This is a genomic window from Pseudomonas sp. GD04015 (assembly GCF_029837675.1).
GTDB classification, from domain to species: Bacteria; Pseudomonadota; Gammaproteobacteria; order Pseudomonadales; family Pseudomonadaceae; genus Aquipseudomonas; species Aquipseudomonas paralcaligenes.
The window spans coordinates 172,168-226,453 of record NZ_JAOEEE010000005.1 but is presented as its reverse complement, the minus strand read 5'-3'; the positions used below and the strand labels follow the sequence as shown (position 1 = coordinate 226,453).

At 68.4% G+C, this 54,286-nt stretch carries 56 protein-coding genes (2 of these 56 running past the window's edge); 19 read left to right on the top strand and 37 right to left on the bottom strand.

What is annotated here, in order from left to right:
• On the top strand, positions 1-581 hold the 3' portion of the coding sequence (locus N7640_RS06595) for a transporter substrate-binding domain-containing protein (RefSeq protein WP_279901743.1). It extends 130 nt beyond the left edge of the window; 581 of the gene's 711 nt are visible here — the last part of the coding sequence; its start codon lies off the left edge, out of view; its stop codon occupies positions 579-581.
• 4 nt (positions 582-585) lie between these two features.
• On the opposite strand, the gene N7640_RS06590 is transcribed toward N7640_RS06595, so the two are convergent.
• The 3 genes from N7640_RS06590 to N7640_RS06580 all read right to left on the bottom strand — a co-directional run bounded on the left by N7640_RS06590 (position 586) and on the right by N7640_RS06580 (position 4,596).
• Positions 586-1,674: a M14 family metallopeptidase gene (locus N7640_RS06590; protein ID WP_279901744.1), complete on the bottom strand. Its 1,089-nt coding sequence runs from the start codon at positions 1,672-1,674 to the stop codon at positions 586-588.
• A gap of 144 nt (positions 1,675-1,818) precedes the next feature.
• The gene (locus tag N7640_RS06585) at positions 1,819-3,288 is read right to left on the bottom strand and encodes a CapA family protein (RefSeq protein ID WP_279901745.1); all 1,470 of its coding nucleotides are present in this window, start codon (positions 3,286-3,288) and stop codon (positions 1,819-1,821) included.
• Between the two features lie 15 nt (positions 3,289-3,303).
• Positions 3,304-4,596 (bottom strand): MFS transporter, encoded by a 1,293-nt coding sequence (locus N7640_RS06580; protein ID WP_279901746.1) that lies wholly within the window; start codon positions 4,594-4,596, stop codon positions 3,304-3,306.
• Between the two features lie 203 nt (positions 4,597-4,799).
• Here N7640_RS06580 and N7640_RS06575 point away from each other — a divergent pair, with 203 nt between their 5' ends.
• The gene (locus tag N7640_RS06575; protein WP_279901747.1) at positions 4,800-5,267 is read left to right on the top strand and encodes an OsmC family protein; all 468 of its coding nucleotides are present in this window, start codon (positions 4,800-4,802) and stop codon (positions 5,265-5,267) included.
• 35 nt (positions 5,268-5,302) lie between these two features.
• Here N7640_RS06575 and N7640_RS06570 read toward each other — a convergent pair whose 3' ends face one another.
• The 12 genes from N7640_RS06570 to N7640_RS06515 all read right to left on the bottom strand — a co-directional run bounded on the left by N7640_RS06570 (position 5,303) and on the right by N7640_RS06515 (position 22,287).
• Entirely contained in the window at positions 5,303-6,211 is a 909-nt protein-coding gene (locus N7640_RS06570; RefSeq protein ID WP_220815396.1) for a LysR substrate-binding domain-containing protein, read from the bottom strand.
• Positions 6,212-6,338: 127 nt separating this feature from the next.
• Positions 6,339-7,712, bottom strand: coding sequence for a DUF1329 domain-containing protein (locus N7640_RS06565; protein ID WP_279901748.1), 1,374 nt, complete (start codon positions 7,710-7,712; stop codon positions 6,339-6,341).
• An 11-nt stretch (positions 7,713-7,723) separates the two neighbouring features.
• Entirely contained in the window at positions 7,724-9,508 is a 1,785-nt protein-coding gene (locus tag N7640_RS06560) for a DUF1302 domain-containing protein (protein ID WP_279901749.1), read from the bottom strand.
• Between the two features lie 381 nt (positions 9,509-9,889).
• On the bottom strand, positions 9,890-11,833 hold the full coding sequence (locus N7640_RS06555; protein WP_279901750.1) for an ABC transporter permease: 1,944 nt from the start codon (positions 11,831-11,833) through the stop codon (positions 9,890-9,892).
• Positions 11,830-12,969, bottom strand: coding sequence for an efflux RND transporter periplasmic adaptor subunit (locus tag N7640_RS06550; RefSeq protein ID WP_279901751.1), 1,140 nt, complete (start codon positions 12,967-12,969; stop codon positions 11,830-11,832). The genes N7640_RS06555 and N7640_RS06550 overlap by 4 nt, the downstream gene beginning before the upstream one ends.
• Positions 12,966-13,298, bottom strand: a complete 333-nt coding sequence (locus N7640_RS06545) for a DUF3325 domain-containing protein (protein WP_279901752.1) — start codon at positions 13,296-13,298, stop codon at positions 12,966-12,968. The genes N7640_RS06550 and N7640_RS06545 overlap by 4 nt, the downstream gene beginning before the upstream one ends.
• Entirely contained in the window at positions 13,295-14,875 is a 1,581-nt protein-coding gene (locus N7640_RS06540; RefSeq protein WP_279901753.1) for a PepSY-associated TM helix domain-containing protein, read from the bottom strand. Before N7640_RS06540 ends, N7640_RS06545 begins: the two co-directional genes overlap by 4 nt.
• Positions 14,872-15,147, bottom strand: coding sequence for a DUF3649 domain-containing protein (locus N7640_RS06535; RefSeq protein ID WP_279901754.1), 276 nt, complete (start codon positions 15,145-15,147; stop codon positions 14,872-14,874). The genes N7640_RS06540 and N7640_RS06535 overlap by 4 nt, the downstream gene beginning before the upstream one ends.
• On the bottom strand, positions 15,147-17,699 hold the full coding sequence (locus N7640_RS06530) for a TonB-dependent siderophore receptor (RefSeq protein WP_279901755.1): 2,553 nt from the start codon (positions 17,697-17,699) through the stop codon (positions 15,147-15,149). The genes N7640_RS06535 and N7640_RS06530 overlap by 1 nt, the downstream gene beginning before the upstream one ends.
• Positions 17,700-17,825: 126 nt before the next feature.
• Positions 17,826-18,794, bottom strand: coding sequence for a FecR domain-containing protein (locus N7640_RS06525; RefSeq protein WP_279901756.1), 969 nt, complete (start codon positions 18,792-18,794; stop codon positions 17,826-17,828).
• Positions 18,795-18,798: 4 nt separating this feature from the next.
• Positions 18,799-19,308, bottom strand: coding sequence for a sigma-70 family RNA polymerase sigma factor (locus N7640_RS06520; RefSeq protein ID WP_279901757.1), 510 nt, complete (start codon positions 19,306-19,308; stop codon positions 18,799-18,801).
• Between the two features lie 801 nt (positions 19,309-20,109).
• Positions 20,110-22,287: a malate synthase G gene (locus tag N7640_RS06515; protein ID WP_279901758.1), complete on the bottom strand. Its 2,178-nt coding sequence runs from the start codon at positions 22,285-22,287 to the stop codon at positions 20,110-20,112.
• A 168-nt stretch (positions 22,288-22,455) separates the two neighbouring features.
• On the opposite strand from N7640_RS06515, the gene N7640_RS06510 reads away from it, so the two are divergent.
• Entirely contained in the window at positions 22,456-22,911 is a 456-nt protein-coding gene (locus N7640_RS06510) for a GNAT family N-acetyltransferase (protein WP_279901759.1), read from the top strand.
• Positions 22,912-22,961: 50 nt separating this feature from the next.
• On the top strand, positions 22,962-23,480 hold the full coding sequence (locus N7640_RS06505) for a glycine cleavage system protein R (protein WP_279901760.1): 519 nt from the start codon (positions 22,962-22,964) through the stop codon (positions 23,478-23,480).
• A 682-nt stretch (positions 23,481-24,162) separates the two neighbouring features.
• On the opposite strand, the gene rarD is transcribed toward N7640_RS06505, so the two are convergent.
• Positions 24,163-25,059 carry an EamA family transporter RarD gene (gene rarD, locus N7640_RS06500; RefSeq protein ID WP_220816165.1) on the bottom strand — a complete coding sequence of 299 codons (897 nt, stop codon included), beginning with the start codon at positions 25,057-25,059 and terminating at the stop codon, positions 24,163-24,165.
• A gap of 163 nt (positions 25,060-25,222) precedes the next feature.
• On the opposite strand from rarD, the gene rfbB reads away from it, so the two are divergent.
• The 6 genes from rfbB to dctD are packed head-to-tail and all read left to right on the top strand — an operon-like array spanning position 25,223 to position 31,774.
• Positions 25,223-26,287 (top strand): dTDP-glucose 4,6-dehydratase, encoded by a 1,065-nt coding sequence (rfbB, locus tag N7640_RS06495; RefSeq protein WP_279901762.1) that lies wholly within the window; start codon positions 25,223-25,225, stop codon positions 26,285-26,287.
• Complete coding sequence (rfbA, locus tag N7640_RS06490; RefSeq protein ID WP_220816163.1) at positions 26,284-27,156, top strand: glucose-1-phosphate thymidylyltransferase RfbA; 873 nt, start codon at positions 26,284-26,286, stop codon at positions 27,154-27,156. Before rfbB ends, rfbA begins: the two co-directional genes overlap by 4 nt.
• Entirely contained in the window at positions 27,153-27,698 is a 546-nt protein-coding gene (gene rfbC / locus N7640_RS06485) for a dTDP-4-dehydrorhamnose 3,5-epimerase (RefSeq protein WP_279901763.1), read from the top strand. Before rfbA ends, rfbC begins: the two co-directional genes overlap by 4 nt.
• Positions 27,695-28,564 (top strand): dTDP-4-dehydrorhamnose reductase, encoded by an 870-nt coding sequence (gene rfbD / locus N7640_RS06480; RefSeq protein WP_279901764.1) that lies wholly within the window; start codon positions 27,695-27,697, stop codon positions 28,562-28,564. The genes rfbC and rfbD overlap by 4 nt, the downstream gene beginning before the upstream one ends.
• A 43-nt stretch (positions 28,565-28,607) precedes the next feature.
• Positions 28,608-30,416, top strand: a complete 1,809-nt coding sequence (locus N7640_RS06475) for an ATP-binding protein (protein ID WP_279901765.1) — start codon at positions 28,608-28,610, stop codon at positions 30,414-30,416.
• Positions 30,413-31,774, top strand: a complete 1,362-nt coding sequence (gene dctD, locus N7640_RS06470; protein WP_279901766.1) for a two-component system response regulator DctD — start codon at positions 30,413-30,415, stop codon at positions 31,772-31,774. The genes N7640_RS06475 and dctD overlap by 4 nt, the downstream gene beginning before the upstream one ends.
• Here the strand turns inward: dctD and N7640_RS06465 are convergent.
• Genes N7640_RS06465 through N7640_RS06440 form a run of 6 tightly spaced genes read right to left on the bottom strand, consistent with a single transcriptional unit; the run spans position 31,771 to position 36,153 of the window.
• Positions 31,771-32,337, bottom strand: a complete 567-nt coding sequence (locus tag N7640_RS06465; RefSeq protein WP_279901767.1) for a hypothetical protein — start codon at positions 32,335-32,337, stop codon at positions 31,771-31,773. The two genes, dctD and N7640_RS06465, sit on opposite strands and share 4 nt — an antisense overlap.
• Positions 32,334-33,443, bottom strand: coding sequence for a beta-ketoacyl synthase N-terminal-like domain-containing protein (locus N7640_RS06460; RefSeq protein ID WP_279901768.1), 1,110 nt, complete (start codon positions 33,441-33,443; stop codon positions 32,334-32,336). The genes N7640_RS06465 and N7640_RS06460 overlap by 4 nt, the downstream gene beginning before the upstream one ends.
• Entirely contained in the window at positions 33,440-33,703 is a 264-nt protein-coding gene (locus N7640_RS06455) for an acyl carrier protein (RefSeq protein ID WP_279901769.1), read from the bottom strand. The genes N7640_RS06460 and N7640_RS06455 overlap by 4 nt, the downstream gene beginning before the upstream one ends.
• Entirely contained in the window at positions 33,688-34,872 is a 1,185-nt protein-coding gene (locus tag N7640_RS06450) for an ABC transporter permease (RefSeq protein WP_279901770.1), read from the bottom strand. Before N7640_RS06450 ends, N7640_RS06455 begins: the two co-directional genes overlap by 16 nt.
• Complete coding sequence (locus N7640_RS06445) at positions 34,869-35,753, bottom strand: ABC transporter ATP-binding protein (protein WP_279901771.1); 885 nt, start codon at positions 35,751-35,753, stop codon at positions 34,869-34,871. The genes N7640_RS06450 and N7640_RS06445 overlap by 4 nt, the downstream gene beginning before the upstream one ends.
• Positions 35,746-36,153, bottom strand: coding sequence for a beta-hydroxyacyl-ACP dehydratase (locus N7640_RS06440; protein ID WP_279901772.1), 408 nt, complete (start codon positions 36,151-36,153; stop codon positions 35,746-35,748). The genes N7640_RS06445 and N7640_RS06440 overlap by 8 nt, the downstream gene beginning before the upstream one ends.
• An 82-nt stretch (positions 36,154-36,235) precedes the next feature.
• On the opposite strand from N7640_RS06440, the gene N7640_RS06435 reads away from it, so the two are divergent.
• Complete coding sequence (locus tag N7640_RS06435; RefSeq protein WP_279901773.1) at positions 36,236-36,787, top strand: isoprenylcysteine carboxylmethyltransferase family protein; 552 nt, start codon at positions 36,236-36,238, stop codon at positions 36,785-36,787.
• A gap of 63 nt (positions 36,788-36,850) precedes the next feature.
• On the opposite strand, the gene N7640_RS06430 is transcribed toward N7640_RS06435, so the two are convergent.
• On the bottom strand, positions 36,851-37,282 hold the full coding sequence (locus N7640_RS06430; RefSeq protein ID WP_279901774.1) for a hypothetical protein: 432 nt from the start codon (positions 37,280-37,282) through the stop codon (positions 36,851-36,853).
• Positions 37,283-37,370: 88 nt separating this feature from the next.
• Here N7640_RS06430 and pip point away from each other — a divergent pair, with 88 nt between their 5' ends.
• The 5 genes from pip (at position 37,371) to N7640_RS06405 (ending at position 41,507) form a co-directional block, all read left to right on the top strand.
• Positions 37,371-38,342 carry a prolyl aminopeptidase gene (gene pip / locus N7640_RS06425; RefSeq protein WP_220816150.1) on the top strand — a complete coding sequence of 324 codons (972 nt, stop codon included), beginning with the start codon at positions 37,371-37,373 and terminating at the stop codon, positions 38,340-38,342.
• Complete coding sequence (dtd, locus tag N7640_RS06420) at positions 38,339-38,776, top strand: D-aminoacyl-tRNA deacylase (protein WP_279901775.1); 438 nt, start codon at positions 38,339-38,341, stop codon at positions 38,774-38,776. The genes pip and dtd overlap by 4 nt, the downstream gene beginning before the upstream one ends.
• Before the next feature lie 156 nt (positions 38,777-38,932).
• Positions 38,933-39,724 (top strand): transporter substrate-binding domain-containing protein, encoded by a 792-nt coding sequence (locus N7640_RS06415; protein WP_279901776.1) that lies wholly within the window; start codon positions 38,933-38,935, stop codon positions 39,722-39,724.
• 93 nt (positions 39,725-39,817) lie between these two features.
• The gene (locus tag N7640_RS06410; RefSeq protein ID WP_279901777.1) at positions 39,818-40,780 is read left to right on the top strand and encodes an amino acid ABC transporter permease; all 963 of its coding nucleotides are present in this window, start codon (positions 39,818-39,820) and stop codon (positions 40,778-40,780) included.
• Positions 40,773-41,507, top strand: a complete 735-nt coding sequence (locus N7640_RS06405; RefSeq protein ID WP_279901778.1) for an amino acid ABC transporter ATP-binding protein — start codon at positions 40,773-40,775, stop codon at positions 41,505-41,507. The genes N7640_RS06410 and N7640_RS06405 overlap by 8 nt, the downstream gene beginning before the upstream one ends.
• Before the next feature lie 24 nt (positions 41,508-41,531).
• Here the strand turns inward: N7640_RS06405 and N7640_RS06400 are convergent, their stop codons facing one another.
• The 11 genes from N7640_RS06400 to ubiE form a co-directional block, all read right to left on the bottom strand.
• On the bottom strand, positions 41,532-42,695 hold the full coding sequence (locus N7640_RS06400) for a hypothetical protein (RefSeq protein WP_279901779.1): 1,164 nt from the start codon (positions 42,693-42,695) through the stop codon (positions 41,532-41,534).
• A gap of 18 nt (positions 42,696-42,713) precedes the next feature.
• A complete protein-coding gene (locus tag N7640_RS06395) occupies positions 42,714-43,574 on the bottom strand; it encodes a hypothetical protein (RefSeq protein WP_279901780.1) in 861 nt (286 codons plus the stop codon).
• A gap of 227 nt (positions 43,575-43,801) precedes the next feature.
• Positions 43,802-44,509 carry a 16S rRNA (uracil(1498)-N(3))-methyltransferase gene (locus tag N7640_RS06390; protein ID WP_279901781.1) on the bottom strand — a complete coding sequence of 236 codons (708 nt, stop codon included), beginning with the start codon at positions 44,507-44,509 and terminating at the stop codon, positions 43,802-43,804.
• Positions 44,506-45,291, bottom strand: a complete 786-nt coding sequence (gene tatC / locus N7640_RS06385; protein ID WP_279901782.1) for a twin-arginine translocase subunit TatC — start codon at positions 45,289-45,291, stop codon at positions 44,506-44,508. Before tatC ends, N7640_RS06390 begins: the two co-directional genes overlap by 4 nt.
• The gene (gene tatB / locus N7640_RS06380; protein ID WP_279901783.1) at positions 45,288-45,653 is read right to left on the bottom strand and encodes a Sec-independent protein translocase protein TatB; all 366 of its coding nucleotides are present in this window, start codon (positions 45,651-45,653) and stop codon (positions 45,288-45,290) included. The genes tatC and tatB overlap by 4 nt, the downstream gene beginning before the upstream one ends.
• Before the next feature lie 3 nt (positions 45,654-45,656).
• Entirely contained in the window at positions 45,657-45,908 is a 252-nt protein-coding gene (locus N7640_RS06375; RefSeq protein WP_279901784.1) for a twin-arginine translocase TatA/TatE family subunit, read from the bottom strand.
• Between the two features lie 22 nt (positions 45,909-45,930).
• Positions 45,931-46,263 (bottom strand): phosphoribosyl-ATP diphosphatase, encoded by a 333-nt coding sequence (locus tag N7640_RS06370; protein WP_043311115.1) that lies wholly within the window; start codon positions 46,261-46,263, stop codon positions 45,931-45,933.
• Positions 46,256-46,654, bottom strand: coding sequence for a phosphoribosyl-AMP cyclohydrolase (gene hisI / locus N7640_RS06365; protein WP_220816139.1), 399 nt, complete (start codon positions 46,652-46,654; stop codon positions 46,256-46,258). The genes N7640_RS06370 and hisI overlap by 8 nt, the downstream gene beginning before the upstream one ends.
• Before the next feature lie 91 nt (positions 46,655-46,745).
• Positions 46,746-48,341, bottom strand: a complete 1,596-nt coding sequence (gene ubiB / locus N7640_RS06360; RefSeq protein ID WP_279901785.1) for a ubiquinone biosynthesis regulatory protein kinase UbiB — start codon at positions 48,339-48,341, stop codon at positions 46,746-46,748.
• Positions 48,338-48,952 carry an SCP2 sterol-binding domain-containing protein gene (locus tag N7640_RS06355; protein WP_279901786.1) on the bottom strand — a complete coding sequence of 205 codons (615 nt, stop codon included), beginning with the start codon at positions 48,950-48,952 and terminating at the stop codon, positions 48,338-48,340. Before N7640_RS06355 ends, ubiB begins: the two co-directional genes overlap by 4 nt.
• On the bottom strand, positions 48,952-49,722 hold the full coding sequence (ubiE, locus tag N7640_RS06350) for a bifunctional demethylmenaquinone methyltransferase/2-methoxy-6-polyprenyl-1,4-benzoquinol methylase UbiE (protein ID WP_220816136.1): 771 nt from the start codon (positions 49,720-49,722) through the stop codon (positions 48,952-48,954). The genes N7640_RS06355 and ubiE overlap by 1 nt, the downstream gene beginning before the upstream one ends.
• A 115-nt stretch (positions 49,723-49,837) precedes the next feature.
• Between ubiE and N7640_RS06345 the strand changes: the two genes are divergently transcribed.
• The 3 genes from N7640_RS06345 (at position 49,838) to N7640_RS06335 (ending at position 51,485) form a co-directional block, all read left to right on the top strand.
• The gene (locus N7640_RS06345; protein ID WP_220816135.1) at positions 49,838-50,116 is read left to right on the top strand and encodes a polyhydroxyalkanoic acid system family protein; all 279 of its coding nucleotides are present in this window, start codon (positions 49,838-49,840) and stop codon (positions 50,114-50,116) included.
• A 102-nt stretch (positions 50,117-50,218) separates the two neighbouring features.
• Positions 50,219-50,671 carry a phasin family protein gene (locus N7640_RS06340; RefSeq protein ID WP_220816134.1) on the top strand — a complete coding sequence of 151 codons (453 nt, stop codon included), beginning with the start codon at positions 50,219-50,221 and terminating at the stop codon, positions 50,669-50,671.
• A 10-nt stretch (positions 50,672-50,681) separates the two neighbouring features.
• Complete coding sequence (locus N7640_RS06335) at positions 50,682-51,485, top strand: phasin family protein (RefSeq protein ID WP_279901972.1); 804 nt, start codon at positions 50,682-50,684, stop codon at positions 51,483-51,485.
• A gap of 82 nt (positions 51,486-51,567) precedes the next feature.
• Here the strand turns inward: N7640_RS06335 and N7640_RS06330 are convergent, their stop codons facing one another.
• The 3 genes from N7640_RS06330 to phaZ form a co-directional block, all read right to left on the bottom strand.
• Positions 51,568-52,182, bottom strand: a complete 615-nt coding sequence (locus tag N7640_RS06330) for a TetR/AcrR family transcriptional regulator (protein ID WP_279901788.1) — start codon at positions 52,180-52,182, stop codon at positions 51,568-51,570.
• A gap of 78 nt (positions 52,183-52,260) precedes the next feature.
• Positions 52,261-53,943: a class II poly(R)-hydroxyalkanoic acid synthase gene (gene phaC / locus N7640_RS06325; RefSeq protein ID WP_279901790.1), complete on the bottom strand. Its 1,683-nt coding sequence runs from the start codon at positions 53,941-53,943 to the stop codon at positions 52,261-52,263.
• A gap of 147 nt (positions 53,944-54,090) precedes the next feature.
• On the bottom strand, positions 54,091-54,286 hold the 3' portion of the coding sequence (gene phaZ, locus N7640_RS06320; RefSeq protein WP_220816131.1) for a poly(3-hydroxyalkanoate) depolymerase. It continues 662 nt past the right edge of the window; the window shows 196 of its 858 coding nt (coding positions 663-858); its start codon lies beyond the right edge, outside the window; the stop codon is at positions 54,091-54,093.

Genomic DNA, 54,286 nt, shown 5'->3' with positions numbered 1-54,286 from the left:
TGCCGGAGCTGGCCGACGAGCTGTTCCGGCGGGCCGGCATCGGCTACCGGCTGAGCTTCCTGCCGTTGCAGCGGGCCCTGCACCAGGTCCAGCAACAGCCGCGCAGCTGCGTGCTGCTGGTGGAGCGCCAGCAGGAGCGCGAGCCGCATTTCGGCTGGGTCGGGCCCTTGCTGGTGTCGCGTCTGGGGCTGTACGCCAAGGCCGACGACGACCTGCAGCTGGCCAGCCTGGAGCAGGTGCGCGGCCTGCGCGTGCTCAGCCACCAGGGCTCCGGGGCCGGCGAATACCTGCAGAGCACCGGCGTCGCGGTGATCTACTCGAACAAGGAGTCGCTCAACCTGAGCATGCTGCAGCGCAGCCGCGCGCGGCTGTGGGCGACCAGCTCGGCGGTGGCCGACTCGCTGGCGGCCAGGCCGCCGCCGCGCGAGGTGCTGCCCTTCCTCACCCTGATGGAGGACATCGCCTGCCACCCGGACATGGACCCCGCCGAGCTGCGACGCCTGCAGCGCGAGCTGTGGCAGATGTATCGCGAAGGCTGGGTGCAGGCCCTGTACCGCCGCCACGGCATGAGCCTGCGCTAGCGGCTCAGTCCGGCAGCGGAGTGGCGAGGCCGTCCAGGGTCTGCTCCAGCACCTCGCGGGCCTGTTCCAGGACTTGCCGCTTCCAGTCGTCGGCGTCCACGTAGAAGGCGTCGCGCAACTGGCGGCCGATGCGTTCGCGCTGGGCCGCGCTGGCCTGCGGGTTGCGGTGCAGCCAATGGTCGGCGCGCAGCGCGTTGAGCACCTTCAGCCCCGGCAGGGTGCCGTATTCCAGGGTCAGGCCGTTGTATTCGGCCTGGCCGCATTCGCTCATCGCCGCATGATCCTGGGTGCCGTCGAGGACGGCGGAGGTGGAGCTGCCGTCCAGGCTGCTGGTCACCTTGTCGCCCCACCAGGCCTTGGCCCGGCGCATGGCCAGCGGCGTGTCGTGGCCCTTGTAGATGCGCTCGCCGAAGCCGCGCGGGCCGAGGCCGGTGTGCACGTCGATCCAGCCGATGCGCCGGCATTCGCGGCCGTGCCGGCGCAGCACGCGGCGCAGGATGATGTTGCTCCAGGTCGGCGCGGTGCCGGTGAAGAACATGCCCCGGGGGTCGCTGTGCTGGCCGCGGGAGATGGCGCCCTGCAGCGCCATGCGCCCGCACAGGGCGTGACCGATCAGGCCCAGGGTGGTCGCCAGGGTCGGCGGCTCGCGGCGGGGCAGCAGCAGGTGGGCGATGCGCCGGTAGCCGGGGTTGTCCGGCAGCGGCTGGGTGAAGTCGAGGAAGTTGCGGTTGAGGTCGACGTTGTCCTCGTTCACCCGGCGCAGCCAGGAGAAGCCGTGGGGGTTGAGGGCGTGGATGAACAGCACGGCCAGGTCGTCGCGCCAGCAGCGTTCCATCCAGGCGGCATCGCGCAGGCGGTCGATCTGCACGGCCGAGCCGCAGAAGCCCTCCACGCCGTGGCAGCCGCTGCTCAGCACCAGCAGGTTGGCGGCGTCCGGCGGGCCCAGGCGGGCTACGTCCATCGCCAGCTGCTCGCGGTCGCGTCCCCGCAGGGGGTGGATGTGCGACTCGACGGCCAGGCCGTTGGCGCTGCAGGCGTCGAGGAATTTCTGCCGGGCTTCGGCGTAGCGCTGGGCGAAACAGGTCAGGTCCATGGCATTTCCGTGTGGTGAAGGGCGCCCGCGCGGTTTCGCGGGCACGGCCGGGCCCTCGGCGCGGGCTCGTGGCCTGCGCCGGACGTCGGCGGGAAGGGTCGGGAGGGAGCGGCGGCCTCGTGGGCCGCCGGCGTCAGGTGGCCGTCATGGGGCGATCACCACGCGGCCGAGGCTGCTGCGGCGCTCGCCGAGCTGCACGGTGTCGATCTCGATGAGCGTGCCGAACTCGGCGGACAGCTCGCGCAGGCGTTCGAGGATGCGCCGCGCCTGCTGCCGGTTGTCGGCCGTGTCGAGGGCCAGGCGCGGGATGCCGCGCTCGGCGTCGCGGCCGGCGAAGCCCAGTTCGATCGGGTGCAGCAGCAGTTCGCGCAGGGTGCCGTCGGCCTTGAAGCGGCATTCGGCGACCACGCTCTCGAACCAGATCGGCTCGCTGAAGATGCCGACCACGCGCTTCCATTCGAGGAACTCGGCGGGGGTCGACACGCGCGGGTCGGTGATGCCCCGGGGCCCGGCGATGGCTTCGGCGGCGGCCCACTCTGGCTCTTCCCACTCGTCGCGGGCGACCACCTGCTGGCTGTTGTCCATGAAGCAGAAGTTGCCCAGGGAATACAGCAGCGGCTTGCCGCGGTAGATCTCGATGCCGCGCAGCTGGTGCGGGCCGTGGCCGCAGAGCATGTCGGCGCCGTCGTCGACCAGTTGCCGGCCCAGGGTTGGTAGGTAGTTCGGCACTTCGGTGGTGAAGTTGTCCGGCTCGTGGGTGTGCTGGGCGACGATGGCGAAGTCGCTGGTCTGCTTGGCCTGGCGCAGGTTGTGGACGATCCCGGCCTGGTCGCGCTTGTCGCATTCGTAGTGGATGCGCAGCGAGCCGGGGGCGGTGTTCGGGTCGATCCGGTAGTGCAGGGCCATGCCCAGGTGCAGGCTGTGCTCGCCGTACAGGGCCTTGAGCAGGTAGTGGTCCTGGAACGGTTCGTGGGCGTTGAGGCGCTTGAGCACGGCGAAGTCTTCGGCGCTCACCAGGCGATGCGCCGTGGTGCGCAGCGGGTTGAGCCCCGGGCGCGGCGGCACCACGCCGAGGCCGTCGTTGGCCGGCGCGTTGGCCTCGAAGGTGGTGGCGTAGGAGATCAGCGACACCCGCGCCCGGGCCGTGTCGAGGAAGGCCGGCGCGCGCGCCGCGGACAGGCTGGCGCCGGTGCCGGCGTGGGCGATGCCGGCCTCGTCGAGCAGCCGGTCGGTCATGCGCAGGCCGGCCGCGCCCCAGTCCAGCGCGTGGTTGTTGGCGCGAGCCATCAGGTTGAAGCCGAGGGCGGCCAGGTCGGCCGGCGCGTCGGCGTCGCTGATCAGCCAGGCGAAGCCGGACTGGGCCTCGGGGTGGCCGTCGTAGGTGCGCAGGTCGATGGCCGAGCCTTCGTAGTTGCCCACTACCACGTCGCCGCGGCGCAGGATGTCCAGCAGCTCGGGCGACTTGCGCGCCAGTTTGGCGCGGATGGCGTGGGTGATGATGATGTCGCCGACGGCGACCACGCAGAAGCCGTCTTCCACGTCGGCGTTGCGCCAGGTCGGCTGCAGTTCCAGGGACTCGGGGCGTTGCTGCGGGGCTTTGATGCGTTGATGCATGGAGCGGATTCCTGATCAGGCCTGGCTGGCGGCCGGCGCGTTGACGGATTCGGGGATGGCGCGGGCGGCCAGGTCGGCGCGGCTGCGCTCCGGGTCGACCAGGCGCAGGGCGAGCAGGCCGCCGGCGAGCAGGGCCAGGCCGAACAGGCCGACGGCCAGTTCGAAGCCGCGCACCAGATCGCCGCCCTGCCAGCCGATGGCCTGGCCGACCACGTGCGGGGCGAGCATGCCGGCGCTGGTCATCAGGCCGATGTGGATGGCCAGCATGCTGCCGCGCTGCCGGGGCGGGGCGATGTAGGCGACGATGGAGTTGGCGAAGGCCGGCAGCAGGTTCACCACCACGCCGCCGACCAGGTACAGCGCCAGGGTCAGGTGCAGGCCCTGGTCGAAGAAGCCCATCAGGCTCATGGCCAGGCCGCCGACCAGGCAGGCCAGCGCCGGCGGCAGGGCCATGGCCAGGCGCACGCTGGCGCCGCGCTTGAGGGCGCGCTGCGACAGGCCGGAGACGCCCAGGTTGAGCAGGATCACGCCGAGGGTGGCGGCCATCACCACGTAGCCGGACTGCATCGGCGTCATGCCCAGGCCCTTCTGCAGGTAGGTCGGCACCCAGCTGTAGATCAGCGCGGTGGGCAGGTAGGAGCAGAAGCCGGCCAGGGTGATGAAGACGAAGGTGCGGTTGAGCAGCAGGTGGCGGTAGGGCGTGGTGGCGCCGCCGGTCTCGCCGGCCGCGTCGTCGTGCCGGCCCTCGCGGCCGACCGCCAGCCACAGCCCCAGCCAGAGCAGGCCGATACCGGCCAGGATCAGGTAGCCGACGCGCCAGCCCAGGTGCTGGATCAGCAGCGGCAGGGACAGGGCGCCGGCGATGGCGCCGAGCATGATCGCCACCTGGATCAGCGCCGAGGGCAGCACCCGCTCGCGCGGCGCGTACCACTTGAAGCAGGCGTGCTGGGTCACCGCCGTGCCCGGGCCGCAGCCGGCGCCGAGCAGCATGCGGCTGGCGACCAGGGCGAAGAAGCTGGTGGACAGCGCGGTGAGCAGCTGGGCGGCCATCCACACCAGCGACATGCCGGAAAGAATCCAGCGGCTCGGCAGGCGGTTGGCGAGAAAGCCCACCAGCACGCCGGAGACGGAATAGAGGAAGAAGAAGGCGCTGCCGATGAAGCCGAACTGCTCGGGGGTGAGCTGCAGCTCGTCGATGATCTGCGGGCCGGCGAAGGCGAAGATGGTCTTGTCCAGCACGCTGATGACCATCACCGCCATCAGCATGGCGACGATCAGGCCGCGTCGGTCGTGGGCGGGAAGCGGCATGGATCAGGCCTCGCGCGGGCGGGTCGTGGCCGGGCGTCGGCGGCGCTGGGCGAGGGGCTGCGGGGTCGGCTGCATCTGTCGTGGTCCTTGTACTTCCCGGATGCTGTGCAGCATGCCGCAGCGGGCCGCCGCTGGATAATCACCTCTGCGCATGTGTATCGGCTTTGGTTATGCTGGCCCGCCGCCTGGTTCGGAGAACTGCGATGGCGCTCTACACCGCCGAAATCCTCTGGTCGCGCGGCGACCAGGACTTCCTCGACAACCGCTACAGCCGTGGCCACCTGTGGCGCTTCGACGGCGGCGTGGAAGTGCCGGCCTCGTCCTCGCCCCACGTGGTGCCGCTGCCCGGCTCGCGCGAGGACGCGGTGGACCCGGAGGAAGCCTTCGTCGCCGCGCTGTCCAGCTGCCACATGCTCTGGTTCCTCTCGCTGGCGGCCCGCGACGGCTGGCGGGTGGACGACTACCGCGACACGGCCGAGGGGCGGATGGGCCGGAACGCCGAGGGCCGCCTGGCGATGACCCGCGTCACCCTGCGCCCGGCGGTGACCTTCGCCGGCGCCGCGCCCAGCCGCGAGCAGCTCGACGCGCTGCACCACGCCGCGCACGAGGAGTGCTTCATCGCCAGCTCGGTGAAGACCGAGGTGCGCTGCGAGCCGCACTACGTCCCCTGATCTCCGTAGGGTGCGCTGTGCGCACCAGCGCCGCATCAGGCCTGCGGCGCATGCGGGCTCTTGTAGGCGTACACCAGCTCGTCGGAGAGGGCCTTGGCCTCGCGGGTCATCAGTTCCTGGTCGCGGCAGACCAGGGAGATGTTCATCGGCGGTATCTGCTCGGCCAGGTCGAGCACTTCCAGCGCCTGGCCGAGGGTCTGCACGCGCTCCAGCAGGCGCTGCGACCAGTAGCTGATGGCGTCGGTGTTGAGCGCCAGCTCGGAGAACAGCACCACCGAGGCGCACTCGATGATCCGCTCCGGCGGCTCGACCCGGTAGTGGTCGAACATCAGGCCGACCCGTGATTGTTCCAGCGAATCCTGCAGCAGCCATTCGTGCTCGCGCAGCTCCGCCAGCGAGCGGCGCGCGCCGCCCAGCGGATGGCCCTTGCGCACCGCCAGCACGGTGGGCTGGGCATACAGCTCGGTCCAGTGGAAGCCGTAGCTGTTGCGGATCGCCGGCTGCGAGGTCAGCACCAGGTCGAGCTGGCCCTCGCGCAGGCCCTCCATCAGCTTGGACGGGCGCAGTTCGTGGATCTGCACCCGCACCTGCGGGTAGCGCTTGCGGTAGCGGTTGAGGCTGGCGACGAACTGGGCGCCGGGAGTGACCGGCGACACGCCGATGGCCACCTTGCCGTCCATGGTGCCCTTGAGAGTCTCGATCTCCTCGCGGGCGCGGCGCACTTCCTCGAGGATCAGGCGGGCGCGGCGCACCAGGCGCTCGCCGTACTCGGTAACGGTGATGCCGCGGTTGGAGCGGATCAGCAGCGGCACGCCGAGTTCGGCCTCCAGCTCCTTGATGCCCTTGGACAGGGCCGGCTGGGAGATGTGCAGCAGGCGCGAGGCCTCCTGGATGCTGCCACTCTCGCTGATCGCGAGCATGGCGCGGAGTTGGTGCAGCTTCATGGGCGACGCCAGGATAGCGGTGGGTGAAGCCCTGAATGTAAAGCAAAACGCGGACACCGGCAGTGCTCCGGGTCAATGGCGGGGAAAACGCCGGCAGCCCGCGGGCCGCCGGCGTGGCGGGTGGAGCTCAACGGATGCCGGAAGCGCGCAGGGCTCCGGGAGTGAACTGCTTGCGGCTGTAGCGGACGTCGAACTGGTAGGCGTTCTTCTCCTCGTTGTACAGCGCGTTCACCGCGTAGCGGCCGGACAGCACGTCGTAGTGGGTCTCGGCGTTGAACAGCGGAATCTGCTGGTCGTAGAAGAAGCTGGCGTGACCCTCGGAAACGCGCCACAGCTGGCCGCGCCCGTCGTAGGCGTCGGCCTCGGCGGCCTGCCAGCTGTCCTCGTCGATGAACAGGTCGCGGCGCGAGTAGACGTGGCGCTGGCCCGGCTTGAGGGTGGCGCTCAGGTGCCACACGCGGTGCAGCTCGTAGCGGGTGTGCGCGGGGTCGAGGTGGCCGGGCTTGATGAGGTCGGCGTACTTCAGCTCGGGCGAGGCCAGCTTGTAGCTGTTGTAGGGGATGTACATCTCCTTCTTGCCCACCAGCTGCCAGTCGAAGCGGTCCGGCGCGCCGTTGAACATGTCGAAGTCGTCCAGGGTGCGCATGCCCTCGGCGCCGGGGCTGTCGTAGGCGATCTGCGGGGCGCGGCGCACGCGGCGCTGGCCGGCGTTGTACTGCCAGGCCATGCGCGGTTCCTTGACCTGGTTGATGGTCTCGTGGACCAGCAGCACGCCGCCGGCCAGGCGCGCGGGAGAGAGGAACTCCTCGCGGTAGAAGTAGAGGATGTTGGTCATCTCCTGCGGCGCGTAGTCGCTGAGGCCGACCGGGTAGGCCAGCTGCTGCTTGATCAGACTCGGGGTGAAGGCGCCGCTGGCCTGGGGCGAGGCCTGCACCACCATGCGCTGGAAGGCCAGGCCGCGGTAGCGGCCGATGTGGTTCCAGATCACCTCCAGGCCGTTCTGCGGGATGGCGAACGGCAGGCCGCCGCTGCGGTAGTTGTGCAGGCCGTTGCCGCCCTCGGCCAGCTGGGTGTCGGCGGCGTTCTGGCGGGTGGTGTCGAGGTAGCCCTGGGGCAGGCCGACCGAGCGCCGGGTCGGGTAGACCGGGATGCGGTAGGTCTGCGGGTAGCGCTTGAACAGGGCGAGCTGGCCGGGGGTCAGCTTGTCGCGGTACTGCTCGACGTTGGCGGCGGTGATGGTGAACAGCGGCTGGTCGGCGGCGAACGGGTCGGCGAGGAAGCCGTTGGCGTCGCGCCGGCCGGCGTCCCTGGCCAGGCCGCCGGTCCATTCCGGGATGCTGCCGTCGGCGTTGCCGGCGCGTTCGGCGCCGATCGGGGTCAGGTCCTGGTCCAGGCGGGCGATCTGCTCGGCCGGCACCGCGGCCAGTGCCTGGCCGGCGAGCAGGCCGAGGCCGAGCGCGCCGGCGCGCAGCAGTTGCGTGGGGATCGGGGAATACGTCATGTGCATAGACCTCAGAAGCTCATGCCGACGCTGAAGGCGAGGAAGTCGCGGTCGGTGTTGGTGTTGAAGTCGCCGCCGAAGTAGTTGGTGTAACTCAGGCTGGCGGTGTAGGTGGACAGGTAGTCGGCGTCCAGGCCGAGGCTCACCGACTTGTTGCCCTCGGTGAAGGTCGGCCCGAAGCCTTCCACGTCATGGGCGAAGGCCAGGTTGGGCTTGAGGTTGACCCCGGCGATGGCGTCGTTGAACTCCAGCTGGGTGCGCAGGCGGTAGCCCCAGGAGTTGCGGGTGTAGAAGCCCTTGCTGGTGCACTGGTCCGGGTTGGTCGTGTTGAGCAGGGCGGTGCACAGGCCGTTGCCGGTCATGCCCAGGGCGGCGGCGGAGTCCGGCAGGCGGCCGTTGCCGAACACGCTGCTGCGGCCGAAGCGCAGGTCGGAGCCGTCGCTGGAGCCGAGGCGGCCGATATGGCTGTAGCCCACCTCGCCGACCAGCACCAGGCGGTCGCCGCCGAGCACCTGGTCGAAGGTGCGCACGGCGCTGACCTGGGCCTGGGTGAAGGGCATGCGCTTGTAGCCCTGCACCAGGCCGCCGGTCTCGGTGCCGGCCCAGCCGGTGTCGAAGATCGCCAGGCCGTCGATGTCCAGCGCGCCGACCAGGCCGCCGACGCTGGCGGCGGTGGACACGTCGGTGCCGTTGAGCGACAGCGGCATGTTCGGCCGGTGGCTGATCTCGCCGGATAGGGCGGTGCCGTCCGGCGTGGTGGTGGCGAAGCTGAGGCCGTACAGGCGGATGTCTTCCGGGTACTGCAGGTAGTAGCGCGCGCTGGCCGGGCCGGGGGCGCCGGTGACGGCGCTGAAGTCGGCGTTGCCCACCTGCCACATGCTTTCCGGCGTGCGGCTGTGGTAGTTCAGGGCATAGAGGCCGAACTCGGTGTCGTTCAGCGCCGGCACCAGCCAGCGCAGGGCGACGCCGAACTGGCCGCCGTCGCGGGCCTCGCGGTCATCCAGGCGCGGCACCCAGCCGTACATCGACGGGTCGCGGTTCCGGTCGCTGCCGAAGGTGGTCATGCCGTACTCGCAGCCCTTGGCGGCGGTGTCGGTGCCGAAGAAGGTGCCGCAGTTGTCGAGCACGGTCTTCTCCCATTCCAGCTGGTAGAAGGCCTCGACGGACAGGTTCTCGGTCAGCCCCTGGGTGACATAGAGCATGTTCACCGGGATCAGGCCTTCCTTGATCTCCGAGCCGGGGCGGCGGAAGGCCGCCACGTCGGCCGGGTTGATCGCGTTGATGCTGTTGCCGATGAAGGTGCTCTCGCCCCAGCTCACCACCTGCTTGCCGGCGCGCACGCTGCCGGGCAGGTCGCCGATCAGGTAGTTGTGGTAGACGAAGGCGTCCAGCAGCTCGAAGCCGGATGCCTGGGCGGCGTTGTCGCGGCCGCCGTCGTCGATGTCGTAGAGCAGGCGGTGCTCGTCCTTCAGCTCGAAGTCGTACCAGTACTTGCCACGCAGGAACACGCCGCTCTCGCCGTAGCGCAGCTGCAGGTCGTGGACGCCCTTGAAGATCTTCGAGAAGGTCTCGCCCTTCTTGAAGTTCAGCCGTCCGTCGTCGCTGGTGCGGGTCGAGGCGCTGCCGCCGTTGGCCTTGCCGACGAATTTGGCGTCCGCGTCGTCCAGGGCCCAGCTGGCGCCGATGGATAGGGAGGAATCGATCTGCCCCTCGATGGGGCCGATGTTGAAGCTGGCGGCCTGTGCCGGCAGCGCGCTCGCCAGCGCCACGGCCAGTGCCAGGGTGTGGGGAGGCATGGTCCCCGCGCCTGTTGTTGTTCTTTTCATGCTGCTCTCCCGCTGTTCAAAGAAGGCCCGCGGCTCGGCCGCGCGGCGCATCGCTTCTTTGCAGCCTGCTGACAGGTGCCGGGGCATCCTAGGTAAGCCCCGCGCCGCTGACTTCTGAAAAATCCTCATGCCCATAGCCAAAGGTGAGGGCGGCCGCGTGGGCGGAGCGGCGTGAGGCGCGGCGGGGCCGGGAAAGCCCCGTGGTTGGCGGGCCGCGCGACTTGGCCGCGGATAACCCGGGGTTATCCCGATAAGCAGTGGGTTGTGGCTGCCCCGTTCGCGGGCATGCCCCGTCGGGCGTTGCGCGCAAGCCCCGGCGGCAACGTGTGGGTGACGCCGTGCCGCGCAGGTCTATTCCCCCGCCAGTGCCACCACCGGGTCGAGCCTGGCCGCCTGTCGCGCCGGCATGAAGCCGGACAGGAAGCCGGTCGCCAGCGCACAGGCGAAGGCCAGCGCGGCCGCCCAGGCCGACAGGCCGATCGGCACGCCGGCCAGGCCGAGCCCGCCCGCGGCGGCGGTGCCGAGCAGCAGCCCGACCACGCCGCCGGCCAGCGACACCAGCACCGACTCGGTGATGAACTGGCCGAAGATGTCGCGCTGGCGCGCGCCCACGGCCAGGCGGATTCCGATCTCGCGGGTGCGCTCCTTCACTGCCATCAGCATCACGTTCATCACGCCGATGCCGCCGACCACCAGCGACACCGCCGCTATCAGCCCCAGCATCAGGGTCATGCTGCGCTGCGCCGCCATCTCGACGTTGAGCTGCGCGGCGGCGTTGCCGATGGCGAAGTCCTCGCGCCCGCCGTGGCGCGTCAGCAGCAGCGCGCGGATGGCCTGCTCCGTGGCGCCCACCGCCGCGGACGACGGCGCCTCGACCACCAGATGCTGGGGATGCTCGTGGTGCATCACGCGGCTCATCGCCGTGTGGTAGGGCACGAAGACATCGTCGTCCTTGCTGCCGCCGGCGCTGTCGGCGCCCTGCGCGGTCATCACGCCGATCACCTCGAATGGCGCGTCGCCGATCAGTACCTGCCGGCCGATGGGGTCGGCCACGCCGGGCATCAGCAGGGCCAGCCGCTCGCTGCCCAGCACCACCACCGGCGCCAGCGCGGCGTCCTCGGCGGCGTGGTGGAAGCGGCCCTGGGCCACGGGCCAGCGGTGGATCAGCGGCATCGCGTCGGTGGTGGCGGTCACCCACACCGGCTGGCTGACGTTGCCGTGTCGCAGCAGGTGCTCGCCGCCGACCACCGGCATGGCCCGGCGCACCTGCGGCAGCGCCTCGATGGCCGCCAGATCGTCCAGGCTGATGCGCCCCGGCGGGCCGCCGTCGGCCGGCTCGCTGGCGCTGATGTACAGGGTGGCCGTGCCCAGCGAGCCCAGTTCGGCCATGACCTTGCGCCGGGCGCCCTCGCCGATGGAGAACATCACGATGACCGAGGCCACGCCGATGACGATGCCCAGCAGGGTCAGCGCGGTGCGCAGGCGCTGCGCCCGCATCACCCGCCAGGCCGAGCGCAGCGCCTCGCCCAGGCCGCCGAGCAGGGAACCCGTGCCGGGCCCGGCGGCGTGCGCCATGTCCGGCGGCGGCAGGGGGCGTGGCGACGGCTGCCCGCCGCGGTCGGCGGTGATGGCGCCGTCCCTGATCTCGACCACCCGGGGCGCATGGGCGGCGACCTCGGGGTCGTGGGTGATCAGGACGATGGTGTGGCCCGCGGCGTGCAGTTCCTTCAGCAGGGCCAGCACCTCGCCGCCGCTGGCGCGGTCCAGCGCGCCGGTGGGCTCGTCGGCGAGGATGATGCGCCCGCCGTTCATCAGCGCCCGGGCGATCGAGACGCGCTGCTGCTGGCCGCCGGACAGCTGCGTCGGCCGGTGCGCGCTGCGCTCGCCCAGGCCGAGGCGGCCGAGCAACCCGGCAGCGCGGCGCTGGCGGTCGGCGGCGGCCTGGCCGGCGTAGACGGCGGGCAGCTCGACGTTCTCGCGCGCGGTCTCGCCGGGCAGCAGGTGGTAGCCCTGGAAGACGAAACCGAACGCCTCGCGGCGCAGCCAGGCGAGCTGGTCGGCGTCGAGCGTGGCCACGTCGTGCCCGGCGAAGCGGTAGTGGCCGGCGCTGGGCCGGTCGAGGCAGCCCAGCAGGTGCATCAGGGTGGACTTGCCCGAGCCGGACGGGCCGACGATGGCGACGAACTCGCCGGCGCGGATGGTCAGGTCGACGCCGCGCAGCACCTCGGCCACGGGGCGGTCGCCGCCGCCATGGCGCTTGCCCACGCCGATCAGTTCGAGCAGCGGCGGGGTCATGGCGCGTCGGTCGTGGCCAGGACCAGACGCTCGCCGACGTCGAGGCCGGCGACCACCTGCGCGTGGCGCCGGTCGCGCACCCCGAGCGTCACGCGGCGCTCGACCGGCCGGCCACGCGCATCGAGCACGCGCGCGATGAAATGGTCCGCCTGGCCGGGCAGCAGGGTGAGCGCCGCGAGCGGCACCAGTGGCACGTCCCTGACCGCCGCGGTGACGAAGGCTACCTGCGCGCTCATCGCCGGCTTCAGCGCGCCGTCGGCGTTGTCCACCTCGAACAGCACCGGGTAGCTCACGGCCGTGCTGGTCGCCGGCGCGCCGTCGGTGCGTTTCGGCGGCGCGGGCAACACCTGGCGTACCGTGCCCTGCCAGCGCCGGGCGTCGTTGCCCAGCCGCACGAAGGAGGCGGCCATGCCCGCCTGCACATGGCCGATGTCGGCCTCGGCCACGCTCACGCGCACGGTCATGCGCGACAGGTCGGCGATCGACAGCAGCGGCGGGGTCTGGTACTCGGCGTTGAGCGTCTGGCCCGCCCTGGCCTCGACCGAGATCACCGTGCCGGCGATCGGCGCGTGGACGCGGGTGTAGCCCAGCAGCGCCTCGTCGCCCTTGAGTTCGGAGGCGACCTGCCAGAGCTGGGCCTCGAACGCCGCGATGCGCGCCTGGGCCGAGCGCATCGCGGACTGGGCCACCTCCACGTCTTCCAGGCGGGTCGCGTCCTGGCGTTGCAGCAGGCGTTGGCGTGCCAGTTGCTGGCGCGCCAGGTCGGTCTGCGCCTGCTGGTCGGCGAGCTGGGCGCGCAGCGCGGCCAGGCGTGCCCGGCCGGCCTCCACCGTCGCCTGGTGCAGCGAGGCGTCGATCTCGGCGAGCAGCTGGCCCTGTCGCACCGTATCGCCGGGCTGCACCAGCAGCCGCACGATCTGGCCGGAGACCTGCACACCGACCTCCACCTCGGTGATCGGCTCCAGCCGGCCCAGGGCATGCACCGTGGCCTGGATGTCGCCGCGGGCGATCGCCTGCGTCTCGTGGCGCGCGCCGCTGTCGCCGAGCCAGGGCCAGGCGGCGCCCAGCAGGGCGAGCCCGGCCAGCAGCGAGGCGGCGAGCGCGAGCGCCCGCCGGGAGCGGGGCGGGCGCGTCACTTCGCGGTTCTCTGCCGCGCCGGGCGGGCCGGCTTGCCCGAGCCGGTCGCCCGGGCGCGCAGGGTGATGGCCAGCACCAGCGCGATGGCCGGCAGCGAGATCAGCGCGCCCCACAGCAGCAGGCCGGTCAGCGCGCCCCAGCGGGCGACCATCGGCAGCGCGCTCGCCATCAGCAGCAGCCAGCCCGCGACGCGCAGGAGGCGCCCGCTGCGCGCGGCGAAGGTACGCCCGGCCAGGTCGCGCTGGTGCCGATCCATGGCCGCCGCCAGCGCCAGCAGGCCGGCGAACGACAGCGCGATGGCGCAGAGCAGTTCCCAGGACGGCGTCATGTGGCTTTCCTCGCCATGCGCAGGGCGATGGCCGCCAGCAGCGCGCCCACCACCAGGCTGACCAGCTCGACCGCGAACATCTGCCAGCGGCCCTGCCCGGCGTAGCGGCCGAACCAGTCGCCGGTGGTCGCCAGGTTGAGCAGCGGCAGCGCCAGGCAGAGCAGGGCGGCCAGCCCGAACTGCTCGACCCAGGCACGCCGCCCGGGCCGCGACAGCGCGTGCAGCAACGTGGCCGCCCAGACCAGCAGGAAGACGCGGATCTCGGTTTCCGGCCGCTCCGGCAGGTCGAGCGGAAGCAGCCGGTTGCCCCACAGGTAGGCGATCGAGGCCAGGCAGATGCCGGCGACGCAGGCGACGTTGAGCGCCTCGATCAGCCGGTACATCTGTGGGGTGGCCCGGCCGAACTCGTTACCGCTGCGCTGCCGGCGCTTGACGGTGAACAGCACCAGCCCGGAGGCGATCATCACGCAGCCGACGACGCCACACAGGAACCACAGCCAGCTCGCCGTCCAGCCGCCGAAGCGGGCTTCGTGCAGGTTGATCAGCACGCCGCGCGTGTGCTCGGCCTCGGTGCGCGGATAGCGGGCTTCCTCGCGCAGGCGCGGCGGCTCGCCGACGATCTGGAAGGTGGCGGCGCGGGGGCGCGGCAGCGTCTGCGCCTCGGCCGCCGCCATGCCGAGCCACAGCCGGTAACCGCCGTCGTCGTCCGCCTGGCGGGTCATCCAGGCCAGCGGCTGCCCGCTCCGCGTCTGGGCCTGCGCCACCAGCGGCAGCAGCGCGTCGGGCGCCAGCCCGGCGGCGGGCTGTGCCTGTGGCAGCCCTTGCTGGCGCCGGGCCTCGGCGCGCTCGGCATCCCAGTAGGGGCTGCTCAGTTGCAGCTCGGCCCCGAGGCCACCGGGCATGCCGTAGTGGTAGAGGATGGAGCCGGGCATCCACACGTTCTGGAAGATCACCAGGCCGGTGTAGACGATCATCAGCTGGAACGGCAGCGACAGCACCGAGGCGATGTTGTGGCCGTCGAGCCAGCTGCGCTGCCCCTTGCCCAGCCGCAGGGTGAAGAAGTCCTTGAAGATGCGCTTGTGGACGACGATGCCGCTGACCAGCGCCACCAGGGTGGCGATGCTGACGACCCCCACCAGCACGATCCCGCCCATGCCGGCGTGCAGGCTGTAGTGGAAGCCGACGAAGTGCCAGCCGCCCGCGGTTTCCCGGGGTTTGTGCCGCGCCTCGGCGGGAATTTCGCGGCCGCTGGAAGGGTCGAGCTGGCGCTCGTGCTCCACGTCGTCGGCGTCGTGCCATTCGACGTCCACGCGCGCGGGCGCGAGGACGACGCTCCACTCCGCCGCGTCGCCCGCCTCGCGCTGCAGGTAGCGCAGGGCGAAGCCCAGCGCCTGCTCGCTCTGCCCGGCGGACAGCGTGCCCTGGGGCGCAGGCGGCCCGCCGCGCATCCACTGGCTGATCGGCGCGCTGAACACGCAGATCGTCCCGGCCACGAAGATCACCATCAGCAGCCAGCCGAACACCAGGCCGCTCCAGGTGTGCAGGCCGGAGAGCGATTGCCGGAAGCCCGTGCTCATGGCGTGTCTCCCAGCAGCAGGATTACCGCCAGCGGTGGCAGCGAGGCCAGGACGAGGCCGGCCCAGGCGCGCGTGGCGCTGCGCGCCGCGAACACCCAGACCGCCGCCGCCGTCCACACGGCGAAGCCGCCGAGCGTGGCCCACAGCACCGCCTGCACCCGGCTGCCGGGCAGCAGCAGGGGCAGGGCGATGATGACCGCAGAGGTGAAGCCGAAACCGCCGACGATGGCCGCCACGATGCGCGACAGCACCGGCATGGGGGCGGCCGCCATCAGAAGCTGTACTTGGCGGTCAGCATGAACTTGCGCGGTTCGCCGTACAGCGCGTTGCCGCCGCTGGTGGGGATGATCCGGTAGTAGGTCTTGTCGAACAGGTTGGTGACGTTCAGCTGCACGTCCAGGTGCTCGTCGTGCTGGTAGCCGACCATCGCGTCGGCGATCGCATACCCGCCCTGGTTGAAGCGGTAGGCCTGGCCGCGCAGGGTGCCTTCGTCGTAGACGCCGTTCTGCCAGCGCAGGTTGCCGCCGATGCGCCACTGGTCGCCTGGCAGTCGGTAGCTGGTGAACAGCTTGAGCTGCTGGGTCGGCATGTTGGTGTTGCGCTTGGTGCCGATCCTGCTGGGGTTGGCGTCCTTGCGGATTTCCGAGCTGGCGTAGGTGTAGCCGCCGCCCAGCTGCCAGTTCGAGGTCACCGCGCCCTGGGCCTCCAGCTCGTAGCCCTCGCTGCGTACCAGGCCGGCCGCTTCGTAGCAGGTCCGGGTCGGGTAGAAGGGGCAGCTGGTCGGCTGGTCGTCCAGCGCCATGCCCAGGTTTTCCTGGTCGATGCGGAACACCGAGGCATTGGCGTTGAGCGCGCCGTCGAAGTATTCGCCCTTGATGCCGATCTCGTAGTTCTTGCCGACCACCGGCTCGATGAACTTGTCGGAGGCGTCGCGCAGGTTCTGCGGCTTGAAGATGTCGGTGTAGCTGACATAGACCGAGTGCTGCGCATCCAGGTCGTAGACCAGGCCGGCGTACTTGGTCAGGTGGCGGTCGTAGCTGTAGCCGCTCGCCGTGGGCAGCCAGTCGCCGGTCGTCGGAACGATGTAGCGCCCCGTGGATTCCTGCTCGAACCAGTCGAGCCGCGCGCCGAGGATGAGCTTGAGTGGGTCGGCGAGGTTCAGCCGGGTGGTGACGTAGTAGCCGTGCTGGCGCTCATCGTTGTCGAAGTCATGGTCGTGGTGGTCGTCGAAGCCACCGGGCCAGACCGCGTCGTGGCTCCAGTTGTCGAAGTCGATGCCGGTTGCCAGGGTGGGTGCCAGCGCCCAGTAGCCACCGGTGCGGCCCTCGTTGTCGACGGTGCGATAGCTGGCGCCGAGTACCAGCTCGTGCTTGCGGCCCAGCAGCTCGAACGGGCCCTGGGCGCTCAGGTCGTAGCTGACCCTGTCGTTGTCGCTCTTCGAACTCCAGCCGACCAGTCGCGGCTGAAGGGTCGCGTCATAGCCGGCACTGCTGGCGCGGGCGTCGGTTTCCGCCCATATCCAGTTGGCGGACAGGTTGACCTTCCAGTCGTTGGCGAAGCGATGCTCCAGGCTGGCGAAGACGTTGGTGTTGAGGATGTCCCAGAAATCCCCCTTGTTGCCGAGGAAGGTCGAGCGCGACAGTTTCATGTCCCGGCCGTAGGGATCGGACGGCAAGCCGCTCCAGGTCATGATGTCGTTATTCTTCTGATGGGACAGACCCAGGGTCAGCAGGGTGTCTTCGCTCAGATCGGCTTCGCCGACGAAGTAGTAGAGCTGCCGTTTTTCCTCGGCGACGTCCTGGAAGCTGTCGCTGTCGCGCCCCGAGACCACCATGCGACCGCGCAGGGTGCCGGCCTGGTTGAGCGGGCCGGAAACATCCGCCTGCAGGCCGTAGTGATCCCAGCTGCCCACCTGGCCCTGGAGGTTGGCCTGGAACTCCCTGGTCGGGCGCTTGCGCACGAAGTTGATCGCGGCGGATGGCGTGCCCGTGCCCTGGGTCAGGCCGGCCGAGCCGCGCACGACTTCGACCCGGTCATACATGGCCAGGTCGTTCAGCAGCAGCTGGCCGTAGAACACCGAGGTAGGCAGGCCGTCGAAGGTGTAGTTTTCCACTTGGAAGCCGCGCGAGAAATAGATTTCCCGGCCAGGGCCGCTGTTGGAGTGGGCGACGATGCCGGGGGTGTTGACCAGCGCGTCGCTGACCTTGGCCATGGCCTGGTCGTCCATGCGCTGGCGGGTGATGACGGTCACCGACTGCGGCGTCTCGCGGATCGACAGCGGCAGCTTGGTCGCGGTGTTCATGCTGCCGGTGGTGTAGGAGCCGCTGCCTTCGGTGGTGCCGGTGACCAGCGCCACGCCCGTCACGCTGGTAGGCGCCAGGGTGGTGGCGCCGTCGCCGCTCGCCACCTGATGCAGCGAGTAGCCGCCGTTGCCGGTGCTCACCAGCTGGTAGCCGCTGCCGGCGAGCAGGCGCTCGAAGCCCTCGTGCACGCTGTAGCTGCCCTGCAGGCCGTTGCTGCTCAGACCGTCCAGCATGCGCGGGTCGAACACCAGCTGTACGCCCGAGGCGGCGGCGAACTGCGCCAGCGCGTCGCTCAGGCTTCCGGCGGGGATGGTGTATTCGCGGCTGGCGGCGCTGGTGGATTCGGCGGCCAGCGCGTGGCCCGGGGCGAGCGCGGCGGCGCCCGCCAGGCCGGTCAGCGCGCAGCCGATGGCGAACGCCAGCAGGTGGGGCCGGCAGGTCGGCGAGGCTTCGCCGCGGACAACGATGGAGGATGCGAGATCCGCTGTGCGGGCCGGTTGCCGTGGAAGCCTGAAGACCATGCCGAATACCTTTTCGTCGATGTGGGTGGGTGGTGTTCGCGCCTCGGGAAGCGCGCATTCACCCGGTACACCGGACGAGGCGGAAAAAGTGATCACCTGGCGGCAAATTTTTTTGCTGGCCGTGGGTCAGGTGCGCGGGCCGACCGTGACCCAGTAGCGCGTGCTGCGCCCGATGCGCACCGGCAGGGTCTTCTCCAGCACGGCCAGGCCGGCATCGGTATCGGCCAGCGAGATGGCGCCGGACAGGCGCAGGTCGGCCACGGCCGGGTCGCAGCGCAGCAGGCCGGGACGATGGCGGGCCATCTCGGCGATCACGTCGCCCAGGCGCATGTCGCGGGCCAGCAGCATGCCCCGTTCCCACAGGGTGGCGCTGTCATCGACGGGGGTCGGCGGCGCGATCTCCGCCGCGCCGAAGTCGGCCTGCTCGCCGGCGTGGAGGACGCGCGCCGCCCCGCTCAGCGGGCGAACTTCGACCGCGCTCTGGAACACGGCGACGCGGCAGACGGCTTCAGTCTCCAGATGGCGCACGCTGAAGCGCGTGCCCAGGGCGCGCACTACGCCGTACGGGGTGTCGACGAAGAACGGTCGGTGCGTCGGGTCCGCGTGGGTGGTGACGAGGATTTCGCCACTCACCAGGCGGATGCGCCGCGCCACGGCATCGAAGGCGATGTTGACCGCGCTGGCGGTGTTGAGCACCAGGTTCGAGCCGTCGGGCAGCGCCAGCGTCCTGCGCTCGCCGGTGGCGGTGGCCACGTCCGCCGCCCACTCTCGCCAGGGTGTGTGGCGCACGGCCAGCCAGCCGGCCGGCGCGGCCACCAGCAGGGCGCTCAGCAGGTGCAGGGCACGGCGCCGGTCGTAGCCGTGTTCCAGGCTCTTGATCGCTTCTTTGCCGATGCCCGCGGGCACCTGGTTGAAGGTGAGGAAGACCGCCTGGGCGCGCGCCCAGGCGGCCTCGTGCGCCGGGCTCTGCCGGCGCCAGCGCTCGAACGCCTGGCGCTCGCCCTCCGTGGGCATGTCGTACTGGAAGGTGATGGCCCAGTCGGCGGCTTCCTTGAGAAGGGCGCTGGCCAGGGCGGCGGCGGGATGGCCTGGCATGCGCTCAGGCCACGGTCATGCAGGCGACCAGCGCCTTGTGGATGTGTCGGCGCACGGTGATGACCGGGGTCTGCGTACGTTCGGCGATCTGCTGCAGGGTCAGCCCGTCGATCTGGGCCAACAGGAAGATTTCCCGGGTGCGTGCCGACAGGCTGGCGAGCATGGCGTCGATACGCATCAGCGCCTCGATGATCAGCAGGCGCGTCTCGGGCGAGGGCGCCTCGGGTTCCGGCAGGTGGGCCAGCGCGTCGAGGTAGGCGCGCTCCACGTCCTGCCGCCGCCAGTGGTCGATGACCAGGCCCTTGGCGATGTGCGTGAGCAGTGCGCGGGGCTCGTCGCCGAGCTGGGCCGGCAGCCGCCGCGAGGCCATGACCCGCAGGAAGGTGTCATGCGCCAGGTCCGCGGCATCGCAGGCGTTGCCGAGCTTGCCGCGCAGCCAGCCGTACAGCCAACCGTGATGGTCGCTGTACAGTGCGTGTACCTGTCGCGTTGCAAGGGTATCGGCCGCCACCACGGCGCCCTCCTGTCCATAGGTCGAGCGCAGTTGCGGACCTGAATTCTAATAAGAATTGTTCGCATTTTAACGATTGCCGGATGGGACTTGCAAGTTCGGGCTTGCACAGGGGCGAGCCATGGCATCGCCTGCGGAGGGGCATGAAAAGAAAGGTTGTGTCCTCGTTGCATGTCTCATGTCCTGCAGGCGCGGATTCATCCGGGGCATTTGCGGCTGAAGCACTTCGCCGCCCGGCCGCGCCTGCAAAGCAGGAGCGGTGCAACAAGGGGTTGTGGGACATACAAAAGGCGATGTCGCCGTCAGGTGTTGTAGTGCCTGACCCCTTCTGGATTCCCGCCTGCGCGGGAATGACGAGGTGGGGTGGAGTTTCTTCCGAAACCGTCATCCCCGCGCAGGCGGGGACCCAGGGGCAGGCAGCTGCAGCGTCCGGATTAGAGGGGCTTGACCGCGCAACACATAGGGTGGGACAGCCGCTTGCCGGCGTAACCCCTCGGCGGTGCTACGGTCGATGGCGCTGGTGGGTTGCCACCCTACGGGCTCCGTCTGATATCGCAGGCAGGCCGCTTCCACGGGGCAGCTGTAGCGTCTGCAACATGAAACGCGGACATGGCCATAAAAAAGGCTATGTCCCCGTTATGTGTTGGTGGCGCAATCCTGCTTTTGTGGGAGCGGCTGGATGGCATTCCGATTGGCCGCGAAACTCGCGGATAAATCCGCTCCTACAAGGCGTGCAACAACTAACGGGGATATGGCCATAAAAAAACCGCCCCGGAGGGCGGTTCTTTTTCTACCTGTCGCGGATCAGAGGCCGTTGGCGGCCTTGAACTCGCGGCGGCGGCGGTGCAGGACCGGCTCGGTGTAGCCGTTCGGCTGCTGGGTGCCTTCGACCACCAGTTCCAGGGCGGCCTGGAAGGCGATGTTGCCGTCGAAGTCCGGCGCCAGCGGGCGGTACAGCGGGTCGTTGGCGTTCTGGCGGTCGACCACCGGGGCCATGCGCTTGAGGCTGGCGACGATCTGCTCTTCGCTGACGATGCCATGGCGCAGCCAGTTGGCCAGCAGCTGGCTGGAGATGCGCAGGGTGGCGCGGTCTTCCATCAGGCCGACGTCGTTGATGTCCGGCACCTTGGAGCAGCCGACGCCCTGGTCGATCCAGCGCACCACGTAGCCGAGGATGCCCTGGGAGTTGTTATCCAGTTCGTTCTGGATCTCTTCGGCGGTCCAGTTGGTGTCGGGTGCCAGCGGGATGGTCAGGATGTCGTCGATGGACGCCGGGGCGCGCTTGGCCAGTTCGGCCTGGCGGGCGAACACGTCGACCTTGTGGTAGTGCAGGGCGTGCAGGGTGGCGGCGGTCGGCGACGGTACCCAGGCGGTGTTGGCACCGGCCAGCGGGTGGACGATCTTCTGCTCGACCATGCCGGCCATCAGGTCGGGCATGGCCCACATGCCCTTGCCGATCTGGGCGCGGCCCTGCAGGCCGGTGGCCAGGCCGATGTCGACGTTGTTGTTCTCGTAGGCGCCGATCCACTTCTCGCTCTTCATGGCGGCCTTGCGCACTACGGCGCCGGCTTCCATGGAGGTGTGGATTTCGTCACCGGTACGGTCGAGGAAGCCGGTGTTGATGAACACCACGCGCTCGCTGGCCGCCTGGATGCAGGCCTTGAGGTTGACGGTGGTGCGGCGCTCTTCGTCCATGATGCCGACTTTCAGGGTGTTGCGGGCCAGGCCGAGCACGTCTTCGACGCGGCTGAAGATTTCGCCGGTGAAGGCGACTTCTTCCGGGCCGTGCATCTTCGGCTTGACGATGTAGACCGAGCCGGTGCGGGTGTTCTTGCGGCTGGTGTTGCCGTTCAGGTTGTGCACGGCGATCAGGCTGGTGAACAGGGCGTCCTGGATGCCTTCCGGAATCTCGTTGCCGGCGGCGTCGAGAATGGCCGGGTTGGTCATCAGGTGGCCGACGTTGCGCACGAACAGCAGGGAGCGGCCGTGCAGGGTCAGCTCGGAGCCGTCGGCCTTGGTGTAGACGCGGTCCGGGTTCATGGTGCGGGTGAAGGTGCTGCCGCCCTTGCTGACTTCCTCGGCCAGGTCGCCCTTCATCAGGCCCAGCCAGTTGCGGTAGACGACGACCTTGTCGTCGGCGTCGACGGCGGCCACGGAGTCTTCGCAGTCCATGATGGTGGTCAGGGCGGCTTCCATCAGCACGTCCTTCACGCCGGCGGCGTCGGTCTGGCCGATTGGGCTGGAGGCGTCGATCTGGATCTCGAAGTGCAGGCCGTTGTGCTTGAGCAGCACGGCGATCGGCGCGCTGGCGTCGCCCTGGAAGGCGACGAACTGGGCCGGGTTCTTCAGGCTGGCGGTGCCGCCGTTGCCCAGGGTCACGGCCAGCTCGCCGTCGACGATGGCATAGGCGGCGGCGTCGACGTGGGAGGCGCCTTCCAGCGGGGCGGCTTCGTCGAGGAAGGCGCGGGCGAAGGCGATGACCTTGTCGCCGCGGACCTTGTTGTAGCCCTTGCCCTTCTCGGCGCCGTTTTCTTCGCTGATCACGTCGGTGCCGTAGAGGGCGTCGTACAGCGAGCCCCAGCGGGCGTTGGAGGCGTTCAGGGCGAAGCGCGCGTTCATCACCGGCACCACCAGCTGCGGGCCGGCTAGGCGGGCGATCTCGTCGTCGACGTTGGCGGTGGTGGCCTGGAAGTCGGCCGGTTCCGGCAGCAGGTAGCCGATTTCCTGGAGGAAGCTCTTGTAGGCGGTGGCGTCATGCGCCTGGCCCTTGCGGGCCTGGTGCCAGGCGTCGATCTTGGCTTGCAGCTCGTCGCGTTTGGCCAGCAGGGCGCGGTTCTTCGGAGCCAGATCGTTGATCACGGCTTCGGCGCCGGCCCAGAACTGCTCGGCAGCGACGCCGGTGCCCGGGATGGCTTCGTTGTTGATGAAGTCGTAAAGGGCCTTGGCGACCTGCAGACCACCTACTTGAACGCGCTCAGTCATTGCTTGCCTCACTTGATGCTAGACAGGGCCGGAAGGCCATGTAGTAAGAGTCGGCGGATACTACATGACTCATCCGGAAAAATCAGTCACAACCTGTACCCGCCTGCCGGGCGGCGGCGGGTCCGGCCGTCCTATACTGCGGGGACTTTTCACCCCTCCGGAGCCCTCATGCCGATCAACCGTGTCGAGCCCGCCGATCTGCCCGAACTGGCCGGGTTGTTCGCCGGCTACCTGGCGTTCTACCAGGTGCCGCGCCCCCTCGCCGAGGTCGAGGATTTCCTCGCGGCCCGCCTGGAGAAAGGCGACTCGGTGCTGTTCATCGCCCGCGACGAGGCAGGACGCGCCCTGGGCTTCGTCCAGCTCTATCCCTTCTTCGCCTCGCTGCACCTGGCGCCGGCCTACCTGCTCAGCGATCTCTACGTGCACCCGGACGGCCGCCGCCAGGGCCTGGCCGAACGGCTGATGAATGCCGCCCGTGCCCATGCCGAGGCCGAGGGCGCCTGCGGCCTGCAGCTGGAGACGGCGAGGGACAACCTGGCCGGCCAGGCACTCTACGAAAAGCTTGGCTACGTCCGCGATGAGATGTTCTATACCTATTGGCTCGGCCTGACGGGTTCGGCCTGATCGGCTCGGCCTGAAGCCCTGGCTCCAAACTACGCAACGAGAGGCCTTTCATGGATCATCTGGTACTCACCGTCATCGCCCCGGACCAGCCGGGCCTGGTGGAGCGCATCGCCCAGTGCATCGCCGGGCATGGCGGCAACTGGCTGGAGAGCCGCATGTCGCGCATGGCCGGGCAGTTCGCCGGCATCCTCAAGGTGGCGGTGCCGGCCGAGGGCTACGACGAACTAGTGGAGGGCCTGCAGGGGCTCAACGCCCACGGCATCCGCGTGCTGGTGGCGGAGAGCGGCATCGAGCCGGCCTGCACCTGGAAGCCGATCCACCTGGACCTGGTCGGCAACGACCGCCCCGGCATCGTCCGTGACATCACCCGCCTGCTGGCCGAGCAGGGCATCAACCTGGAAAGCCTGACCACCGAGGTGGCGCCGGCGCCCATGAGCAGCGAGCCGCTGTTCCATGCCGAGGCACTGCTGGCGGTGCCGTTGACCCTGTCGCTGGACCTGCTGCGCGACCGCCTGGAGAGCCTGGCCGACGACATGATGGTGGAACTGAACCTGCGCTCCGAGGAGTGAGCCGGGGATAACCCTGTGGATAGCCTGGGGAGCCCCGGCGCGCCGCTTGGCGCCCCGGGGCTTTTTCTTGTCCGCTCGATGTTCGCGGGCTTGTGCACAGAGTGCGGGGATGGATCTGTGGATAGCACGGGGATGAGGGCCGCCAGGCCTCGTCCGGCGTGGCTTGGCGCCGTCTGAGCGAATTTCGTCCAGGGTTCGCCGGGCGGTGGATATCCACCGAAGCTGTGGATGAAGGTGTGGGCAGCCTGGGGGATGGACGCTCCGGGCCAGATGGGCCGCGGCTTTCCGGGCCTCGATCAGAAAATCAGCAATATCAACGACTTGTATACAAAGTCCGGGGATCGTTCTGTGGATAAGGCGGGGATTTACCGCTGCGCTTCAGGCGGGACGGGGGCTGTAGCGATCTGGTCGATTCTTGCTCAACCGTGGTTTGCCGTCGCGCGGTGGATAATTCCCGCCCCGCCGCTGCGTCGAGCTGTCCCCACCTCTCGGGGAAAGAGCTGTGGACAGCCTGGGGAGGTCGTGCTGCAGGCCAGGCAGGGCGAGGCCTGTAGCGCTTCGCTCAGGAAATGACCAGCACCTCCGGGTTTGTGCACAGAGCCTGGGGATGGCCCTGTGGAAAAGGCTGGGAACAACCGCGCCAGCCCAGTCCCGCTGCGCTTTCCGGTGCGCTGGTCGTTTTCTAGGCAGCCTGGCCGCGCCGGCGCATCCCCAGCCAGATGTCCAGGCTGTAGATGAACAGCGCCGCCCAGATGCAGATGAAGGACAGCAGCTTGCTCGCTTCCAGCGTCTCGCCGAACAGCAGCACCGCCTGCAGCAGCACCAGGGTCGGCGCGAGGTACTGCAGGAAGCCCAGGGTGGTGTAGGGCAGGTGGCGGGCGGCTGCGTTGAAGCACAGCAGCGGCACCAGGGTGATAGGCCCGGCGGCGATCAGCCAGAGCGCTTCGCTGCTACTCCAGAACGCGGGCTGGGTGCTCATCGCTGCCGGATGCAGGAGCAGCCAGCCGAGGGCCAGCGGCAGCAGCAGCCAGGTCTCCACCACCAGGCCCGGCAGGGCGGCCACCGGCGCCTGCTTGCGGATCAGGCCGTAGAAACCGAAGGTCAGCGCCAGCACCAGCGACACCCAGGGAATGCTGCCCACCTGCCACAGCTGCTGCAGCACGCCCAGCGCGGCCAGGCCCACGGCGACCCATTGCAGGCGACGCAGGCGCTCGCCGAGCAGCAACATGCCGAGCAGTACGTTGACTAGCGGGTTGATGTAGTAGCCCAGACTGGCTTCCAGCATGCGCCCGTTGTTCACCGCCCAGACGTACACCAGCCAGTTGCTGGCGATCAGCAGGCCGCTGCCGGTCAGCACCGCCAGGCGCCTGGGGTTGTCGCGCAGCTCGCGCCACCAGCCCGGGTGTTTCCACAGGGCCAGCAGCAACGCGCCGAACAGCGCGGACCAGATCGCCCGATGGGCGATGATCTCCAGCGCCGGCACGGCCTGGATGGCTTTGAAGTAGATGGGGAACAGGCCCCAGATCAGGTAGGCGGTGATGCCGAGGGTGTACCCGCGCCGCGGGTTGGCGGTGGCCATGGGAGTCCTTGGAGTGGTGCGTAGTAGAGCGATTCTAGCCCTGCCAACCCGTGGCTGTCCGTTCGGTCAGCATCGTATCGGGCGGCAGGGAGAGCTTCCGCGAGGCCCCGGATGGCGTATCATGCGCCCCCACGCAGAACCACACCTTGCAAGGGCTACATCCATGCGCATCCTGATCACCGGCGGCGCCGGTTTCATCGGCTCGGCTCTGATCCGCCACCTGATCCGGAATACCGAACACGAGGTGCTCAACCTCGACAAGCTGACCTACGCCGGCAACCTGGAGTCCCTGGCGTCGGTCGCGGACAGCCCGCGCTACCGCTTCCTGCAGGCGGACATCGCCGCCAGCGACGTGGTGGGCGCGGCCCTCGCCGACTTCCAGCCGGACGCCATCATGCACCTGGCCGCGGAGTCGCACGTGGACCGTTCCATCGACGGGCCGGCCGCCTTCATCCAGACCAACATCGTCGGCACCTACGCCCTGCTGGAAGCGACGCGCGCCTACTGGGCGGCGCTGCCGGAGGCGCGCAAGGCGGCCTTCCGCTTCCACCACATCTCCACCGACGAGGTCTACGGCGACCTGCACGGTGTGGACGACCTGTTCACCGAGACCACGCCCTACGCACCCAGTTCTCCCTATTCGGCGAGCAAGGCCGCTTCCGACCACCTGGTACGCGCCTGGCAGCGCACCTACGGGCTGCCGGTGCTGCTCACCAACTGCTCCAACAACTACGGCCCCTTCCACTTCCCGGAGAAGCTGATCCCGCTGGTGATCCTCAACGCCCTGGAAGGCAAGCCCCTGCCGGTATACGGCGACGGCCTGCAGGTGCGCGACTGGCTGTTCGTGGAGGACCATGCCCGCGCCCTGCTCAAGGTGGTGAGCGAGGGGCAGGTCGGCGAGACCTACAACATCGGTGGCCACAACGAGCAGCGCAACATCGACGTGGTGCGCGGCATCTGCGCCCTGCTGGAGGAGCTGGCCCCGGCCAAGCCCGCCGGCGTGGCGCGCTACGAGGACCTGATCACCTTCGTCAAGGACCGCCCGGGCCACGACCAGCGCTACGCCATCGACGCCGGCAAGATCCAGCGCGAACTGGGCTGGGTGCCGGAGGAAACCTTCGCCAGCGGCCTGCGCAAGACCGTGCAGTGGTACCTCGACAACCTGGAGTGGTGCCGTCACGTGCAGGACGGCAGTTATCAACGCGAGCGACTAGGAGCTTCAGCATGAAAGGCATCATCCTCGCCGGAGGTTCCGGCACCCGGCTGCACCCCATCACCCTGGGGGTTTCCAAGCAGCTGCTGCCGGTCTACGACAAACCGATGATCTACTACCCGGTCTCGGTGCTGATGCTCGCCGGCATCCGCGACATCCTGATCATATCCACCCCCCAGGACCTGCCCCAGTACCGCAACCTGCTGGGTGACGGCAGCCAGTTCGGCGTGCGCTTCAGCTATGCCGAACAGCCGTCGCCGGACGGCCTGGCCCAGGCGTTCCTGATCGGCGAGGAATTCATCGGTGGGGATTCGGTCTGCCTGATCCTCGGCGACAACATCTTCCACGGCCAGCATTTCACCGAGCAGCTGCAACGGGCCGCCAGCAATCCGAAAGGCGCCACCGTGTTCGGCTACTGGGTCAAGGACCCGGAGCGCTTCGGCGTCGTCGAATACGACGAGCAGGGGCGCGCCATCTCCATCGAAGAGAAACCCGCCAAGCCCAAGTCCAGCTACGCGGTCACCGGGCTGTACTTCTACGACAACGAAGTGATCGACATCGCCAAGGCGGTGAAGCCTTCGCCGCGGGGCGAACTGGAGATCACCGACGTCAACAACGTCTACCTGAAGCGTGGCGAGCTCCGCGTCGAGAAGCTCGGCCGCGGTTTCGCCTGGCTCGACACCGGCACCCACGACAGCCTGCTGGAGGCCTCCCAGTACGTGCAGACCATCGAGCACCGCCAGGGGCTGAAGGTCGCCTGCCCCGAGGAGGTCGCCTACCAGCAGGGCTGGATCGACCGCGAATGCCTGCTGCAGCAGGCCAAGGCCTTCGGCAAGACCGGCTATGGCCAGTACCTCTACCAGCTGGCGGGAGAGACGCGGTGAAGGCCATCCCCACACGGCTCGCGGAGGTGCTTATCCTCGAGCCCCGCGTGTTCGGGGACGAGCGCGGCTTCTTCTACGAGAGCTTCAACGCCCGCGCCTTCGAAGAGGCTACCGGTGTGCGCCGGGACTTCGTGCAGGACAACCACTCCCGCTCCGCGTGTGGCGTGCTGCGCGGCCTGCACTACCAGATCGAGCAGCCCCAGGGGAAACTGGTCCGCGTGGTCGCCGGCGAAGTGCTGGACGTGGCCGTGGACATCCGTCGTAGTTCGCCCGGTTTCGGCCAGTGGGTCGGCGTGCGCCTGTCCGCCGAGAACAAGCGCCAGCTCTGGGTGCCGGAAGGCTTCGCCCACGGCTTCGTGGTGCTGAGCGAGCACGCCGAGTTCCTCTACAAGACCACCGACTACTACGCGCCGGCCCACGAGCGTTGCATCCGCTGGGACGACCCGGAACTGGCCATCGACTGGCAGTTCGACGGCGTGCCGCAGCTGTCGGCCAAGGACCAGGCCGCGCCTGTCCTGCGCGATGCCGAGCTGTTCCCATGAGAGTGCTGATCACCGGCCGCCACGGCCAGGTCTCCCGCGAGTTGCAATTGGCCCTCGGCGCCGAGGCGGAGCTGCTGGTGCTGGGCCACGAACAGCTCGACCTGGCCGATGGCGACGCCATTCGCCGCCAGGTGCGTGAGCTGCAGCCGGGCCTGCTGATCAACGCTGCGGCCCACACCGCGGTGGACCAGGCCGAGAGCGAGCCCGAGCTGGCCCATGCGATCAACGCCAGCGCGCCCGGAGTGCTGGCGGAGGAAGCCGCTGCGCTGGGCGCTCCGCTGATCCACTACTCCACGGACTACGTGTTCGACGGCCGCAAGGCCTCGCCCTACGTCGAGAGCGACGCCACCGGCCCGCTGGGCGTCTACGGCCGCAGCAAGCTGGCCGGCGAGCAGGCGATCCGGGAGGTCGGCGGCCAGCACCTGATCCTGCGCACCAGCTGGGTGTACTCGCTGCACGGGCGCAACTTCCTGCTGACCATGCAGCGCCTGCTGCAGGAGCGTGAAGAGCTGCGCGTGGTGGCCGACCAGATCGGCGCGCCGACCTGGGCCGGTACCATCGCCCAGGCCACGGCCGAGCTGGTCCGCCACTGGCGCGAGGGCCGCGCCGGCGAATGGGGCACCTACCACCTGACCGGGCAGGGCGAGACCTCCTGGTTCGGCTTCGCCGAGGCCATCGCCGCCCAGCTGAAGGCTCAGGGCAAGCCCTGCGCGCGCCTGCTGCCCATCGCCACCAGCGAATACCCGACACCGGCGCAACGGCCGGCCAACTCGCGCCTGGACTGCTCGCGTCTGCAGCACGAATGGCAGATCGAGCTACCCGACTGGCACCAGACCCTGCTGGAGTGCCTGAACAGCCCGCGCTGAGGGCTGGCGGTGCATAATGCGCCGATCACCCCGGCGCACCGTCATGACCCAGCCTGCCACTCCCTACCGCCCCCGCTGGCGCAGCCTGATCCTGCTGGCCCTGCTGCTCGTCCCGCTGATGTGGCCGCTGCAGTACTTCGCCGAGCGCTACTACCGTGGCGAGTTGCTCGAACAGAACCGGCAGACCCTCGACCTGTACGTCGCCAACCTCTACGGCACCCTGCGCCGCTACGAGACGCTGCCCTACATCCTGGCCGACCTGCCGCCCCTGCGGGCGCTGCTGGCCGCGCCGGACGACGATGAGCTGCAGGAGACGGCCAACCTGCTGCTGGACCGGGTGCGCCGCGAGACCGGTGCCGACGTGATCTACCTGATGAGCCCGCAGGGGCTGACCCTGACCTCGTCCAACTGGGACCAGATGGACAGCTTCATCGGTCGCGACTTCACCTATCGCCCGTATTTCCGCGAGGCCCTGGCCGGCAAGCACGGGCGTTTCTTCGGCCTCGGCACCACCTCGCGCAAGCGCGGCTACTTCTTCTCGAGCCCGGTGCGGGACGGCGACGAGGTGGTCGGTATCCTCGTGGTCAAGGTCGATCTGGACGACTCGGAACGGCTCTGGGGCAGCACTCCCGAGCAGCTGATGGTCACCGACAGCAACGGCGTGGTGATCATCGCCTCGCGCCAGGACTGGCGCTTCCGCGCCACCCGCGAGCTGGACAACGCGGAGCGCGCCGCCATCGTCGCCAACCAGCCCTATCCGACCCAGGCGCCCGCGCCGCTGCGCCTGGACGAGCGCGCCTGGCTGATCCAGAGCCGGGAGCTGGCGGAGAGCGGGCTGACCGTCAGCCTGCTCGCGCCGCGCCAGCTGGTGGACCGCCCGGTGCGGACCACCCTGGTGGTGGGCGGGGCGGTGCTGTTGGCCGGGCTGCTGATGCTCGGCCTGCTGCTGCAGCGGCGGCGCCACTACATCGACCGCATCGCGCTGGACGCCAAGGCACGACGCGAGCTGGAGATGCGCGTGCTGGAGCGTACCCGTGACCTGGAGACCCTGAACAACCGGCTCAAGGACGAAGTGCTGGAGCGCGAACAGACCCAGCAGGAGCTGCTGCGCACCCAGGACGAGCTTGTGCAGGCCGGCAAGCTGACCGCGCTCGGCACCATGAGCGCCAGCATCAGCCACGAACTCAACCAGCCGCTGGCGGCGATCCGCAGCTACGCCGACAACGCGGGCGTGCTGCTCGACCACCAGCGCCTGGACGACGCCCGCGGCAACCTGCGGCAGATCAGCGAGCTGACCGGGCGCATGGCCTCGATCATCGCCCACCTGCGCGCCTTCGCCCGACGTGATCGCCACGCGCCGGAGAGCGTGGCGCTGCAACCGGCGCTGGAAGACGCCCTGGCCCTGGTGGCCAAGCGTCGCCGGGCGCTGGAGGTGGAGCTGATCCGCGACCTGCCGGACGCCACCCTGTGGGTGCAGGCGGGCGAGACGCGGCTGCGCCAGGTGCTCGGCAACCTGCTGTCCAACGCCCTCGACGCCCTCGCCGAGAAGGCGCCGCCCCGGCGCATCTGGCTGAGCGTGGAGACGACCGCGGAGGGCGTCGACCTGACCCTGCGCGACAACGGCCCCGGCTTCAGCGAGCAGGCCCTGGCCCATGCCCGCGAACCCTTCTTCACCACCAAGACCCGCACCCAGGGCCTGGGCCTCGGCCTGGCCATCTGCGAGACGCTGATGCGCGCCCTGGGCGGCGAGCTGCTGCTGGCCAACCACCCGGACGGTGGCGCGCGGGTCACCCTGCGGCTGCGCGGCGCCGAGCCCGGCGCCAACCTGCAACCTCCCGAGGAGTTTTCATGACTGCCATCGACGACCGCGCCCAGGTCCTGCTGATCGACGACGACGAACACCTGCGCCAGGCCCTGGCGCAGACGCTCGATCTGGCCGGCCTGCGCGTCGAGACCCTGGCCGACGCGCGCGGCGTGGCCGAGCGCATCGCGCCGGACTGGCCGGGCGTGGTGGTCAGCGATATCCGCATGCCCGGCGTGGACGGCATGCAGCTGCTGGAGCAGCTCCACGAACGGGATGCCGGACTGCCGGTGCTGCTGATCACCGGCCATGGCGACGTGCCGCTGGCGGTGCAGGCCATGCGCGCCGGCGCCTACGACTTCCTGGAGAAGCCGTTCGCCAGCGAGGCCCTGCTCGACGGCGTGCGCCGCGCGCTGGAGCTGCGCCGCCTGGTGCTGGAGAACCGCAGCCTGCGCCTGGCCCTGGCCGACCGCGACGAGCTGGGTGGCCGCCTGATCGGCCAGTCCGCGCCCATGCAGCGCCTGCGCGAGCAGGTGGGTGCGCTGGCCGCCATCCACACCGACGTGCTGATCCTCGGCGAGACCGGGGCGGGCAAGGAGGTGGTGGCCCGCGCCCTGCACGACCTTTCCGCACGCCGCAAGGGGCCCTTCGTGGCGATCAATGCCGGCGCGCTGGCCGAATCGGTGGTGGAGAGCGAGCTGTTCGGCCACGAGCCGGGCGCCTTCACCGGCGCGCAGAAGCGGCGCATCGGCAAATTCGAGTTCGCCAACGGCGGTACCCTGTTCCTCGACGAGATCGAGAGCATGAGCCCGGACGTGCAGGTCAAGCTGCTGCGCCTGCTGCAGGAGCGCGTGGTCGAACGGCTGGGCGGCAACCAGCTGATCCCGCTGGACATCCGGGTGATCGCCGCGACCAAGGAGGACCTGCGCGCCGCCGCCGACCAGGGGCGCTTCCGCGCCGACCTGTACTACCGGCTCAACGTCGCGCCGCTGCGCATCCCGCCGCTGCGCGAGCGCGGCGCGGACATCCTGCTGCTGTTTCAGCACCACGCCGAGGCCGCTGCCCAGCGTCACGGCCTGCCGCCCCGCGAGTTGCAGACGGGGCAGCGCGCCCAGCTGCTCAGCCACGCCTGGCCGGGCAACGTGCGCGAGCTGCAGAACGCCGCGGAGCGTTTCGCCATGGGGCTGGACCTGGGCCTGGACCTGCCCGGCGGCGCGTTGCCGGCCGGCGACGACGGGCAGAGCCTGGGCGAGCGGGTGGAGGCCTACGAGAAGGCGCTGATTGCCGCCGAGATGGCCAAGGGGCATAGCTCCGTGCGCAGCCTGGCCGAGGCCCTGGGCCTGCCGCGCAAGACGCTGCACGACAAGCTGCGCAAGCACGGCCTGGATTCCGGCGGCGACGAGGACTAGACGGAGGCGTGCAGGTCCAGCCGGCGCAGCTCGATCCCGGCCGTCAGTTCGTCGAAGCCGGCCGCCGGAGCGCCCTTGGCGCCTTCCAGCAGTACGGCCCGCACCCGGAAGTCGCCCAGGTCTTCCACTTCCAGCAGCAACGCCTGGCTGACGCCTCCGTCGGCCAGGTCCAGCGCGGCCAGCCGCTGCAGCTGTGGCCACACCCGCGGCCCGGCGCCGATGAACAGGTTCGGTCCCTCCAGTCCCAGCTGCTGGGCGACGTGGAAGCCGGCGGCGTTGCTCACGCTGTTGACGAACTCGAAGGGCTTGGGCTGGCGCTGCTGCACGCACACGGCGTCGAGCAGCGCGCCCATGGTCGGCCGCGCCGGGTGGCGCGAGGCCAGGTAGAGGCCGCAGTCGCTTCGCACCCGGTCCTTGAGCAGGGCGGCGCCGAGCAGGGCCTGGAAGATCAGGCGGTCGATGCGCCGTGGCGGGCTGCTCAGGTACTGGCCCAGGGCGGCCTTCAGCGCCTTGTCGTCGAGGGCGGCGCTGCCGCTGATCTCGCTGGCGGCGATGACAGTCATGACTGTTCTCCCGTAAGACAGCCCTGCAGGACCAAGCTGGCGTTGTTGCCGCCGAAGCCGAAGAAGTTGGCCAGCAGCAGGGCATCCGGGGCGATGGCCGTCGGCGTGGCCGGCAGTGGCAGCAGCGCCTCGCCGGCGTAGTCCAGCGCCGGCAGCGCGCCCCGGCGCAGGGCGGCGAGCAGCAGCAGGGGCTCGCTCAGGCCGCAGGCGCCGAGGGTGTGGCCGAGCCAGGGCTTGAGCGCGGCCATCGGCGGCATGGCCTCGGGGTAGAGCAGGTGCATGCCGGCGCTTTCGGCCAGGTCGTTGGCGCCGGTGGCGGTGCCGTGCAGCTTGGCCAGGCCGATCTGCCCGGCCGCGACGCCGGCTGTGTTCAGTGCGCGCTGCATCACCCAGTCGATATGGCTGCCGTCCTCGCGGGTGGTGGTCAGGCTGCTGGTGTCGCAGGCACTGAAGCCGCCGAGCAGCCTGCCCAGCGGCGCCGGGCCGGGCTCCGGGCCGAGCAGGGCGGCGCAGTAGCATTCGCCGAGGATCAGGCCGTCGCGCTGCGGGTGGAAGGGGCGGTAGGCGCCGCTGGGGCTGATCAGGTCGAGAGCGCCGAAGCCCTGTTGGGCAATGGCGCTGGGTGTCTCGAAGGCCAGCACCAGCACCCTGGGGTACTGCCCGGCCCCGATCAGCCGCGCGCCGTAGAGCAGGCCGTTGGCGGCGCTGGTACAGGCGGTGTTGAGGGTGAAGGCGTCGAGGAAACCGTGGCGCTGGCGCAGCCGCTCGGCCATCAGGTCCAGCGGCGTGGAGTGCTCGAAGCGGAAGCCGTCTTCCTCGGCCGCCCGCGCCTCCAGCTCGGTGATGTCCAGCGCGGTGCTGGCGACGATCAGCAGGCAGTCGTCGGCCGGCGCGTCGCCCAGGGTCTCGGCCAGCAGGCGATCCAGGCGCGCATCCAGCGTCTCGTCATCGGCTACGGCGAAGTAGGGACGTTCCTGCCGCAGCTCATGCAGTAGGAACGGGCGCGGCTGCGGCTTGCAGTCGGACAGCAGGTTGCTCGCCGCTTCACCCAGGTCGGCGCCCAGGGCGCTGTGCAGGGTGCCGCGCTGCAGGTAGACCGGCTTCACCGCTGCTTACGGATATAGGCGGCGATGTCGGCGATGCTGGCGAGGATCTTGCGGCCGTCCTTGGCGCCCTCGATGCGCACGCCGTAGTGCTGCTGCAAGGCCAGCGACACCTGCAGGGCGTCCAGGCTGTCCATCTGCACGCGGCTCTTGGCGCCGAACAGCGGTTCGTCGTCGGCGATGCTCTGCCAGTCGATGTCGTCTTCCTTGTCGCACTCACGAATCAGCAGTTGCTTGAGTTGTTGTTCTAGTAGGTCGTCCATTGCGTTTGCTGCACTCGTCTTCGGAACAGGAGCCATCCGCCGCCGCCGAGCAGGGCGGCCATCAGCAGCAGGCGGAGGCAGTAGGGGGCGATGTCGGCGACCGAGCCCTGGCCCACCAGCAGGGTGAGGAAGGCGTCCAGCGCCCAGCTCATCGGCGAGATTTCCGCCAGCTGGCCCATGGCCGCCGGCATCACGCTCTTCGGCACCATGATGCCGCCCAGCGCGGCGAGGATGATATTGATCCCGCCGCCGAGCAACAACGCCTGTTCGGCGCTGCGTGCCAGGCCGGCCAGCAGCAGGCCTAGGCCGCAGGTAGCGAGGGTCAGGCTGATGGCGAGCAGCAGGTAGGCCGCTGGGCTGCCGGGCAAGGTCAGGCCCTGCAGGCCAAGCAGCGGCAGGCCGTAGACGCCGATGGCCAGCAGCAGGGCGAACTGCACCAGGTTGATGGCGAGGTACGGCAGCAGCTTGCTCAGGGCCAGGGTGGCCAGGCTCAGGTCGAGGGCGCGGAAGCGCAGCAGTGCGCCGCTCTGCTGCTCGCGCTGGAAGCCGCCGGCCATCGGCAGGGCGACGAAGAACATGCCGAAGATCAGCCAGGCCGGCACGCTCAGCTGGCTGGCGTTGGCCCGGCCGCTGAGGTCGCCGCTGGCCAGCAGCTCGTGTTCCTCGACCCGGCTCTGGGTGCGCTGCTGGACCAGGGCCAAGCGCTCGGCCAGCGGCAGGCTGGCGTCCACGTCGCCACTGTCCTCAAGGAAGGCGAGCAGACGGGTCTGCGCCAGGGCGATGCGCACCGCGCCGCGCAGGTGCTGGCGCGACAGCTTGTCCAGCTGCGGCGGGAAGCTCAGGGCCAGCCCCGGCTGCTCGTCCTGCAGCAGGGTGTCGGCGAAGTCGGCCGGCAGGTCGATCCGCGTGCTGCGCGCATCGCCGTGGTCCAGCAGCTCGCTGCCCGGCAGCTGGGCGGCCAGGGCGGCGTGGAAGAATTCGCTGTAGGCGCTGGCCTGGGGCGTTTCTAGCGTCAGGCGCAGGGCCGGCGGCTTGTCCTGCAGGTAGTTGGACATGGCGCCGGCCATCAGCACCAGGAACAGGGTCGGCATGATGAACAGCACGGCCAGCGCATGGGGGTCGCGCAGCAGCAGCAGGAGCTCCTTGCGCACCAGGGCCAGCAGCCTCATAGGCGGCCTCCGTTGAGGCGCAGGTAGAGCTGTTCCAGCGACGGGCGGCCGAAGCGCAGCAGGCGCGGCAGCCCGGGCCGGTCGGCGAGGAAACGTGTGATCTCCAGCAGCTGCGGGCCATCCAGGGCGGGAATGCGCAGGCCGCCCGGCAGCGGCTCGGCCACCAGGTGCAGGCGTGCCAGCAGCTCTTGCAGGCCGGCCGGCTCGGCGTCCTGCCACTCCAACAACAGGCCGTGGCCGTCGTCGAGCAGCTGGCGGCTGTCCAGGTCCAGACGCACCCGGCCTTCGTGCAGCAGCAGGATGCGCTGGGCGACCCGCTCGACCTCGTCCAGGTAGTGGCTCGTGTAGATCACCCCGTGGCCCTCGGCGGTCAGCCGCTCCACGGCGGCCAGCAGCAGCTGGCGGCTGGCCGCGTCGACGCCGACCGTGGCTTCGTCGAACAGGTACAGGCGCGCCGGTTGCAGCAGACCGATGGCGAAGTTCAGGCGGCGCTGCTCGCCGCCGGACAGGCGCGCGGCGCGGCGCGGCAGCTTGTCTTCCAGGGCGGTGCTGGCGATGCACAGTTCCAGGCGGCGGGCGCGCTCGGCGCCACGCAGGCGGTAGAGGTCGGCGAACAGTTCGAGGTTCTCGCGCACCTTCAGCTCGGCATAGAAGGCCAACTGCTGCGGCACCAGGCCGAGGCTGCGCTCGCCGTCCCAGCGGATTTCGCCCCGCTGCAGCGGCAGCACGCCGGCCAGCAGGGACAGCAGGGTCGTCTTGCCGGCGCCGTTGCTGCCGAGCAGGCCCAGGCACTGGCCGGGGCGCAGTTGCAGGTCGATGCCCTGCAGGGCCGGGGCATCGGCGCCGGGGTAGCGGTGGGAAAGGTCGATCAGCTCAAGCACGGACCAGCACCAGCAGGAGCTTGCCATCCAGCAGCAGGCGCTGCCCGGTGTGGATGCTGAAGGCGTAGAGGGCACCGGCCGGGCTCAGCGCCTCCTGAGTGGCGGCGACACGCAGCTCGCCCTCGCGGCGCGGCGGCTCGAAGTGCAGCTGCAACTGGGACAGCTTGCCCACCAGCGCCATGTCGATGGCGCTATCCTCGCCATATAGGGCACCATGCGCGGCGCACAGCTGGGCGGCGGCCTCGAACAGCAGGCAGGGCGAGGCGTCCGCGCCGAAGGCCGCCAGGTGATGCCAGGCGGACAATCCCTCGATGCGACCGGAGTCGTGGCCGAGCAGGGCGTCCAGCCACAGGGCGGGGCCCTGGTGCGGCAGCAGGCTGTGCAGTTGGGTGCGGTCCATTGCGTACGCCAGGAACTGTGAGGCCGGCAGTGTATCAGAGGCCTGGGCGCGGCTGGCGAAGCGGCAGAGGGAGGAACGAGGGATGTGGATGCAGGTGGTGGGTTTTCTGGTCGGTTCGCTGATATTGCTCGGCATTTCCTGGCGCACGCTGCGCAACCCCCGGTCCCACGGCTTCTATCGCTTCCTCGCCTGGGAGGCGATGCTGGCGCTGCTGGTGCTCAACGCACCGGTCTGGTTCGAGGACCGCTACGCGCTGCACCAGAAGGTGTCCTGGGTGCTGCTGTTCGGTTCGCTGACCGTGTTGTTCCTCGGCCTCTACCAACTGCGCCGCGACGGCCGGCCCGGCGAGCAGCGCCAGGACGACGAGCTGTACGCCTTCGAGCGCACCTCGCGGCTGGTCACCGGCGGCATCTACCGCTTCATCCGCCATCCGCTGTTCTGTTCGCTGCTGCTGCTGACCTGGGGCATCGTCTGCAAGGACTTGCATGGCGTCACCCTGCTCTTGGGCCTGGTGGCCAGTGTGCTGCTCTACCTGGCCGCGCGGCGCGACGAGGCCGAGTGCCTGGACTACTTCGGCGAGGCCTATCGCGAGTACATGAGCCGCAGCCGGATGTTCATCCCCTACGTCTTCTAGCAGACGAGGGCGGGTGAAACCCGCGTATTTCGAGTTGAAACGCGGGTTTCACCCGCCCTACGGTCATTCCCAGTCCAGTCGCGCCAGCTTCCACGCGTCGCCCTCCCGCCACCATTCCAGCTTCACGCTGTAGTGGCGGGCGCTGTCCGGGATCAGTCCCTCGGCGCCGGTCAGGGCCACCTCGGCGCGGGTGTGGCCCCGGTCGCTGTAGGTGGGGTCGAGTTCGCTGCGGGCGCCGATGGCGATCACCCGCACCTGCTTGTGGCGCAGGAACAGCAGCGCCATGGTGCGCCGCGCCCAGTCCCGGTCGAACTCCTGGCGGGCGCTGAACTGCGGGTGCAGCAGGTCCAGCACCTCGTCGCTGCGCTTGGCCTCCAGCTCGTCCTGCAGGCGCTGGACGGCCGCCTCCAGCTCGGCCTGCGGATCGCTTGGCGCACAGCCGACGAGCAGGGCGCAGATCAGCAGAAAAGGCAGGGCAAATCGCTGGGTAGGCATGTTCAACTCCCGATTCATGGTTATGATGCCCGGCAGGGTCGGTCCGAGGTGGACCCAGGGAAACTACGCACAGACTCGGGAGTGCGCCATGCTGACTTTGTATCCGGAGATCAAACCCCACGCCCGCCATGAACTGGCGGTGGCGGAGCCGCACGTCCTCTACGTGGACGAGAGCGGTTCTCCGGACGGCCTGCCGGTGCTGTTCGTCCACGGCGGCCCCGGCGCCGGCTGCGATGCCGCCAGCCGTCGCTACTTCGACCCCAACCTGTACCGCATCATCACCTTCGACCAGCGCGGCTGCGGCCGTTCCACGCCGCACGCCAGCCTGGAGGGCAACACCACCTGGGACCTGGTGGCCGACATGGAGCGTATCCGCGAGCACCTGGGCATCGACAAGTGGGTGCTGTTCGGCGGCTCCTGGGGCTCGACCCTGTCCCTGGCCTACGCCCAGAGCCACCCGGATCGCGTGCATGCGCTGATCCTGCGCGGCATCTTCCTGTGCCGCCCGCAGGAGTTCGACTGGTTCTACCAGGAGGGCGCCAGCCGCCTGTTCCCCGATTACTGGGAAGACTACGTGGCGCCAATTCCGGCCGAGGAGCGCGGCGACCTGATGCAGGCCTTCTACAAGCGTCTCACCGGGCCGGACCAGATCGCCCAGATGCACGCGGCCAAGGCCTGGTCCTGCTGGGAGGGCCACACCGCCACTCTGCGGCCCAATCCGCAGGTGGTCGACCGCTTCACCGAGCCGCATCGCGCCCTGTCGATCGCGCGCATCGAGTGCCACTACTTCGTCAACAATGCCTTCCTCGAGGAAGACCAGTTGCTGCGCGACATGCCGAAGATCGCCCACCTGCCGGGCGTGATCGTGCACGGCCGCTACGACGTGATCTGCCCGCTGGACAATGCCTGGGCCCTGCACCAGGCCTGGCCCAACAGCGAGCTGCAGATCATCCGCGACGCCGGCCATGCTGCTGCCGAGCCGGGTATCACCGATGCCTTGGTGCGCGCCGCCGACCAGATGGCCCGGCGCCTGCTCGACCTGCCCCTGGAAGACGCGTGAAGCTGCTGATCCAGCGGGTGCGTGGCGCCCGCGTCGAAGTCGCGGGAGAGATCGTCGGCGCCATCGACCAGGGCCTGCTGGCGCTGGTCGGCATCGAGCCGCAGGACGACGCGGCGACCAGCGCCAAGGGGCTGCAGCGGCTGCTCAACTACCGGGTGTTCTCCGACGATGCGGGCAAGATGAACCTGTCGCTGACCGACGTGAACGGAGGCCTGCTGCTGGTCTCCCAGTTCACCCTGGCCGCCGACACCAAGAGCGGCCTGCGCCCGAGCTTCTCCAGCGCGGCGCCGCCGGCCCAGGGCCTGGCCCTGTTCGAGCAACTGGTGGCCCTGGCCCGCGAGCAGCATCCGCAGGTGGCCACCGGCCGCTTCGGCGCGGACATGCAGGTACACCTGGTCAATGACGGGCCGGTGACCTTCCTGCTTGAGGTCTGAGCGCCTCGCTACCGGTCGTCGGCACGGCGACCTGGCCCGATTCCTGCCTGCTTTGCGACTCGCCATCCACTGTCCGGGCGGTTAGGATTGCTCGCCTTGCCCCGGTGTCCGTGGGCGCGCGTCCTTGAAAATCGAGTTGTCCCCTAGGAGATAGGAATGAAGAAGTTTCTCGCATCTCTGCTGCTTTCCGCTTGCGCGGTGACCGGCATGGCCCATGCCGGCATGGTCGACGACGCGGTCAAGCGCGGCACCCTGCGCGTCGGCATGGACCCGACCTACATGCCGTTCGAGATGACCAACAAGCGCGGCGAGATCATCGGTTTCGAAGTCGACCTGCTGAAGGCCATGGCCAAGGCCATGGGCGTCAAGCTGGAACTGGTGTCCACCAGCTACGACGGCATCATCCCGGCCCTGCTCACCGACAAGTTCGACATGATCGGCTCCGGCATGACCGTGACCCAGGAGCGCAACCTGCGGGTCAACTTCCCCGAGCCCTTCATCGTGGTCGGTCAGACGCTGCTGATCCGCAAGGAGCTGCAAGGCGAGATCAAGTCCTACAAGGACCTCAACGACGCCAAGTACCGCATCACCTCGAAGATCGGTACCACCGGCGAGATGGTCGCCAAGCGCCTGATCGCCAAGGCCCAGTACCACGGCTTCGACAACGAGCAGGAAGCGGTGATGGACGTGGTCAACGGCAAGGCCGACGCCTTCATCTACGACGCGCCTTACAACGTGGTGGCGGTGAACAAGGCCGGCGCCGGCAAGCTGGTGTTCCTCGACGAGCCGTTCACCTTCGAGCCGCTGGCCTTCGGCCTGAAGAAGGGCGACTACGACAGCATCAACTGGATCAACAACTGGCTGCACCAGATCAAGCACGACGGCACCTACGAGCGCATCCACACCAAGTGGTTCAAGAAGAACGACTGGCTGAAAGAGATGGAATAAGCCCCGCGTCGGACTTCGGTCCTCGCTGGTGACGACAGGCCCGGCCCACAAGGTCGGGCCTGTTTCTGTTCCCCGCCATGAGCGAGATTTCCCGTGATTAGAAAACATCGTCGTACCTGGCCCTGGCACATCCTCACCGGGCTGATCCTGGCCCTGGTGGCCTGGGGCCTGTGGTACTCCACCTCGCTGATCTCCTACGAGTGGCACTGGAACCGCGTGCCGCAGTACTTCGCCTACCAGGCCGAGGAAGCCCAGCGCTCTGCCGACTACGGCAGCGTCAGTGCCGTCACCGAAGCGGGCGGCCTGAGCCGCGTGACCCTGACCGCCGAGGGCGGCGAGGAGCAGGTGCTCGAAGTCGCCAGCGACAGCCTGCGGGTGGCCGAGGGCGACGATGTCAGCGAGGGCGACGAGATCGGCGTCACCCGCCAGTGGGCCGCCGGCCCGCTGCTCTGGGGGCTGTGGACCACCCTGTGGATCTCCGTGGCCTCCGGGGCGATGGCGCTGGTGATCGGCCTGGCCACCGGCCTGTGCCGGTTGTCCAGCAACCCGACCCTGCGCGACCTGTCCACCGTCTACGTCGAACTGGTGCGCGGTACGCCGCTGCTGGTGCAGATATTCATCTTCTACTTCTTCATCGGCACCGTGCTCAACCTGTCCCGCGAGTTCGCCGGGGTCGCCGCACTGGCGCTGTTCACCGGCGCCTACGTCGGCGAGATCATCCGTGCCGGCGTGCAGTCGGTGGCCCGCGGCCAGGGTGAGGCGGCGCGTTCGCTGGGCCTGACCGCCGGCCAGTCGATGCGCCACGTGATCCTGCCGCAGGCCTTCAAGCGCGTGCTGCCGCCGCTGGCCGGGCAGTTCATCAGTTTGGTCAAGGACACCTCGCTGGTCTCGGTGATCGCCATCACCGAACTGACCAAGAGCGGCCGCGAAGCCATCACCACCTCGTTCTCCACCTTCGAGATCTGGTTCTGCGTCGCCGCGCTCTACCTCGTCATCAACCTGCCGCTGTCGCAAGTCGCCAGCCGCCTGGAGCGGAGGCTCGGGAAAAGTGATTGAAGTCCGCAACCTGGTGAAAGTCTTCGACGCCCGCGGCCACGAAGTGCGCGCGGTGGACAATGTCAGCACCACCGTCCAGCGCGGCGAGGTGGTGGTGGTGATCGGCCCCTCGGGCTCCGGCAAGTCCACCTTCCTGCGCTGCCTCAACGGCCTGGAGGAGCTGGACGATGGCTCGGTGAGTATCGACGGCGTCGACCTGGCCAACCCGAAGACCGACGTGAACGCCTACCGCCGCGAGGTGGGCATGGTGTTCCAGCACTTCAACCTGTTCCCGCACATGACCGTGCTGGAGAACCTGTGCCTGGCGCAGAAGATCGTGCGCAAGCGCGGCAAGGCTGAGCGCGAGGCCAAGGCCCAGACGCTGCTGGCCAAGGTCGGCATCGCGCAGAAGGCCCACGAGTATCCGTCGCGCCTGTCCGGCGGCCAGCAGCAGCGCGTGGCCATCGCCCGTGCCCTGTGCATGGACCCGAAAGTGATGCTGTTCGACGAGCCGACCTCGGCCCTCGACCCGGAAATGGTCGGCGAGGTGCTGGACGTGATGAAGCAACTGGCCCAGGAGGGCATGACCATGGTCTGCGTCACCCACGAAATGGGCTTCGCCCGCGAGGTGGCCGACCGCGTGCTGTTCTTCGATCACGGTAAGCTGTTGGAAGACGCGCCGCCAGCGCAGTTCTTCGCCCAGCCTCAGGATGCGCGGGCACAGAGTTTCCTGCGCCAGGTGCTGTAGAGCGCTTGCGTCGGCGCTTGGGCGTCACTCCTGCGGGTGAGCGTCCGGCTCGGGTACACGCAGGCGCAGCAGGGTCCTGTCGTGTACCAGTATTTCGTCGCCCGAGGGCGAAATGGCCAGCAGGCGGGGGAAGGTGTCGGTGGCGATCCGCCCCAGCAGTTTTCGACTGGGGATGTCCCACACCTCGACGGCATCCTGCTGGCTGGAGATGGCCAGGCGCCCGTTGGCGGAGAGCGCCATGGCCAGCACGTTGTTGTTCATCTCCAACTCAAACGTGCGCCGGTAAGGCTCGACCTGGTAGACCTGCACGCGCTCGCGCCATGCGGCGGCGAAATGATCACCGGCGGGATCGGTGACCAGCTCGACGTTGCCATCGCTGGCGAACCAGGGCGCGCGGCCGCAGTGTTGCACCGGTTTCAGTTCGGGCAGTGGCCATACCCGGCAGGCGCCGTCCGAATCCTGTGCCACGACATGGCGGCTGCCGCGCGTGAGCACGGCCTCTCCGGGAGAGATGCCCAGCTTCCACTGGATGCTACTGTCGCTGAGCGGGTCGTAGAGCATCGCCCAATTGCTGGGGTAGCTGGTCGAGAAGACCTTGCCGCTGTCTGTCAGAGCATGGTCGAAGCCGGCCGGGCTGAATGTCCTGACGGGATATTCCTGACCGGTATGCCAGTTGACCAGGGTGTCGGGGTAGTTGATGTAGGTGCGGTTTGCTCGAACCGGACGAGTGTCGCTTAAACCGGGGGGGCGGTGGGTATGCAGGCGCTTGGGTGGGTTTATCTGCTGGATATTCACGCGGAAGTCGTGCGGCTTGATACCCATATCCCCAGCGGCATAGTAGTAGGTATTGCTGTCGATGATACCGGCGTACCAGAGGCTCTGTGCCGTGGCGGCATATTCTGGATCGCCGGGAGGATTTCCCGCGAAGAGCGCCTTGATGGGCTCTTCGGTAACCAGGGTTGCTTGCGCAGTACTAAAAATACCAATGCCGGCGAAGAGGTCGCCTATCAAGTAATGTTTACCGTCCGGGGTGTAGGCCACCGTTTTCAACGCCTTGGAAGTTGATCCGCTGTTGATCGGTATCAACGGCTTGGCGCTAGTGCGCTGGCTCTCGATATCACCGTCGCCCAAAGCAGGGTTTGTGGCCAGCCCGAAAGCCAGAAGAAATAGGCAGATGAGTCGCAGCATGGTGATGTCTCACGAGGGTTATAGGACTACGTGCACGTAGCCATAGAAGTACGGCAGGAACTGCCTGACGGTGAGGTTTGCGATCCTGTGGCTGGAGCGATGATTGCCATCGCCCCAGGTGTAGCATTCGAACTCGAGAAGGGAATTGAGGAATTTCTCCGATCCATAGCTGGAAGGAGTCCAGCTGTCCCTGCCGACCCGGATGGGCGAGCCAAGCACGATCCAGTGGTCGGGCGTGCCTAGAAAGGTTTTAGGTGTGCCCTTTTTCAGCTTGTCGAGTGGTAACGTTCCCGCGACAGGGCCGAGAATCGCCGCGCGGATCAGCAGGCAGACCAGGCTACCTGAGCCATGGTGCTGATTGGCTTCCATGAGTGTTTTCGCCGAACCGCCGAAAACATAGTTGACCTTGCTGTCGGCGCCGCTGAACAGTCCGCAGGATTCGAACCATTCGACCATCTGCCCGGCTGCTGTGATGCCCGCCATGTTCGAGCCTCCGCTGCTCATGCTCAGTAGGCCATTGGATGAGTCGCGCAGGCTGGCCAGTGCCACCCAGTCCACAGGATTAATTTTTTTTGCCGAGCCATTGCGGCAGGCCAGGCTGGGCTTGACGTGCAGCTGCCCCAGTTTCGCTTCGCCATGGAGTAGCAGTTCCACTACGTAGCGCTTGTAGACCTCCTTGTGATGCTTGGCCACGCAGTACATGAAGGCGGCCGGGCCGCAGAGAGGAGTTAGACCTTGGGAGATGATGGAAGGGGTATTGGTGCGGTCTGCGATAGCTTTGACTAAGTCAGGATTATCATTTGCGCAGGAGAAACAGAGGTCGGTGTACCTGACCCCTGGCGCATTCAGGAATTCTTCAACGGACGGTTTTTTCGACATGACGCAATCCTTTGCGTTGGCGGGAGCTGTTCTTCCTAGCTGCCATGATCAGGGCGAGGCAAGATCGATCCGGCGTAGGAGGGGTTCCAGCTTCCGTGCTGGCCATTAGAGGCGGGTGAGATTTGTTTCCACTGCATTTCAGGGCAGTGACATTCTGCACAGTGCGCCCGGACTTTCCATGGGCCTCGTCACGCTTTGGGGCGTGCTTGAGTGCTCCGAGGCGAATCTCAGAACAGCCGCGCCAGCAGCGCCGTGACCGCCGTTTCCACCCGCAGGATGCGCTCGCCCAGCTGCACCGGCGCGAGTCCCGCTTCGCGCAGTTTGTCCACCTCGTAGGGAATCCAGCCGCCTTCCGGGCCGATGGCCAGGGTGACGGGGGCAGCCACTGCGCGGGGGCAGGGCGGGAAGTCGCCGGGGTGGCCGACCAGGCCCAGGGTGCCGGCGGCGATGGCCGGCAAGCGGTCTTCGACGAAGGGCTTGAAGCGCTTCTCGATGACGACCTCGGGCAGCACCGTGTCGCGGGCCTGTTCCAGGCCGAGGATCAGTTGCTCGTGGATGGCGGCGGGTTCGAGGAAGGGAGTCTGCCAGAAGCTCTTTTCCACCCGATAGCTGTTGAGCAGCACCAGGCGCGGCACGCCCATGGACGCCACGGTCTGCAGCACACGCTTGAGCATCTTGGGGCGCGGCAGAGCCAGCAGCAGGGTCAGGGGCAGTTTGGCCGGTGGCGGCTGGTCCAGTTCGACACGCAGCTCGGCGTGGCGCTCGTCCAGCGCCAGCAGCGTGCCGCGGCCCATCGCGCCGCCGAGGCGGCCGACCCGCAGCTGGTCGCCGGTCTCGGCGCGATGCACTTCGTGCAGGTGCTTCAGGCGCCGGCCTTCGAGCACGGCGCGGTCTGCCGCGACGAAGTCGGCGTCCTCCAGCAGCAGCAGGTTCATTGCAGCGGTGCGGGTGGCTGGTCGTCGGGTTGCTCTTCGGGCTGGGCGTCCTCATGGTCGCTGCGCTTGCGCACCAGGCCGCCGAAGAACACGCCGACCTCGAACAGCAGCCACATGGGCACGGCCAGCAATGTCTGCGAGAAGATGTCCGGTGGGGTGAGGACCATGCCGACCACGAAGCAGCCGACGATCACGTAGGGCCGGCTCTTGCGCAGGGTGTCGATGTCGACGATGCCGACCCAGAGCACCAGGAAGGTCGCCACCGGTATCTCGAAGGCCACGCCGAAGGCGAAGAACAGGGTCAGGACGAAGTCCAGGTATTCGTTGATGTCCGTCATCATCGCCACCCCGTCCGGGGTCACGCTGGCGAAGAAGTGGAACATCAGCGGGAACACCAGGAAGTAGGCGAAGGCCATGCCACCGTAGAACAGGAAGATGCTGGAAACCAGCAGCGGCAGGGCGACGCGCTTCTCGTGCTTGTACAGCCCCGGGGCGATGAAGCCCCATACCTGATGCAGGATGATCGGCACGGCGAGGAACAGCGAGCACCAGGCCGTCAGCTTGAACGGGGTGAGGAAGGGCGAGGCGACGCCGGTGGCGATCATCGTCGCGCCTTCCGGCAAGTAGGCACGCAGCGGCGCCGAGACGAAGGTGTAGATGTCCTGGGCGAAGTAGAACAGCCCGGCGAACACGATGAAGATGGCGATCACGCAGCGCAGCAGGCGCGAGCGCAGCTCGGTGAGGTGCGCTACCAGGGGCATCTCGGTATTCGGATCGGTCATGGCTGGCGCGGCGGCTCCGGGTTGGCCGGGGGAGTGGCGTTGTCGGCGGGCGCGGGCTGAGCCGCGGGCGGCTCTTCCTGCGGATTGGCCACTGTCGGCTCGGGCGCAGCTGGCGTCGGCGGCTGGATCGACTGCTTCAGCTCGCGCTCCAGTTGCAGGATCTGCTCGTTATGCAGCTGCCGGCGGATTTCATCGGCGCCGACTTCGCGCTCCACTTCCGCCTTGATGGCGTTGAAGCTGCGCTTCAGCCGGCCGATCCACAGGCCGGCGGTGCGCACGGCGCCGGGCAGGCGCTCGGGGCCGAAGACGATCAGCGCCACTAGCCCGACCAGCAGCAGTTCCGAAAAGCCGATATCGAACACGCGTCAGTCCTTGCGCGCCGGCTCTTCGACCTTCTGCGCCTGGGCGTCGATGGTCTGCGGCTTGTGCAGCTGCTCGCTGGCGGCCGGGGCCGGCTGTTGCGGCTCGGGTTTCTCGTCGTCGGTGTTCATCGCCTTGCGGAAGCCCTTGATGGTCTCGCCCAGGTCGGAGCCCAGGTTCTTCAGGCGCTTGGTGCCGAATACCAGCACCACCACGATCAGGATGACGACCCAGTGTTTCCAGTCAAAAATGCCCATGCAATCAGTCCTCGCAATGAATTCAGGAAGTGGGGCGCGCCGCTTTCTCGTCGTGCCCGGAAAGGCCGAAGCGCCGGTCCAGCTCGTCCAGCACGGCCTGCGGATGCTGGCCGAGGGCGGCGAGCATGACCAGGCTGTGGAACCACAGGTCAGCGGTTTCGTAGATCAGGTCGCTGCAGTCACCGCTGGCGGCGGCGTCCTTGGCCGCCAGGATGGTCTCGACCGACTCCTCGCCGACCTTCTCCAGGATCTTGTTCAGGCCCTTGTGGTACAGGCTGGCCACATAGGAACTGTCCGGCGCCGCGCCCTTGCGCGCCTCCAGCACCTCGGCCAGGCGGGTCAGGGTGTCACTCATGCTTGTGTTCCTGGTAGATGGCGTGCGGGTCTTTCAGCACCGGGTCGACGGTGTGCCATGCACCGTTCTCGAAGACCCGGTAGAAGCAGCTTTCGCGCCCGGTGTGGCAGGCGATGCCACCGAGCTGTTCGACCAGCAGGATGATCACGTCGGCATCGCAGTCCAGGCGCAGCTCATGCAGCTTCTGCACGTGACCGGACTCCTCGCCCTTGCGCCACAGCTTGCCACGGGAACGTGACCAATAGATGGCGCGCTGCTCGGCGGCGGTGAGCGCGAGGGCTTCGCGGTTCATCCAGGCCATCATCAGCACCCGCCCGGTCTTGTGGTCCTGGGCGATGGCGGGAACCAGGCCATCCTCGTTCCAGTTGATTTCGTCGAGCCAGTCGGTCATTTCTGCATTCCGCCCGTTTCGGGGCTCTTTCCAAGGCGCTTGCGTACGCCGGTTATGAAAGGCCAAGTGTGCCAGCCATGGACGGCACTGGCTATCGGCGCAGGATCAATGCCAGGCCGGCGCCGAGGCTGAGCCAGGCGGCCCAGGCCGCCGGGGCGAGCACCAGCCCCTGGCTGACGCCGCCAGCCACCAACGCCGCGCCGAGCAGGCGCAGCGGCCACGGGTTGCGCTGCTCGCGCCACGGCGCCGGCGGGTCGCTGGCGTGGGGCTGGCTCATGCGTTCGAGCAGGTCACGGGTCATGTTGGCGAGGTGCGGCACCTGCTCGACCTGGGTCTGCAGGTTGTGCAGCAGGTTGCGCGGGCTGACCCGCTCGCGCATCCAGCGCTCGAGGAACGGCTGCGCGGTGTTCCACAGGTCCAGGTCCGGGTACAGCTGGCGGCCCAGGCCCTCGATGTTGAGCAGGGTCTTCTGCAGCAGGACCAACTGCGGCTGCACTTCCATGTTGAAGCGGCGCGCGGTCTGGAACAGGCGCAGCAGCAGCTGGCCGAAGGAGATGTCTTTCAGCGGCCTCTCGAAGATCGGCTCGCAGACGGTGCGGATGGCCGCCTCGAACTCGTTGACCTTGGTTTCCGCCGGCACCCAGCCGGAGTCGATGTGCAGCTGCGCCACCTTGCGGTAGTCGCGCTTGAAGAAGGCTAGCAGGTTGCGCGCCAGGTAGTCCTGGTCCTCGTCGGTGAGGCTGCCGACGATGCCGCAGTCGATGGCGATGTACTGCGGGCTCCAGGGCGTGCGGGTGGCGACGAAGATGTTGCCGGGGTGCATGTCGGCGTGGAAGAAGCTGTCGCGGAACACCTGGGTGAAGAAGATTTCCACGCCGCGCTCGGCCAGCAGCTTCATGTTGGTGCGCTGGTCGGCCAGGGTCGCCAGGTCGGTCACCGGCACGCCGTAGATGCGCTCCATCACCAGCACCTTGGGCCGGCACCAGTCCCAGTGCACCTGAGGCACGTAGAGCAGCGGCGAACCCTCGAAGTTGCGCCGCAGCTGGCTGGCGTTGGCCGCCTCGCGCAGCAGGTCGAGTTCGTCGTAGATGGTCTTCTCGTAGTCGGCCACCACTTCCACCGGGCGCAGGCGACGGGCGTCGGCCGAGGCCTTCTCGGCGATGCGTGCGGCGAGGAACAGCCAGGCCAGGTCGGAGCGGATGATCGGCCGCAGGCCGGGGCGGATCACCTTGACCACCACCTCCTCGCCGCTCTTGAGCTGCGCCGCGTGAACCTGGGCCACCGATGCGGAGGCCAGCGGGGCGACGTCGAAGCGGGCGAATGCGGCGTCGATGCTCACGCCGAGCTGCTGTTCGATCAGCGCCACCGCGTGTGCCGGGTCGAAGGGCGGCACCTGATCCTGCAGGCGTGCCAGTTCGTCGGCCACATCCGGCGGCAGCAGGTCGCGGCGGGTGGACAGCAGCTGGCCGAACTTGATGAAGATCGGGCCGAGGTCTTCCAGCGCCAGGCGCAAGGCTTCACCGCGGCTGCGCTCGAGCGGCTGGCGCGGCAGCCAGCGCCAGGGCAGGGCGAAGCGCAGGGCGCGCATCCAGGTGGGCAGCGGCAGGGTCAGCAACAGGTCGTCCAGGCGATAGCGGATGACCACGCGCAGAATGCGCAACAGGCGGCGGGCAGCGAGCAGGCTCATGGGTTCTTGTTCAGGTTGCGGGCGAGGCGGTCGATGCGCGCGTCGAGGCGGTCGAGGGCCAGCTTGAGGTCGTCCAGTTCGTCGAAGCGGGCCTGGGCTTCGCGCTCGCCGACCAGGCTGCGCGACTCCTCGGCCAGGTAGTCGGCCAGGGTCTGGCGCAGGCTGTCCAGGCTGTCGCCGACCCAGCCCGCACGGCTGCGCAGGTGGCCGGCGAGCAGTTGGCTGCCGACCGGGCCGAGCCAGCGCGAGAGTTCGTATTCCCAGTCCAGTTCCAGGTCCTGGAGGATGCCGGCCAGCTCCAGCAGCACGGCGCTGTCGCCGCTCAGGACGACTTCCGGGCGGTGCAGGATGGCGGTCTTGTCCCTGGCCAGGGCCAGGCGCAGCAGGCTGCCGGCCGGGGCGCTGAGCACGCAGTCGGCATCGCCCCATTGGCCGGCCAGTTGCAGGCCGTCCGCGCCAGGTAGGATGAACAGCTTGAGCGCCGGGTTCTGGCAGTCGACCTCGATCACCTTGCCTTCCAGCCGGGCCAGGCGCGGCAGCGCGGTGCTGTCCATCTGCAGCACGCGGTTGAGGCCCTGCTCGACGCCGGCCAGCAGCCCGGTGATCAGCATCAGGGCTTGATACCGCGATGCAGGGCGACGATACCGCCGGTCATGTTGTGGTAGGTGACGCGCTCGAAACCGGCCTCGACCATCATCGCCTTGAGGGTTTCCTGGTCCGGGTGCATGCGGATCGATTCGGCCAGGTAGCGGTAGCTGTCAGAGTCGTTGGTGATCAGCTTGCCGGCCAGCGGCATGAAGCTGAACGAATAGGTATCGTAGGCCTTGGCCAGCAGCGGGTTGCCGGGCTTGGAGAACTCCAGCACCAGCAGGCGGCCGCCCGGCTTGAGCACGCGCAGCATGGAGCGCAGGGCGTTTTCCTTGCGTGTCACGTTGCGCAGGCCGAAGGCGATGGTGACCACGTCGAAGTGGTTGTCCGGGAAGGGCAGCGCCTCGGCGTCGGCCTGGACGAAGGCGACATTGCCGGCCACGCCCTTGTCCAGCAGGCGGTCGCGGCCGACCTTGAGCATCGAGTCGTTGATGTCGGCCAGCACCACCTCGCCGGTCGGGCCGACCAGGCGGGAGAACTGGCGGGTGAGGTCGCCGGTGCCGCCGGCGATGTCCAGCACGCGATTGCCCGGGCGCACGCCGGACAGCTCGATGGTGAAGCGCTTCCACAACCGGTGCAGGCCGCCGGAGAGCACGTCGTTCATCAGGTCGTACTTGGCCGCGACCGAGTGGAAGACTTCGGCGACCTTCTCCGCCTTCTGGCTTTCCGGAACGTCCTGGAAGCCGAAGTGGGTGGTCTTTTCCTGCTCTGGAGCCTTGCGCGGATCGTTCATGTCGCCGTCACCTGAATCGAAGTGGCGGCCATTCTAAACCCGTGGCCGGCCTTTGTCTTGGCGCGGGGTGGAGCTGATATAGTCGCGTGACACAAGGTCGCAGCAGGAGTCGCCCATGTCCCGCATCACCGTCGAACGCACCCATTCCCTGGGCCTCGCCGCCGCCCGCAAGAAGGCCGAGGCGCTGGCCCAGCGCCTGGCCAGCGAGTACGACGTGAAATACCGCTGGAACGGCGACAGCCTGCAGTTCAAGCGCAGCGGCGCCGATGGCCATATCGACGTGGCCGCCGACAGCGTGCGCGTGGAGCTGAAGCTCGGCCTGCTGCTGTCCGCGCTCGGCGGCACCATCCGCCGCGAGATCGAGGAGACCCTCGACAAGCACCTCCAGGCCTGAGGTGCCGCGCCCCTAGTATGTGATTTCTAATTTTTCCCACTACCTTGCGCTCACGTCCTGGAAAGGGACGACCAGTCCATCACTTTGAACGTGAGGTGCACCATGGCCACTAAAGTTGCCGCCAAGAAGAAAGCCGTAGTCGCGAAAGTCGAAGACAAAGCTACCGTTCTCACCGATGTCAAAGCCTATGCCCGTCGGGTATGGCTGGCGGGCCTGGGTGCCTATGCCAAGGCCGGTGCCGAGGGCGTCGACTACTTCAAGGAGCTGGTCAAGGCCGGCGAGGGCGTCGAGAAGCAAGGCAAGAAACTGGTGAACGAGCAGGTCGATGCCGCCAACAGCCAGATCGAAACTCAGATCAAGACCGTCAAAAACAGCGTTTCCGAAGTCAAAGGCAAGGTCGAAGTGCAATTCGACAAGATCGAGAAGGCCTTCGACAATCGTGTCGCCAGCGCGCTCAACCGCCTGGGTATTCCCTCCAAGCAGGATGTTGAGGCACTCTCTGCTAAGCTGGACGAGTTGAATGCTTTGCTTGAGCGAGTGGCGCGTACCCAATAAGGAGAGCAGGATGGCTGTTAAGAAAACTACCGCGGTAAAACCGGCGGCAAAACCGGCAGTGAAGAAGCCGGCTGCCAAGAAGGAAAGCAATTCCTGGATCGGCGAGATCGAGAACTACTCGCGGCAGATCTGGCTGGCCGGCCTCGGCGCCTATTCCAAGATCAGCAAGGACGGCAACAAGCTGTTCGATGGCCTGGTCAAGGATGGCGAGAAGGCTGAGAAGAAGGCCAAGACCGAAGTCGACAAGCAACTGGACGTGGTCAAGTCCAGCGTCGGCACCACCGTCGGTTCGGCCAAGTCGAAGGTCGACGAGGTCAAGGGCAAGGCCCTGGGCAAGTGGAACGAGCTGGAAGAGGCCTTCGACAAGCGCCTGAACAGCGCCATCTCCCGTCTGGGCGTGCCCAGCCGCAATGAGGTGAAGGCGCTGCAGACCAAGGTCGACAGCCTGACCAAGCAGATCGAGAAGCTCACCGGCGTTTCGGTGAAGTCGGTCAAGCCCGCTGCCGCGAAGCCGGCCGTCAAGCCTGCGGCCAAACCCGCCGCCAAGCCTGCTGCGAAAGCGGCTGCCAAGCCGGCAGCGAAGCCTGCGGTCAAACCGGTGGCGAAAGCTGCCGCGAAGCCTGCGGCCAAGCCCGCTGCGAAACCGGCCGCCAAGCCGGCTGCCGCGAAGAAGCCAGCGGTGAAGAAACCCGCCGCGCCGAAGCCGGCCGCCAAACCGGCCGCTGCCGCCAAGCCCGCTGCTCCGGCACCGGCTCCGGCTGCTGCACCGGCAGCTCCGGCCGCCGCACCGGCGACGCCCGCAACTCCGTCCTGATTCTTTCAGGATGTGCAAACGCCCGGCCCAGTGCCGGGCGTTTGCATTTCAGGGAGCGGAAAGCCTCAGGCTTCGAGTTAGCTCAGGCTTCGAGGTAGCGGCGGGCAATGCGCTCGGCGGCGTGGCGCGATTCGTCGGTGAGGTGCGGGGCGACCAGCATCATCACCTGGAACACCACCAGCCGCACTTCGCCGTCCGCGCCGAGGATGCGCTGGTAGTCCAGGGAGAACAGCAGGGTCAGGGTGATCTGCTCGACCAGTTGGCCGAGCGCCTCGGTGTCGCTGCGCAGCTGGTCCTGGGCCTTGAGTCGCGCCAGCAGGCTGGCCAGGGTGCGCTTGAGCAGGTTGAGCCACTGGCGGATGCCACGGGCCAGCCTGGGCAGGCGGCCGGAGAGGTTGGACAGGTCCTGGAACAGGAAGCGGTACTGGGCCAGCCGCTCGACGATCAGGTGCAGGAACAGCCAGTAGTCCTCGGCGCCCAGTTCGGCTTCCGCGGGTGGGTCGAGCAGCGGCGCCAGTTCGTGCTGGAAGCGCTCGAACAGCTCCATCACCAGCGGCTCCTTGCCATGGAAGTGGTAATAGAGGTTGCCCGGGCTGATGCCCATCTCGGTGGCGATCTCGAGGGTCGAGACGTTCGGTTCGCCCTGCTCGTTGAACAGCTGCAGGGCGCATTCGAGGATGCGGTCGCGGGTCTTCATTCCATGATCTTGTTCTGGCCGCCGGAGCAGCGACGATAACTGGCCGGGCGGTCGCTCGGCCAGTGCTTTGTCGGCGGCTCAGCGAACATGCACGTAGATGCCGGGTGCCGCCTCCATGGCTGGGTACTTGTTGCTGCCGACGCTGAAGATGGTCTCGCGCTGTTCACCCGAGCGCTGCTGGATCCATTCCAGCCACTGCGGCCACCAGCTGCCTTCCTTCTTCTCCGCGTCGTAGTACCAGGCGCGCGGGTCGCTGGTCAGCTTGCCGTTCTCGAAGTAGTTGGCCTTGGGGTTGCCCGGCGGGTTGAGGATGCTCTGGATGTGCCCGCTGTTGGACAGGATGAAGCGGCTGTTGCCGCCCAGCAGCAGGGCTGAGCGGTAGACCGTGTCCCAGGGGGTGATGTGGTCGTTGATGCCGGCGACGCTGAAGCTGTCCAGGTTGACCTTGGACAGGTCGATCGGCGTGCCGCACACCTCCAGGCCGCCGCTTCGGGTCAGCGGGTTGTGCTTGAACAGGTCGAGCAGGTCGCCGTGCAACGCGGCTGGCAGGCGGGTGTTGTCGTTGTTCCAGTAGAGGATGTCGAAGGCCGGCGGTTCCTTGCCCATCAGGTAGTTGTTGACCCAGTAGTTCCAGATCAGGTCGTTGGGGCGCATCCAGGCGAACACCCGGGCCATGTCGCGGCCGTCCAGCACGCCGCTCTGGTAGGAGCGGCGCTTGGCCGATTCCAGGGTCTGCTCGTCGGCGAACAGCATTGCCGGGCTTTCGACTTGGGCGTCCATCAGGCTGACCAGGTAGGTGGCGCAACCGACCTTGCGCAGCTGGCGCTTGGCCTGCAGGTGGCCCTGCAGCGCGGCGATGGTCAGGCCGCCGGCGCAGGCGCCGAGCAGGTTCACTTCCTTGCTGCCGGTGATCGCGCGGCACACCTCGGTGGCGTCGTCCACCGCCTGGACGTAGCTCGACAGGCCCCATTCGCGGTGGCGTGCATCCGGGTTGCGCCAGCTGATCATGAACACCTGCAGGCCGTTCTTCAGGCAGTACTGGATGAAGCTCTTCTCCGGGCTGAGGTCGAAGATGTAGAACTTGTTGATCTGCGGCGGCACCACCAGCAGCGGGCGCTGGTACTGCTTCTCGCTCATCGGCTTGTAGTGGATCAGTTCGAACAGCTCGCAGCGGAACACCACCGAGCCCGGGGTGGTGGCCAGGTTGCGGCCGATCTCGAAGGCCTGCTTGTTGACCTGCCGTGGCATGCCGCTGTTGTGTAGCAAGTCGTCGAGCATGTGGCGCAGGCCACGCACCGCGCTGCTGCCGCCGCTGTTGAACAGCTCCTTGAGCGCCAGCGGGTTGAGCAGGGTGTTGGTGGGCGCCAGGGCGTCGTTGAGCAGGGCGAACAGGAAGTGCGCGCGAGTGCGGTCGTCCGGCGACAGGTCGCTCTCGTCGATCCAGGCCTTGAGCTGCTTCTGCCAGGCCAGGTAGGCCTGCAGGGTGCGTCGGTAGAAGGGGTTGAGGTGCCAGGTGGGGTCGGCGAAGCGCTGGTCCTGCGGGTTGGGCTGGTGCGGTGTGTCGCCGAGCATCACCCGGCCCAGTTGTCTGCCGAACGACAGCAGGTGTCGCGTGCTGTGCACCGGTTGGCGCAGTCCTTGGAACGCCAGGTTGCGCAGCGTGGAAAAGAGATCGCGGCCGCGCAGGCCGACCATCGCGCTTTGCGCGTTCATGAAGTGTGCGGGGACCGGCATGGATCCCGGTGCAGTCTTGTCTCGCATGAGGGCAGGCTCCGTCGTCGAACTGTCACATCCGGTGACAGCAAGGCTTGTACCAAGGCGCGCCGGAGAGCATTCCAGACTGCCGCGCAAAAATCATCCCTGTCCGGCATGCCCCGTTCGGGGGCGAAGCGTGCCGGAGCCGGGCGATCAGTGACTGCGAACGGGCTGCGGCTGCGGATGCATCACCGCACGCTGCCGTTCCTCCTGGAGGAATTTCATGATGATAGGCGCCACCGCTTCGGCGCGCGTCACGAGGAACAGGTGACCGTCGTCGATGACGTGAAGTTCCGAGTTGGGGATGCGCCAGGCGAGCAGGCGCATGTTGACCAGCGGGATGAGCGGG

Excerpts from the sequence above, each read along its gene's own strand:
- N7640_RS06330 (WP_279901788.1), bottom strand. The coding sequence starts at position 52,182 with ATGAAGACCCGCGACCGCATCCTCGAATGCGCCCTGCAGCTGTTCAAC.
- phaC (WP_279901790.1), bottom strand. The coding sequence starts at position 53,943 with ATGCGAGACAAGACTGCACCGGGATCCATGCCGGTCCCCGCACACTTC.
- dctD (WP_279901766.1), top strand. The coding sequence starts at position 30,413 with ATGACTGCCATCGACGACCGCGCCCAGGTCCTGCTGATCGACGACGAC.
- N7640_RS06580 (WP_279901746.1), bottom strand. The coding sequence starts at position 4,596 with ATGCCGCTTCCCGCCCACGACCGACGCGGCCTGATCGTCGCCATGCTG.
- pip (WP_220816150.1), top strand. The coding sequence starts at position 37,371 with ATGCTGACTTTGTATCCGGAGATCAAACCCCACGCCCGCCATGAACTG.
- N7640_RS06400 (WP_279901779.1), bottom strand. The coding sequence starts at position 42,695 with ATGCTGCGACTCATCTGCCTATTTCTTCTGGCTTTCGGGCTGGCCACA.
- tatC (WP_279901782.1), bottom strand. The coding sequence starts at position 45,291 with ATGACCGATCCGAATACCGAGATGCCCCTGGTAGCGCACCTCACCGAG.
- N7640_RS06505 (WP_279901760.1), top strand. The coding sequence starts at position 22,962 with ATGGATCATCTGGTACTCACCGTCATCGCCCCGGACCAGCCGGGCCTG.
- N7640_RS06510 (WP_279901759.1), top strand. The coding sequence starts at position 22,456 with ATGCCGATCAACCGTGTCGAGCCCGCCGATCTGCCCGAACTGGCCGGG.
- N7640_RS06430 (WP_279901774.1), bottom strand. The coding sequence starts at position 37,282 with ATGCCTACCCAGCGATTTGCCCTGCCTTTTCTGCTGATCTGCGCCCTG.
- N7640_RS06375 (WP_279901784.1), bottom strand. The coding sequence starts at position 45,908 with ATGGGCATTTTTGACTGGAAACACTGGGTCGTCATCCTGATCGTGGTG.
- N7640_RS06525 (WP_279901756.1), bottom strand. The coding sequence starts at position 18,794 with ATGCCAGGCCATCCCGCCGCCGCCCTGGCCAGCGCCCTTCTCAAGGAA.
- N7640_RS06370 (WP_043311115.1), bottom strand. The coding sequence starts at position 46,263 with ATGAGTGACACCCTGACCCGCCTGGCCGAGGTGCTGGAGGCGCGCAAG.
- N7640_RS06570 (WP_220815396.1), bottom strand. The coding sequence starts at position 6,211 with ATGAAGCTGCACCAACTCCGCGCCATGCTCGCGATCAGCGAGAGTGGC.
- N7640_RS06530 (WP_279901755.1), bottom strand. The coding sequence starts at position 17,699 with ATGGTCTTCAGGCTTCCACGGCAACCGGCCCGCACAGCGGATCTCGCA.
- N7640_RS06340 (WP_220816134.1), top strand. The coding sequence starts at position 50,219 with ATGGCCACTAAAGTTGCCGCCAAGAAGAAAGCCGTAGTCGCGAAAGTC.
- N7640_RS06435 (WP_279901773.1), top strand. The coding sequence starts at position 36,236 with ATGTGGATGCAGGTGGTGGGTTTTCTGGTCGGTTCGCTGATATTGCTC.
- N7640_RS06565 (WP_279901748.1), bottom strand. The coding sequence starts at position 7,712 with ATGACGTATTCCCCGATCCCCACGCAACTGCTGCGCGCCGGCGCGCTC.
- N7640_RS06450 (WP_279901770.1), bottom strand. The coding sequence starts at position 34,872 with ATGAGGCTGCTGGCCCTGGTGCGCAAGGAGCTCCTGCTGCTGCTGCGC.
- N7640_RS06440 (WP_279901772.1), bottom strand. The coding sequence starts at position 36,153 with ATGGACCGCACCCAACTGCACAGCCTGCTGCCGCACCAGGGCCCCGCC.
- N7640_RS06540 (WP_279901753.1), bottom strand. The coding sequence starts at position 14,875 with ATGAGCACGGGCTTCCGGCAATCGCTCTCCGGCCTGCACACCTGGAGC.
- N7640_RS06515 (WP_279901758.1), bottom strand. The coding sequence starts at position 22,287 with ATGACTGAGCGCGTTCAAGTAGGTGGTCTGCAGGTCGCCAAGGCCCTT.
- rfbB (WP_279901762.1), top strand. The coding sequence starts at position 25,223 with ATGCGCATCCTGATCACCGGCGGCGCCGGTTTCATCGGCTCGGCTCTG.
- N7640_RS06560 (WP_279901749.1), bottom strand. The coding sequence starts at position 9,508 with ATGCCTCCCCACACCCTGGCACTGGCCGTGGCGCTGGCGAGCGCGCTG.
- N7640_RS06415 (WP_279901776.1), top strand. The coding sequence starts at position 38,933 with ATGAAGAAGTTTCTCGCATCTCTGCTGCTTTCCGCTTGCGCGGTGACC.
- N7640_RS06555 (WP_279901750.1), bottom strand. The coding sequence starts at position 11,833 with ATGACCCCGCCGCTGCTCGAACTGATCGGCGTGGGCAAGCGCCATGGC.
- N7640_RS06465 (WP_279901767.1), bottom strand. The coding sequence starts at position 32,337 with ATGACTGTCATCGCCGCCAGCGAGATCAGCGGCAGCGCCGCCCTCGAC.
- rfbD (WP_279901764.1), top strand. The coding sequence starts at position 27,695 with ATGAGAGTGCTGATCACCGGCCGCCACGGCCAGGTCTCCCGCGAGTTG.
- N7640_RS06545 (WP_279901752.1), bottom strand. The coding sequence starts at position 13,298 with ATGACGCCGTCCTGGGAACTGCTCTGCGCCATCGCGCTGTCGTTCGCC.
- ubiB (WP_279901785.1), bottom strand. The coding sequence starts at position 48,341 with ATGAGCCTGCTCGCTGCCCGCCGCCTGTTGCGCATTCTGCGCGTGGTC.
- N7640_RS06390 (WP_279901781.1), bottom strand. The coding sequence starts at position 44,509 with ATGAACCTGCTGCTGCTGGAGGACGCCGACTTCGTCGCGGCAGACCGC.
- rfbA (WP_220816163.1), top strand. The coding sequence starts at position 26,284 with ATGAAAGGCATCATCCTCGCCGGAGGTTCCGGCACCCGGCTGCACCCC.
- N7640_RS06395 (WP_279901780.1), bottom strand. The coding sequence starts at position 43,574 with ATGTCGAAAAAACCGTCCGTTGAAGAATTCCTGAATGCGCCAGGGGTC.
- rarD (WP_220816165.1), bottom strand. The coding sequence starts at position 25,059 with ATGGCCACCGCCAACCCGCGGCGCGGGTACACCCTCGGCATCACCGCC.
- N7640_RS06455 (WP_279901769.1), bottom strand. The coding sequence starts at position 33,703 with ATGGACGACCTACTAGAACAACAACTCAAGCAACTGCTGATTCGTGAG.
- N7640_RS06475 (WP_279901765.1), top strand. The coding sequence starts at position 28,608 with ATGACCCAGCCTGCCACTCCCTACCGCCCCCGCTGGCGCAGCCTGATC.
- N7640_RS06355 (WP_279901786.1), bottom strand. The coding sequence starts at position 48,952 with ATGCTGATCACCGGGCTGCTGGCCGGCGTCGAGCAGGGCCTCAACCGC.
- N7640_RS06535 (WP_279901754.1), bottom strand. The coding sequence starts at position 15,147 with ATGGCGGCCGCCCCCATGCCGGTGCTGTCGCGCATCGTGGCGGCCATC.
- N7640_RS06575 (WP_279901747.1), top strand. The coding sequence starts at position 4,800 with ATGGCGCTCTACACCGCCGAAATCCTCTGGTCGCGCGGCGACCAGGAC.
- ubiE (WP_220816136.1), bottom strand. The coding sequence starts at position 49,722 with ATGAACGATCCGCGCAAGGCTCCAGAGCAGGAAAAGACCACCCACTTC.
- N7640_RS06335 (WP_279901972.1), top strand. The coding sequence starts at position 50,682 with ATGGCTGTTAAGAAAACTACCGCGGTAAAACCGGCGGCAAAACCGGCA.
- N7640_RS06345 (WP_220816135.1), top strand. The coding sequence starts at position 49,838 with ATGTCCCGCATCACCGTCGAACGCACCCATTCCCTGGGCCTCGCCGCC.
- hisI (WP_220816139.1), bottom strand. The coding sequence starts at position 46,654 with ATGACCGACTGGCTCGACGAAATCAACTGGAACGAGGATGGCCTGGTT.
- N7640_RS06585 (WP_279901745.1), bottom strand. The coding sequence starts at position 3,288 with ATGCATCAACGCATCAAAGCCCCGCAGCAACGCCCCGAGTCCCTGGAA.
- N7640_RS06590 (WP_279901744.1), bottom strand. The coding sequence starts at position 1,674 with ATGGACCTGACCTGTTTCGCCCAGCGCTACGCCGAAGCCCGGCAGAAA.